Below are 57,671 nucleotides of genomic sequence, written 5' to 3'. Positions count from 1 at the left end.
ACCAACGCGTTGTTGAAAAGAATGAAAGAGAAATTATACAACTTCGTAATGAAAAACTGGAAGCGGAAGTAGCGCACAAAAACACGGAGCTGGCTTCCAACACAATGACGCTTTTGCAAAAGCGTGAAGTGCTTAATAAGATAAAAGAAGAACTCGTTCCGCTGAGAGAACTGGACTCAGAAAAGGAAGCTAAAACAGTTCGCAAGATCATTAAACTGATCAACGATCAACTTGAAACGGACGATGACTGGGATCGCTTCGCAAATTATTTTGACAAAGTAAACAATGATTTTCTTAAAACATTAAAAGATAAATTTCCGCAACTGACAGCAACAGACCTTAAGCTGTGTGCGTATTTGCGCATCAACCTTTCGTCAAAAGAAATCGCAAATCTGCTGAACATCTCAATACGTGGCGTAGAAACAAGCCGCTACCGTTTACGTAAAAAACTCGATCTGCCAAATGAAACAGGGTTGTTTGACTTTTTGGCGATGGTAGGAGAATAAAGAGGAATTAGAAATTAGGAATTCAATGTCGTTTAGTTAAGCAACTTTTCAATTACTTGGTTGCTATGTCCAGGAAAGAAAGACTGCTTGTCATCCCGACGAAGGAGGGATCTGTGTGTTTATTTACGCATAGTGTCCGTTAGTGTTAGGCCCAGATCCCTCGTTCCTCGGGATGACAAGCGAGATGCTTTTATTTTTTTTAAACACCTTAACTAAACGACATTGAATTAGGAATTAGTAGTTGTTGTTTGGTGTTGTTTTAAAACTGGATTGCCAATTTCTAATTCCTAATTGAATGGCACTACCACTTTCTTCCCATTATACTTCACAACTTTTCCCTCGTCTTTGCCTACAAGTTTTATGTTGAAATTCCTCGTTTGCAACATGCCTGGAAATTTTCCTTTACGGTCTGAAATTTCGAGTTGATATTTTGCGTTGTTCCATTTAAAAGAAATTGTTGCATACACCCCCTTTTCGTAGTTATAATTATCGCCTTCATCTTCATACAAAATGAATTCGCCGTTGGCACCTTCATACACGCGGATTTCAAGTGTTGAATCTGCATGTTCCAGTGCAAATTGCTTAGAGGCTGCAACGGGCAATATTGTTCCTGATTTTACAAACACAGGAATGATATCAATCGGTACCTGTTTTGAAACTTGCTGACCACCTTTCATTTTTTCACCCGTCCAGAAGTCGAACCAATCGGCGCCTGACGGCAAATACACTGAAGTTGTTTTTACGTTGCTGAAATTGGTTTCCGCTACACCTCCTGCCCTGCTCGTGTATAGTGAATCCGTCACCGGGCAAACAAGTAACGACTTTCCGAACATGTATTGATTGTTGACATCCCACACATTTTTATCAGATGCAAAATCCATTGCAAGAGCACGCGTCATTGTTAAGTGTTGTGATGTAACCTGCCATGCACACGAATAGATGTATGGCAAAAGTTGATAACGCAGATTAATATATTTTTCCACCGCATCGAAAGCCCATTCACCTCTGTTGCCAAGCTGGTAAATTTCGCGGGGAGTATTTGTACCGTGTGATCGCAACATCGGGCAGAACGTAGCAAACTGGAACCATCGTACATACAGCTCCTTGTAAGCAGGATCTTTAACGCCCAGCGGATAATTGTTGCCGGTGAAGAAACCACCCACATCCGTGTTCCAGTAAGGAATACCACTCAGCGAAAGATTGCAGCCAGCTGCAATTTGCGCACGCAGCACATCCCATTTTCCCTGTATATCTCCCGACCACAACATCGTGGCATAACGTTGTTGCCCAGCAAACGCTGAACGTGTTAAGATGAAAACTCTTTTATCTTTTGTGAGTTGCTTTTGATGATCACTGACGCCGCCTGTTGTTGCAATGGGAAAGGCATTACCAACCTTTTGAAACGAGCCGGCGTAAGTTGATTGTGCATCTATAACCAAATCCGGGCCGGCTTTTTCAGGTTCTGTAGCATCGAGCCACCAACCGTCCATGCCCAGCGAAAAAATATCATTCTTCATGTGGCTCCAGTAAATATCTCGTGCTTCGGGATTGAAAGCATCGTACACTTTTACATCTTTTGGCGGCCATGTTTGAAAATTGAACAGCATATTTTTTGCTTCCAGTTCCTTATAAATTTTTGTTTTATACCCAAAAGACGGCCAGACAGAAATGATGATATGCGCATTCATATTGTGCACACTATCGATCATTTTCTTTGGATCAGGAAAACGAGGATTACCAAATCTTACAGCGTTCCAGTCCGCCTGATCTTCGCCCCAGTATTGCCAATCCTGCACAATGCCGTCTAGCGGTACTTTGAGTGCACGATAACGATTTACGACATCCAGCAATTCGTGCTGACTTGTATATCGTTCTCTGCTTTGCCAATAACCGAACACCCATTTAGGAAACATCGGCACTTCACCGGTGAGTAACTGATATTGCTCGATAACGCTGTCTGCATTTGCGCCTTTGATAAAATAGTAATCAATGCAATTGCCAATTTCAGATTGCAGCGAGGCAACATTATTTGAATCGCTGAAAACAGTTGCGGATGCATTGTCCCAAAAGACGCCATAATTTTTTATGGACTGAAAAAATGGAATAGCAATGCGCATGTTTTCCTGCTTCAGCAGCAGTTGCTGATTGCGTTGGCTCATGTGGCCATTTTGAAATTGACCAAAACCATAAATCGCTTCGTCTCGCTCCAGTTTGAAAGATTGTTTGATCCTGAATGTATTTTCATTGCCATCTTTTACAGGCGAAAAACTTGTACTGTTTTCTTGTAAATAAAGATGCCCTTCATTGTTACCAAACTTTATCTGTCCAGAAGGCATACTCATGATTACAGCAATATTTTTGCTTTTGATCTGTAGCCCATCTTTTCCTTCAATAATTGCAACAGTTGGTTTCCCTGGCTTTCCGATGACGCTGAAACTCTTTGTTTCTGCTACATTGCCGACAGGATATTTTTTTACGTGAACGATGCCGTTGTTGAAAAATGTGATTTCCGTAGTAATACCTTTTGTGTTTATTGAAACACCGTTTGAGATGCGTGTGTATGTCTGGGCTTTAGCGGTTGCGAGTAATAAGACAAGGGCAAATGAAAGTGTAAATTTTATTCTGCGCGTTTGCATAAGTTTGATTAATTAGTGTTGATGATGCGGGATTCAAGATTTACCACTAAGGCACTAAGGGCACTAAGCCACACTAAGGGTTGCCGTATATTTATGACAGTCTTTAGTACTCAGAGATTCTTAGTGAATCTTGTGTCCTTAGTGTCTTAGTGGTGAAAAAAACTATCGAAGATCTAGTGTAGTCCTAAATCTTCAATCACAATCTGATTTCCTTTTACCTCCACAGTTTTATTGATAACTTTTTTGCTACTCAAAGCTGCAGCAGTCGGCTGTTGTCCTCCGACAAACAATTGTAATTTTTCAGGCACCTGCAGTCTAACGCCGTTGTCATCAACCACAGATAATTGTCTTGCAGTTAAAGTAAATTTCACCGTTTTCTTTTCGCCTGCTTTAAAATGAATGCGTTCAAACCCTTCCAGAGCATGGATCGGCGCTTTCACACCTGTGCCATGCTTCACATACAATTCAACCACTTCATCACCATCCACTTTGCCCGTGTTTTGTACATCAACGCTTACTGTAACAGGCTTACCAGTAACAACAGAAGAAGGAACCCCAAAGTTTGAATAAGCAAATGTTGTATAGCTCAATCCATAACCGAAGCCATACAAAGGCTCTCCGGAGAAATAACGATAGGTGCGATTGTTCATGCTGTAATCAGTAAACGATGGCAGCTGGTCAGTTGACTTGTAAAATGTAACCGGCAAACGTCCGGCAGGGTTATAATCACCAAACAAAACATCAGCAACAGCTTCGCCGGTTGCTTGTCCGCCATACCATGCATTTACAATAGCAGGGATGTTCCCGGCTTCCCATGGAGTTGCCAAAGCGCTGCCCGTCATCATTACAAAAACAATTGGTTTGCCTGTTGCATTCAATGCTTTCAGAAATGCAGTTTGCACATGCGGCAGATCTATAGAAGTTCTGTCTCCACCATCAAAACCTTCAATCTTTACAGGCATTTCCTCTCCTTCGAGCGAAGGTGTAATGCCACCGACAAATACGATGACGTCTGCATCCTTTACCCTGTTTGCGATAGCGGCAAAGTCCACATTATCTTTGTTGGTAACGAAGTCGGTTCCACGTTCATATGTCAGCTCAACATTTTTACCAAGTTTATCCTTTATACCTTGTAACACAGTTGTAGTCTTTGTGGGAAAGCCGTTGTAATTTCCTAATACGCTGATACTGTCGTTTGCGTTTGGCCCAAGCACCGCGATCTTCCTGATTGATTTTGAAAGCGGCAACAAATTGTTTGCATTCTTCAACAACACAATCGATTCCCTTGCCATTTGCAAAGCTTGTGCTTTGTGCGGAGCACTTTCCAATACTGATTCCGGAATACTGCTGTATTTCACCATTGACGCAGGATCGAACAGGCCGAGACGAAATCTTATTTCAAACAAGTGCTGTACCGACTCATTGACTTTGCTTTCAGCAACTAAACCTTGTTTAACCGCATTGACCAAAGTTGTGTAAGTATGTCCGCATTCAACATCTGTTCCGTGAATAACTGCATCAGCCGCGGCAGAAGTAGCATCGGTACTGGTTTTGTGACCTTTGAAGAAATCATCAATCGCTCCGCAGTCGGAAGTAACATAACCATGAAACTTCCATTGATTGTACAAAATATTTGTCATCAGCAGATCATTGCCGCAGCAGGGCTGACCGCCGAATGCATTGTAGGCGCACATAACTGAAGCGACTTTTCCGTCCACTACCAGATCGTGAAAGGCAGGCAAATAAGTATCTGCAAGATCATAGTTACTTACCGCTACGTTGAATGAATGCCTTGAATTTTCAGGTCCGCTGTGAATGGCGAAGTGTTTTGCACAGGCGGTTATCTTTAAATATTTCGGATCATTTCCCTGGAAACCTTTTACAAGTTGAATACCCATTTGGGCTGTGAGATAAGGATCTTCGCCGTAAGTCTCCTGCCCTCTGCCCCATCTTGGATCTCTGAAAATATTAATGTTTGGTGTCCAGAAAGTAAGGCCCTGATAAATATCCCGGGAGCCTTTTCTTTCATAAGCGTGATGCACGGCTCTTGCTTCTGTTGAAATGATATCAGCTGTTTTATACATCGCCTGTTTATCAAAAGTTGCCGCTAAACCTATCGCCTGCGGAAATACCGTTACATGCATGCCAGATCTTCCAACGCCATGCAAGCCTTCGTTCCACCAGTTGTAAGCAGGAACATCGAGTCTGTCAATGGCAGCAGACTTGTTCATCATCTGACTGACTTTCTCTTCTAAAGTCATTCTCTTCACAAGGTCCTTTGCTCTTTCTTCAAAGGAGTAAGAAGTGTTTTTGTAAACAGGTGTCTGCGCTTTCGCAGAAAGCATCATTAATGATACGGAGGCTGCCAGCAATTGTTTGTGAAACATTATTATGGATTTTGCATTTAGATTTCACGCAAAGACGCAAAGGAAATAAGGCGCAAAGACAGCATCATGAAATGCTGCACCTGCTCAAATTTCCAGTAACGATCTTAGTGTCACCCAATTAATTCTTAATTTCTCTTCGGTATCGTGTTTGTAAAAGGAATTTCTTTCCTCAGCATTTTCGTTGCCTGCCCGGCGAGCCATAAATAATAATCGCTGCCGAGATCACTGTCTATTGCAACAAATGGACTCGGGCCAACGGGCACTTCAGTGGCACATTTAAAAATGGCCGTCCCTTCATCTATCTCGTCAAACATTGCAAGGTAAAGCATTTCAGCACCGCTGCCTATATAGCTTGAAAACTGCTTCCAATAAAAACTCCCGCGATTTCTGGGAATAGGTTTTGAATTCTTCGCCATGTTCAACCACGAAAATCCCGGAAAAGCTAATGGCGCATAATCCACTTTATTCTCTTTGCACCATGCAATGTCATCTTTCACTAACTGAGCAAATGGAGCAAACGTATTTTCGTTATAGCGTCCCACAAACCACGGCATCACCACATCGCATTTGCGAATCAGATGATGAAGCATTGTATCGTCGATGGCATCCATCTCCAGTTTCCGCCAATGTGTTGGCACACCGATCAACACGCTGAATCCTCTTTCAATCAATGCATCAATAATGATATCGGCTTCTTTAAAACCATATTTCCTTTTATCGTTAAAACCTACGCCCCACACCGCCACCAACGGTTTGCCGTTATGAAACAGGTACGAAGTATTCGTGCTTCTTTTTTTGATGTCATAAGTTGAAGACAAGTAATCAATGTCTTTCAACACCAACTGCTCATCGCCCGGTTCCATACCGCTAAGGTCATACATAACACTAATGGCACGATCATTTATGTTCGCCGCTTGAATGGCTGAGTTAAAGACTTTGTTTAGCTGGTTGTAACTTTTCTCTCTTTTTATTTCCGTCACAAATCGCTGCACAAACACACCGTCAATACCATACTCACGCATCCAGCGAAAATGAGTATTTACAGATGATTCATCATACGAACTGAACACATAAGCAGGACTATCATTGGCGAACCTGAAATCTGTTTTATATGTCTTGTCATATTCAGACACGTCTGGCCACATGTCCACTTTTGTGGAACCCGGATGAAAACCATCACGGCCTAGATAATGATACCAACCTCTGTCCGCACCGTCACCGGGTGCACTGAACCAGCCCTGATAGCCCGCCATAACAAGGCCTTTATAAGAATCGTATCTTTTTTCAGAAAGATAGAAATCTTTATCGACAGCATTTAATATAAAGTCGACAATTGGTGTAGGATTGGGAAAACTGTGTGGATGATGTTTAAACCCTTCCTTAATAATAACTTTCACATCGCCTCCTTCTGCCTTCATTTTTTCCTGAAAAGGAATAGCCTGTTCGCCGGGCGGCACGTATTCATCGTTCTCTGCGCAAAGTACCAAGATGGGATAATGTTCCCTGGCAATTGCTTTTGTTTTATCAATCGGACTTCCCCTGAAGTTTTGAATATCTGCTTTGCTTTTGAGATTGTATGCATCCATGAAGTCTTTTGTCATCTGACCGAGATCCTTGTCCATATCTCTCGCCAGCACTTTGCAATCCAGCAAAGGATTGTCGACGTACACTGCGCTCACTTTGTCAGGATTTGCCGCAGCCCAATTCAGTGCATATACACCGCCGCGACTCATGCCTTCCAATACTCCTTTTTGACCAAGCCCTGCTTTGTGAAGCATTGCATAAAATTTGTTCCACGTTTCAATAGCAACTTTGTTGCCCATCAATTCTGCCACATCACAATATATAAGATGGAAGCCTCGCTCCAGCAAAGCAATATCTGTTTGCGGTTCATGTGCCCAAAACCTTGCACGCCATATCCAGGGTGCGTTTTTCGCAACACGCTTAGGTTTTACCACTTTGCAATCGTGGCCATCAATTTTGAATTCCGCGCATGCATATCCTTTGAAATCAGTTGTTGTATAAGACTGATTAAAGTTCCTGAACAGATCGAACTGCGTATCCATATTTTGTGTGATCTGCTGAAACAATCTTTTCGCAACTATGCCTGCGCCGTCTTTATTGGGATGAATTTTGTCGGGAAACAATTCAGGTTTGTCGCTTAGCAAGGAATGAATATCGAGCAATTCAACACCTTCTTCATACGCCGCTTTTTGGATGCGCGGCGTTACTTCTTCTACAATCGTTTTGTCCCATATCTGCATAGTGTCTGTTTCAAACGATTTGAAAGGCAACAACACAATTACTCTTGGGTGAGTTGGCAATGATGTGAAGGAACGAATCATGTCCCGCGTGTCTTGTTCCATTTCGTTATAGAAGGGACGATTAATTGCTTTTGCATCGTTGCCGCCAAGATCGATGAAAACCACGTCGGGATTGCTTTGCAGTGCTGCTTTGTACGCCTCCGTTTTCCAATAAGGATAATTGCCATGTTTCAACATGGTTGTACTGCTCACGCCATAGTTGCCGACTACATAACTTTTTCCAAGCATTGCCTGCAACTGGCCGGGAAATGAATTTTCTTTCGGACTCTCGATTCTGGCTCCTTCTGTAATGCTGGCACCAATGCAGGTGATGCGTTTTATTTGTGCTTGCGCAACCAAGCCGAGCAATAACAATGCGCTGGTTAATATCCTTTTCATGTTGGTCATTTTTTTGCTTTTGGCACGCAGATGACACTGCCTGGACTGATTTACGCGGATATTTTTTGGGACAAGCATTTGTTTTTTGATCGGCATCGTTGTATCACTCACTTGTACTGCAGCAATTCTACTCACTGCTCTGCAAGACTTACAGTCTTGCAGTATTATTCTATTGCCTTCAATAACCTAATCGCCAGAGGCGATAGAATAAGCTTCCGAAGCTAAAAGCTCGGAGAGCAGATTACTGGAAATCGTGATGGTGCGAAAGGGCGAATGCGATTCGCCCCTACGTACCCATTTTCAACTTTCAACTTTCAATTTTCAATTATCTTCTTTCCTTTCACAACGCCCGCCTCATTAAATGCATCTATCGAAAAATAATACCGCAAATCAGCATTCAGGGTTCTTATGATTATTTCGTTTTTTCCGTAAACGAAATAGTTTTCGTACAACTTGTTTTTGTCCGTTCCAAAACGGATATTATAACCAGTTGCATTCACATCTTTGTTCCATGTAAGCTTTACTACTGCTTTGTCTTTATCTCTTTCAATGTTGAATGACGTAACTTCTTTCACCGGTTTTACATTTGCCTTGCCAAACACACGCAAATCAGATACGGCAAAATTTCCCGAAGGCACTTGCACATTTGTTAATCGCACGTAACGCACTGGCAAAGGCTTCGGAAGTTGTACATAGTCGTGTGGCGCATCTACATTGTTTTGTGATTTGTCCACAATAATTTTCCAATTTTTGTTATCAACAGAATATTCCAGTTTGTATTGATACGCCATGTTTTCAGTACGACCTAAAATAGAAGTATTCTGTTCGGCGAAATTGATTTGAATAGCGCTGGCTGTTGTAACGCTGCCAAGATCAACTGTGATGAATTCGCCTTTTTTATTGGTTGCAGCACTCCACCAGGTTCTTATATCTTCGTCCGTCGCCGCCTGCGGGTGATGATCACTCAACGAAGAAGAGACCTCCACTTTTTTGTTGTAAGACAGCAACATCCAGCCCGGAAACAGTTCAGCGCTGCCTGATATTTTTTTTGCAGGCACCATCATCGGGTAATCGCCAAAGCCTGTGTAGGCGGTCATTTCGCCATCGTTATCAAAGAACACAGGGAACAAAGACAAACGTCTTTCGAACATATGTTTTATTGAAATACTCACCGTGCCGATGTGCCAGTAGTTGCCATACTTATCTTTAAATGTGCTGCCATGTCCTGCACCGTTTGCAAAGCCCTCCGGTTTGTACGCAAAAGGATTATTCTTGCTCAACACAAAAGGCCCAAGGGGATTGTCCGCTACATACAAACCATCAGCATAGCTTTTGAATTGCGTGCCGGGACAAGCATATTGCAAATAATATTTTCCGTTGTATTTGTTCATCCATGAGCCTTCCATCCATGGTGCGGCCGTGCCATCGTTATAATCGCCGGGTCTCTCCCAGCCGTACTTTGACTTATTGGCGTAAATAGTGTTCACCGCCTTTCCTATTGGTTGCAGGTTATTGTGCAGATCAAGTTCTACTGCATGTAAAGGTTCTTTGTCTGAGCAACCATAGTAATAGTAAAGACGATGATCATCATCAAGAAACAACATTGGATCTGTTGTCGAAATAGGAAACTTATCAGTCACCAGTTCCCAGCTATCAGTCTTGGGGTCTTTGGTTTTATAGATTTTATGTGAAGCGTTGCCGGAAGCATTGAAATAGATTTCATCATCTACTACAACAGCAGTCGGTGCGTAATCTTCAAGGGGTAAGATATTGCTTTTAATAAGATCCCATTTTATGAGATCCGTTGAATGAAAATAGCCGCCGGATTTTGAGGCAAACAAATAATATTCTCCCTTAAATAAAATCATTGAAGGATCCGCGGCCTCTCTTCTGGAAGGGGTATCCAGGCAAAAGCGATAACTAAGGTTTATAGGATTGCAAAAGGTTGCAGCAGGTATTTCTTCTTGTGCACTTGCGTTATTAAAAACCACAATTGCACCAAGAATGAAGAAAACACTTTTCATGTTGGTCATTTGATGGAGCACGAATTTAGTAATAACTGAATGAACTGAATAACTGAGTAACGGAAGCTCATAATCAATTTTGCTGTTTGACATTCACAGCTCAGTTTATTCAGTCCATTCAGTTTATTCAGTTATTCCACCGGTTTCGTGGGCCTTGTCGACGTAAGCGAAATGGTTTTCTTCAGCATCTTTCCTCCATCGTTCGTCAAACGCAGGTAGTAGTCGGAAGAGCATGCGGTTCCGTCTTCATCAAGTGAAAGGAAACCGGAGCCGGCAGGCACGTCGGCTTGCGTGGCCGCGGTTTTTGCGATCTGGTTGCTTTCGTTGTATTCATCAAACATGGAGATGTAAATTCCCTGCACACCTAATTTAACCATGTTGTAAAATTGTCTCCACATAAAATCGCCATGCTTGCGGTGGCCCGATTGCAGATCTCCCGGTAGTACGCAAGGTTGGTAATCGATACCATATTGTTTGCAATATGCAAGATCAGGTGTATTGACATTAACGTAAAAATTATCTTCGTCAATGATGGTGCTCATACGACCCACCATCCACGGTGAAAGCATATTGAAGGCTTTATACACACTAATAAAACCGGCTCTTGAATCGCTGTTCTGGTCGCGCCAGTGAGTGGGCACCCCACCGATTACGTAACAACCCTGATCCTTGAAAAACTGTATCACATCAAGGCATTGTGCCACATCGAAGTTGTGGTTGCCATCATTGAAGCCAAAGCCCCAGATACAAACCACCGGCTTACCATTTTGTTTTGCATACATAGAAGATGAAGTGTAAGCTTTCATTTTGTTCTTCCAATCATTCTTCATTTCTGTTTGCATATTTGTCCAGCCGCTTACATCGTACATGATGTAGAACTTTACACCGTATTTTTCTGCAGAGGCTTTTACTTTCACAGTCACAGCATCGCGGATCGGGCCTTCGCCACCGGTTGGATTGAAGCGTTGCAATGCTGCACAATCAATGCCGTATTGTTTCATCCAGGAAAACTGCACATCTACAGTTTGATCATCGAAAGAAGAAAACAATGTTGCAGGTGCGCCGCTATTGAGGTTTGCGAACGCAGTAGGATATTTGTTTGTGTACTCCTTCATATCGGGCCATGACACCATGCCTTTATTTGTTGGCGACGGAATTTTTGACCAGTCCTGTGTCCAATGCCACCATCCATTGATCGGTGACTTATCGCCAATGCAGGCAAACCATCCCTGGTAGCCGACTGTTATTTTTCCTACCACATCTCCTGCCGGTGATGGCCAGGTGACCGGTGGATTAGACCCGCCGTTGTTGCCTCCGGTATTGCCACCATTGTTACCACCATTTGGATTGGTAACAGGAGTACTCTTTGAGCAAGCTGCAAAAAGCAGCACTGCCGCCGATATGCTAAGAGATAACCTCGTAATATTTTTCATGCTGTTTGTTTTTTAGTTGCTTCCTTTTCTTGTTTGGTAAACCATTTTAATGTTGCCGTTTGGTGTGTAGCCCAAAGTATCTACACAGATGGACCTTAGCCAGTCGTTGCCGGTAAGATTCGAGTTATGATAAAAAGCATACCACTGTCCCTTGTACTCTACAATAGAGCCGTGGTTGGTGGAACTTCCTGTTTGATCAATATAAACACCTTTGTATGTCCATGGACCCAAAGGATTGTTGCTGGTGGCATAACGCATGCGATTACCTCTGTTGTTTTCGCTATAGTTGTCGGCATAAGATAAATAGTAAATGCCGTTGCGTTTATGAACCCATGTTGCTTCGTGAAAATCCTGCAGGCCCAGCATATTTTGCATGCTGCCATTAATTTCCATCATGTTGTCTTTTAATTTCCCGCCCATGCATTTTCCACCGCCTCCATAATATAAATATGCTTGTCCATCATCATCTACAAATACACATGGATCGATCAATGATTCAAGACCATCGATATATTTTTGCACAACAAAATCGCTTGCAGGTTTTGTGCTTGTTGCCACTCCTATCTTCCAGTTTGTGTTCCAGGGAGCAGCGCTTGGATGAGGGAAATAAAAATAGTATGTGCCATTCTTGTAAGCACAATCCGGCGCCCACATAAAGTTGCCTTCCGGTGTACCCCACGATACCTGGCTCGCTTGTAATATCTGACCTTCATCCCGCCAGTTTACCATATCATCTGTAGAAAAAACATGGTATTGATCCATGAGATCGCAACCGCGTGGTGGCGCAATATCGTGTGACGGATACACATACAACCTTCCATCTGCCCACACGTGAGCAGATGGATCGGCCGTATACATATTGGTAATAAAAGGGTTCTTATGTTGAAGGTCAAAGACGCTGGGTTGCTTTGGCGGTATCGGAGCCGGGTCATCTTTGTGGGATGAACAAGAAGCGATAAAGCACAGTGTGATGAAAATTTCGATATGGCGCTTGCGAATCATTTTTTCTATTTAAAATTAACAGGGTGTGTCGCCGATTATTATTTATGTATTGTTGATGGTATGAGATGGCGAACACGATCGCCCCTACGGCATTTTCAATTTTTCGTAGAGACAAGGCATGCCTTGTCTCTACAATTTTCATTTATTTACTGCTTACTTCTTTCTTCTCTTCAATCACGCCCATCGTTTGTTGCACTTTCTTAATGGTGCCGTCTTCGTTGTAGAATAATTTGTCAACACAAATTGATCTTAACCAGTCGTGATGTGACAATACACTGTTGTGATAGAATGCATACCACTGTCCCTTGAACTCTACAATAGAACCGTGATTGGTGTAGCTGTCAGTCGGATCCATATAGATACCCTGGTATTTCCATGGCCCTAACGGACTTGAACTGGTAGCGTAACGCATTTGATTGTGCTTGCCATCTTTGTCGTGATTATCGGAGTAAGACAAATAATAAACGCCATTGCGTTTGTGTACCCATGTTGCTTCGTGGAAATCTTCAAGGCCTTCCATCTTTTGCAATTGGCCGTCTACTTCCATCATGTTGTCTTTCAATTTTCCGCCCATACATTTTCCACCACCACCATGATAGAAATAAGCTTGTCCATCGTCATCTACAAATACACAAGGGTCGATCAATGATTCAATACCTTGTATGTAGCCCTGCACTTTAAAATCTTTTGCAGGATACTTGCTTGTAGCGACGCCAATCTTCCACGTGTCGTTCCATTTGGTGTCGCTTGGGTGCGGGAAATAAAAATAGTAAGTACCGTTCTTGTAAGCACAATCGGGCGCCCACATGAAGCCTCCTTCTTTTCTTCCCCAGGATACCTGGCTGGATTCAAGTATCTGTCCTTCGTCGCGCCAGTGAACCATATCATCTGTTGAGTAGACATGGTATTTATCCATCAGGTCGCAGCCCTTTGGTGGCGCTACATCGTGCGATGGATATACGTACAATCTACCATCTTTCCATACGTGGGCAGAAGGATCAGCAGTGTAGATATCGCGAACGATTGGATTGCCATTTGGTGCGGTTGTATTCTTTTTTTGTGCGCTGCAGGACGTTAATGCGCTGAGGCTTATAAGAGCAGGTACAAATATTAATTTACTAAGCTTCATTCGTTTGTTTTTTTGAATTAATAATTAATAATTAATAATTAACGGGGCTACACTTTTTAGTGAATGTATTTGCAATCGTCTGCTGAGCATACGAGATGCTAGTCTTACAAAACCAATGCTGCACCTATTAATTCTTAATTATTAATTATTAATTGCTCTGTAACTATTTTTCTATAAAACGGAAATCATCTACTCTCAGATCAAGATCTGAACTATGCGGTTTGCTCTTTGCCCACAGGTATATGCGGAAGAAATTTGGCTTACTAAGATCTAGTGGATCGCTGCCATTCTCGTTACCTTTGGAAAGATCAAGCTTCATTTCATTCCAACCGCTTTTTAAATTAGGAATGATCTGATCGAGGTTCCAGTTCATTTCAGCTTTATCAGATTGCCCTGAACTCGTCAACTCGATTTGTCCGTCATTATTTTTAAGTTCACTTACATCACTTACGTAGAACCAGAATCTGAATATACCGTTAGCCCTTGTAAGTCCCGGATTTAAAGGATCTGGTCTTCTGAAAATGAAGTGCATATAATCTTCTGTTTTAACAATCGTCGCTTTAAGAGAAGCTGCACCTTCTTTCTTGTTTGATTTATCAATCTGTCCTGTACCTCCTGCCATCTCCCAGTTGTCTGTTTGATCGCAGTTTGCAAACTGTACATTGATCGGCGGACGTTTTCTGAATCTCAGGTAATCAACTTTGATTGTGTAGTCCGCAGCACGTGGCTGTTTCGACCAGAAATATATACGGAAGAAATTAACCTTAGTGAGATCAATATTGCCATTCGAGGGAGTTGAAGTAATTAGATTGAGCATCACCTCGTTCCATCCGTTTTTCAGCGTTTTGGCAACAGGGCCAAAGTCCCAGTTTGCTTCGTTTTTATCAGATTGACCTGAGCTTGAAAGTTCAATTTGTCCGTCTCCTCTCAATTGGCTTACATCGGAAACGTATAACCAGAAAACAAACTGGCACTGGTCAATAGGTTGATTAGTGTTAACCGCAGTAGGACGTCTTTTAATGAAGTGCTGGTAACCATCATTATCACCGGCACCAATTACGGAAGACAAACATGCGGTGCCTTCTTTTTTTGCTGCATTATCTATCTGTCCTTTACCACCTGAAATTTCCCAGTCGGTTGTTTCATCGGCAGGATCGAACATAACAAGTGTTGGATCCGGCGGAGTTGAATCCTTTGGTGTTGGCTTCAACTTACTTGTATCTCTTGAAGTAAATGAATCTTTCTTACATCCTCCTGCGATAAATACTCCCAGTACGGATGCTATAAGTATTAGTTTTGAGATTTTCATTTTAAATGATTTTATGGTTTGCATCGTTACTTCTTAGCGGGAACGGTTATTTTAATAACGCTGGATAAGTTTGAGCTTTTATCATTGTTGTCAAATTTCACCCCCATTCTTACATAAAAAATACGGCCTGGGATAAGATTGCTAACAATGATCTCTCCGTTTTTTTCGGCGGCGTTAAAGTCTGCCCAGTCTTTGTTGATAGCTACTTTATTGAGGTCGGAGAAATCATAAATAGAAGCTCCGGGTCCAACAATTTGTGTAGTGTTCAGGTAAGGCTGAATTTCCAGAATCTTTGGTATGCCTGCAACTGGAGCAGAAAGAGAGTATGTAAGTCTCAGCGTGGTGCTGTCTGTCATCTCTGCTTTGAAATTGCTGACAACCAAATACGGCGTCAGTTTGAAGTCGTGAGAAGATCCTGAACTGATGTCCATTTCTTCCGGAGCCACCGGCCAGAACGCACCACCATGAATAGATACGCGGTAGTGACCTGAGAATAATTTAAGGTTCTGATAGGTACCATCGTACTTAACTGGAATGTCCTGTGGTGAAGGTGTGCTATCCCAACTCAGTTGCTCAAGCCTGATGGAGAAGTTTCCTGAACAGGTTTGCACATTGGTTTTCCCGCCATCTTCAATAACGCTACCGCTTAAAGATGCATCCGGCCCTGCGTAAGTGTCCATCTTTACACAAGAAGAAGCAAAGAACAACAAGGAAACTCCAAGGCTCAATATTTTAAATGATTTCAATTTCATAATTCACTGTTTAAAAAATTAAGTAAAAAGTAAAAAATCAAAAGTCAAAAAGGACTGCGTGATTATAAAACGTTCTTTCAATTGTCGACCATTTTTACTTTTTACTTTTGAATTTTTAGTTTGATTAATAGCCTGGGTTATTGGGATACAAGTTTGGATTTGTTGCAAGCTCGCCGCCAGGTATTTGCTCGTAGTAGAACTTCTTTTCGAAAGCATAGTTCCTGTTGAAGAGTTCAAGCTCTTTCAGGAATATGTATTTGTTTTCAGATTCTACGTAGTAAGGCATCAAACCGTGGAAGTGCGTGTTGCTCAAAAGCTGATCCGCAATTCTCCATCTTTTAATATCCCACCAGTAGTGGTTTTCAAAAGCAAGTTCTTTTGCTCTTTCGTTGCGGTATGTCGCTACAGTCATATCGGCTGCGGTTGCCAGTGGCGCACCTGCCCTGTCTCTGATGTCGTTGATGCATTTCAACGCATCGCTAGTTTGATTCAATTCGATATCAGCTTCTGCACGATTCAATAACACTTCGGCATAGCGCAACTCGATCCATGGAGTTGTGCTGGTGAAAAGATTAACCGCAGAGATGCCTTTGTTGTAGTCGATGTATTTGCGTACATAAAAACCAGTGCGTGTATTGTTATCATTACCAAATGCAGGAGGATACATGCCAGCTTTACCAATGATCAATCTGCCATTTCGTGTTGTTTGGTGATCACCCGAAAGAATGTAACTGCGTGTACCTGGCGATTTGGCCACTTCATCAGCAGCGGTACCGGAGAAAGAAGGATAGATGCCGGCTTGTACATCGAATGGCACTCCTCTTAACACATCACCAGGGAAATAAACTGTTGCTCTCAGGCGTGGCTCAAGACCTTGTGCCATTTCAGCTTGTGAGTTGTAACGTTTTGGCGTACCATCTGCGTTTGTTACAAAATCAAATGAATTGAAATGTTGTACAAACTCAAGTGTCGGATATGTTCTTGACAAACCACCAGCTGTCATATAGTTCATATCACTGTTGGGTGAGTATGTGGCATCAAAGCTGTGGTTTCTTTCAGGATCGCCTGCATAGAATGATCTGATAAGAATGTTCTCAGGACTTTTAGCATCCAGGAAGATGTTTACAAAGTTGTCGGTTTTATCAGTCTTTGCTCTGTACAAAGAATATTTGCCTTCCAGTGTCTTTGCCGCGTCAATGGCTTTTTGGTAGAAGCCCGCAGCTTTGTCTGCAGAAATACCAACAAGACCCTGTGAATGTGCAGCGCCATCAACAAACACCTGCGAACCATAACGAGCAATACTTCCGGCGTAAACCATCGCTCTTGATTTAAACGCCATTGCTGCATACTTATTGGCTCTTTCCGCTACATTGGTTTCGCTACACATTTGATAAGCAGTATCCAGATCATTACCAATGAAGTTCCACACTTGTTCCTCTGTGTTACGTGGCACTTGCAGCTCTTCAATAGTTTGCTGAGGATAGTGCTGTACGTTTTTCACGATAGGAATTCCACCATATCTTTTTGCCAAAGCAAAATAGTAGTATGCACGGAGGAAGTGCGCTTCACCCAGCAGGCTGGTTACTTTATCGGGTGTAAAATTCTTGGCGTATTCGGGAAGCGTTTCGATGAAATAGTTTACATCGCGGATGTCACGATATGGCCAGTAACCAAAACCTCCGGCAATATCAACACCACCGTAAGGGCCTACCATTTCACCATCTGCAGCGGCTTCGCAATAGAAGTGCTCCCACTCGTGGTGAAGGTTAAAGCCTATGTTGCCTGCACCATCGTTACGGCCATCGGGGCGATAAGTAAAATCTTCAATTGGCAATTTTCTGTAAACCTGTGCCAGGTAAGCATTGATACCGGCTTCGCTGCCGAATATCTGATCATCCGTTAAGATATCAACAGGTGGTATGTCAAGCTTCTGACAAGAAGCCAACAGTAAACACCCTGCTACTATATTTAGAAATCGTTTCTTCATAATGTAATGTTCAATAGTTTAGAAAGTAATTGTACCACCTACGTTAAATGTTCTGTTCAATGGGTATTTATAACCACCCAATGCCTGGTCGAAAGAAGCGTCTGGGAAAGAACCCGGATGCTCAGGATCAACACCATCATCAAGACCTGTAATTGTAAACAGGTTGTAGGCATTCACATAGATGCGGCAATTTTTTACACGCGCTTTATCCATCCATTTGTGTGGTAATGAATAACCAAGCTCAATGGTTTTCAAACGCACATAAGATGCATTGATGATACCTTTTGTTGAATGTTGAATATTACCGTAAGGATAACCCATTGAAGGATATTTACCTGCAACCCACTGTGTGTTTGGATCATACACATTGTCATCAGGATTTACAGTGTGCCAGCTGTCAAGGAATTTTGTGAGCGCACTTCTGCCATACATTAATGGTTCGCCCAATTGCTCACCGTATGATGTCCAAACGCCTGCAGCACCTGCAAACAATGCAGTAAAATCAAATCCTTTGTAAGATGCACCGATAGTAAGACCATAGTTAATCAAAGGCAGATCCTGTATTGCGATTGGATGATAGTCATCACCATTGATCACACCATCACCGTTCCAGTCTTGCATGTAGTAGTCACCAGGCAATACAGTATTGTTGCCGCCGCCGTTATTTGTTTTTGAATTGTAGATCTGATCATATGAAGTGTACTGTCCGGCGTAGTCTGTACCCCATACAAGACCTGTATAGCGGTTAGATTGTCCGTTTCTCCATTGTTGATATTGGTTACCTTGAGCTCCTTCTGTTTTATGCAGGTTTTGAGTACGCTCAAAGGCAGCATTACCGGATACTGTAAGACCGAATGCTCCAAATCTTTCTTTATAAGTAAGAATACCTTCTATACCCTGCGTTTTTCTTGAATCAAGATTTTCCTGAGGCAATGTAGCACCTGTTGTTCCCGGCAACTGAGCTTGTCTTGTAGCAGGCAAACCATTCTGAACTCTTCTGAAAACTTCAACAGTACCGTCTAATTTACCTTTCAGCAAAGTAAAGTCTACACCAATGTTAGTGATGTCGTTTGTGTACCACGTAAGATCGGGGTTAGTTAAACCACGACTTTGAGCACCCGTAACATACTGACCACCCATCATGTAGCCCAATACTTTTTTATCAGCCCGATCAACTGTTGGATATGCATAGCCGGAAATGTACTGGAAGTAAAGATCAGGGTTGTCTGAACTACCTATTTGAGAATAAGACCCTCTAATCTTTAAACTGCTGATGATATCGGAAGAAACCAGGTTCCTGAAAAATGGTTCTTCACTAATTCTATAACCAACCGATACACCCGGGAAAAAACCCCATTGTTTACCACCCGGCATGAATTTGTTAGAAGCATCTTCTCTGAAGCTGAACTCAGCGAGATATTTACCTTTGTAATCGTAGTTAACTCTGCCAACAAAACTTCTTGTAGCAAATTCGCCTACGCCGTTTGATTGTGTACCACCTTGTTCATCTGTACCAGAAACACCGCCAAACAGATAAGGAACAGGAATAGGCATGTTACGTTGGGCATAAATGTTATCTGCTTTAGAATGGCTCTCTTCGTACACTAACAAACCGCTTACGTTATGAGCGCCGGCGAATGAGTTGGCATATGTCAATGACAGTTGTCCTAAAGTACTTATTCCGCTAGCGTACGAGCGGTTCAATGTTGCAACAGAGCGACCGGTAGCGCTCACCTGTGACGCCTTGTAAGTACTGTCATCTGCATTGTATGCATACAGGTTATACATCTTTGCATAAGCTGTATTATCATTAACGGAATAACCATAGTTATACATTCCTCTTGCCTTCAGCCCTTTTACCCATGGAATTTCCCACTCAAGGGCCCCTTGGGCCTGCAGATTTTTAGAAGTAAATTTCTTGTAACCAACTTTCGCCTGATCCACCACCGCAACCGGGTTTACGTTGTCCGGCATTACGTTCAGGTAAGCAGGATTGTTGTTGGCATAAATCTGGTTGATAGGAACCTGGTTCCATGCGTATTTGAAAATGGTCCACAAGTCCTGGTAAGGTGCATTCTTTGTATCGGATACACCAGACAATAACAGTGTTGCCTTTAAATTATTGGTGATTTTAACGTTCACGTTAGAACGAAGGTTCCATCTGTCGTAGTTGAGACTGTTTGTTTGCAGCAAACCGCTTTGTTTCATGTAACCAAGGCTGATGAAGGTATTTACCTTATCATTACCACCAGATACGTTAATGTTGTGCTGAACCTGCGGAGAAACTTTTGTAAATGCGGCATCCGGCCAATTTGCACCTACGAATTTACCATCGATCCAGGGCTTAATATTCTCATAAGTGTAAGAAGGCGGAGCATTGGAAATGAAGTTATTTCCAAAATCGCGTTTTGTTTTTTCGTTGGTGAGCATCATATAGTCAACAGGACCTACTCCCTCAGGCATACCCAAAAATTGTTGCCAGCCCTGGTTAAACGAATAGTTGATGTCGAACTTGCCATCTTTACTTGTGCCTTTCTTTGTAGTGATCAGGATAACACCATTACCACCGTTTACACCGTATACAGCAGCAGCAGCATCTTTCAATACTGAAATGCTTTCGATTTCGCTTGGGTCCATTCTTTCGAATCCACCGCGAGGCACACCGTCGATAACGATCAATGGCGCTCCACCGTAACCACGGATATCGAACGAATTTTCGTAAGCGCCCGGTTCAGCGGTTTTTTGTGTCATACGCAAACCTGGAATTTTACCGGTTAGCATGTTCACAACGTTCTCATTTTTGGTAGTAACCAGTTCTGCCGCTTTTAAGGTAGACACCGCTCCGGTTACTGTTACTTTCTTTTGCGTGCCGTAACCTACCACCAGCACATCATTCATGGTAGATGCAGTTACCTGCGAAGCCAGGGAAACGCTAATGCCGTTGGTATTTCTAACAACGTATTCGTAAGGACTATATCCTACAGAAGAAATAACCAGCGTATCGCCTTGTTTAAGTGACAAAGAGAAATTACCGTTGGTGTCTGTCGCCACGCCTTTATTTGAATGCTTTAATTTAACGCTTGCTCCCTGGATGGCTTCTCCTTTGTCGCCCGTAATCTTTCCCTTTACAGGTGTCTGTGCCTGGGCAAGCAATGAGCAGAAAAGAGTCAACACGACCGCGGCAGGTTTTATGTACCGACTTGCCCGCCAGTCATGATACGAACGGTTGAAATTCGTAAAAAGCAGTTTTTTCATACTTCAAGCTTTTTGGTTTAATAAAAATTAAGAGTTTAAATAATTAAGGTTGTTATGGCACTAGTGCCATTTTTGGTGGTGAATGCTTAGCTATAATGGAAAATTTTAATTGATAGAAAAGTTGATGCAGATAATTGCCCCGTATAAAATATAATACTGAGGGTGCAAAGGCTGGCAATATGCCTTGAGGTGAATATTTCATTGACAAGCTTTTATTTAACAAAAGACAATGCAAGAAACATTCAGAGGGTTAACTTCTGGTATATCCAAGAGATTAATTTGAAAATTAATCCTCAGTTTTTCTCCAAAAAAGAATTAATTAATGGTTTAATTAATCTATAATTTCCAAATTATGGCTTCTTAATTGAGCTATTAGCTTGTAAATCATTCCCTTTCCGCAAGCAATCTTTTCTAAATTAACAGGGTTAATTGACCCGTTAATTTCAATTTTCACAGCAAATATTATTGTTTTGCGCTCATTAGTTGTTAATAAGGACAAGAATATTTGGGTACATGCTCCCACTATCCAAGAGAATGACCCGCTTTTTTTGACGTCATACCCCATATTTCTATCCGTTTTTGTTTCCAAATTTTAACAGAATGCGACTGATTTTCGTTTCTCCGGGACTATTCCCAACCGCTCCCATATCTTATAAAAAAAATTCCTTATCCGAGAAAACGGTTTAGATAAAAAAATTGTCAGACACCATGACCTTAAAACAACACCTTGAATGAAAAAAATTGTTTACCTGTTTTTGCTGATCTCGCTATGTGTAGGATGCAAAAAAACAGACTTGCTGAATGAGCCCCCGGGGCAAAAAGATGAATGGGTAATTTATAATACCACTAACTCTGGTTTACCCGACAACCAGATCAATGCAATTGCCGTTGACAAAAATAACATTGCATGGGCCGGCACTCCCAAAGGACTTGCTTACCTGGAAAACGGCTTCTGGAAGTTTTTCGACACTTCCAACTCTCCACTACCCTCTTCCTTCATCAGAGCCATTGCCGTGGAAGAAGTAAATATTATATGGATCGGTACAGACAAAGGCGTGGCCAGATACGACAATGGAAACTGGCAGATTTTTACAATCGAAAACAGCCCCTTTTCCAGCAACGCAGTAACCTGTATGACTTATAACAAAGTGAACAAAACCGTGTGGATCGGTTTTGAAGGCGGCGAACTTGCGGGCATTTCTGCTCAAACAAACTGGAAGGTGATCGATGCGGGAAGTGATCTTGTTCTCTCTATGAGTGCTGATCAAAACGGCGACCTGTGGGTGGGCACATTCAACAGCTTTGCTTTTACCGGTAGCATTAAGAAATGGCAGAATAATAAATGGACGTCGTTCCGTTTACCTGAAATGGGATATCCATCAGCGTTTCCCAATGCATTGACCGTCGATAACAATAATAATGTGCTGGCTGCACTTTCCGGCACGTCCGTTAAAAACGTGATCCGTCAAAAAAACAGCCAGTGGGAAGAAATGTCTACTCCGGAAAACGGCGGTGGTTTCAAAACATTGGTGTGCGAAAATGATGTGACCTGGGTGGGCGGTAATTATTTATACAAGGTGGAAAATGAACGCCACTCCCCGCTCGTTATTCCCGGTGTACACTCAGGCATTCTCTCCATGACCGCGGATACAAAAGGCAAAAAATGGATAGGCACTTTGTATAGTGGCGTGGTGACATACGAGTGATGAGGGAGCACGCAGATGACACTGATTTAACTGATTTTCGCTGATTTTTACGGTTCTTTTTTTAACCGCAAAGGACGCGAAGGTGGCGCAAAGGAAGCAAAGAAGAAACTCCTCTTTACTTCCTTTGCGCTTTTTGCTGTAACACTGTATTCGAGTGATGCTACTTCGCGACCTTTGTGGTAAAACATCCGTGTAAATCTGTCAAATCCGTGTTATCCGTGTGCCCATGCATTTGCAAAAAATCAGTGTAAATCAGGCCAATCAGCGTCATCTGCGTGCTCACTTGCCTTTGTTGTTCAATTTAAATCTCACCGCGTCTTTCAGCAGCTCTTTATCGTTTTCATTAAAGTTTTTTAATGTGACAACAATCGAAGGATCGGACTGTGATCTTGCAGCAATTATTTCGTACGCAATCTCTCTGATATTTTCCGCCAGCTCGTTTTTCTTTTTATACTCATGCCTGATGACATCAAGAAAATTGTCAACATTGGCTTCGCTTACATCATTCTTGTAGATCGCATTAATTTCACGACCCAGCTCTTTTGTATCAGCAATGTTATCAAAATAACAGCGGAGACAATTATTCCCATCTCTGTGTGCCCGCCAGCCTTTAAGCAAAACACTTTGTGCTGCCTCAGGATCGTTCATCTTGCTTCTATATACAATTGACGCCTTCAGGAACCTTGCACAATCAATGTGAGCCGTAGCAACTTTCTCAAAATAAATATTGGCCTCCTTACGATGATTGATCGTGAGATACAGGTCGCCGACTTTTTCGTTCGCCTCTAATTCTTTGTACAATTCAATGGCCTCCATTGTCATGTTGCCCTTTTCATAGCATTGTGCTGCTTTTGTTTTGTTATTGGCATGCTTCAGATATATCGATGCAGCTTCATTGTACTTGTGTCCTTCCTCAAGCGTTTCGGCTGCCTTGACATAGTTTTTTAAAAGCTTCATATAAACAAACGCAGCTTTCTCATAGTCACCTTTTCTCTTCAGTTCTTCTGCAGTTTTTATGTATTGGCGCTGCAGATCATACATAGCGTCGCCGAGATCGACTGCGTAACCGGAGCCAGACCTTCCATCGGTGCCGAACAAGGAGAAATTGCTTCTTCTTGTAAAAAAATCAAGTGCTGCATTGCCAATCTGGCCTCTTCCCCTGCCTTCCGGATCAATAGGAATAGCATATCGCAAAGCCTCTTCAGGGTCGTTCTCCAACATCTCCATAAGCTTATCGACTTTCCGCTTATTTCTTTCTTCAAGATCAGCAAAGTCTTCCTGCATTTTATCGAACCACGTACCGCCAAAACCCGGCCACAATTTGCTGAGCCAAGCCGGCATTTTTATGTCGCTTCCATCAAACATTCCCTGCTTGCCTTCTTTACCTGTAAACAAAAGTTTATAAAAAAGCAATTTACCTTTCTCAAAAAGATTCAGCGGTTTGTCCTCAAATTCTTTTTTCTTAGGAAAAACCTGATCTTCCATTTCCTGCAAAGCATCCTCTGGTGGCATTGCTTTTATTTGGAAACGATCCACATTACGTGGTATAAAAACTGCATCCTGCGGTTTTTCAATCTCCCTGCATTTTTCGACAGGCACGATCAAAAGTTCGCTCCAGTCAATAGGTTCAGGCAATTCAACCAAACCGGTTTCAGGATGAATAAAATATTTCGATGAGGAAAAAAGTTTCCGCAACTCCTGCTCCGACATGGCAGGAAACAATGTTGAAAAAGAAGGAATGAACAACAAATCTCTTACCGACTGAAACTGCTCATGCATGCGCAGATCCGAAAGCTTTTTGTTGCTGTGCAGCAATACAAAACAACCAAACACTGTATTAGCGCTGCTTCCCGGCACAGGGTATGCGTCCACTTCACTTAGTGATAAACCGAGCGCATGTATTTCACTTACCCAGTGCCTGACGCTATCTCCCTTTATCAGCAAGGCTTTTAAAGGAAAAGCATTTTTGTTGTATGGTTTAATTCTTAACTGCATGTGCACGAATTACTGAAGTGAACTGTTCAATGTATTTTGTAAAAAACTCCCGCGAACTGATTTTAATTAATTCATTTTCTCCAACGGAAGAAGGATTTTCAATCATCTCTACTTCTGCGCCAGCATCCTGCAAAATGCGCATAAATGTTTCAGCTTTCTCAAAACCGGCATTCCTGTAAATTGTTTTAGCTCCATCTCCCTCTAGTAGTCGTCGGGCGTCACCTAACGATAACTTCAAAAAATCCTCTGTTGCTCTCATGATAGCGACGTGATTTTGAGTAAAATGTTTCAAAACCAAATCATACCTTCTTTCATTAAAATAAAACTCTTTCCCTGCAAATACTTTATCTGTCGCCACACCCAGCTGATATTTAAGATTAGTAGGCACATAAATGTCAGCGATATTACTATCACTGCTTCGTAGTCTCAACATTCCAAGGCGGTTCAACTGCACGGTGCTACCGTCGGGAAAGACAAACGTTTCCTTATCATTAGATGTCGCATCAATTCGTCCCGCAGGAAAACGAAACGTAGTCGCGCCAACAGCCATAGTCTCTCTGTATTGCAGAAAACTAATGATGTTATTCATACTTATACACAACTCTTGATCATTAACCACAAGATTGCCATTGTTGTTGATGAAGATAGTTTTGATATTTTTCAAAATGCTTTCTGAGAAATATATCTTTTGTTTTAGCTTATCCAACGCTCCTGCCCGCTCATTATAAAGTCTGCTTGAATCCGGTGCGTCCATACCAGCATTGGTAATTGAACCATCAACATCAATTTTCAAATGGTCGTGTTGCGTTAAATAATAAAATGCTTTTTTGTGAAACAAGAAATTCCTACGATACTTTGGCTGCCATTCTTCAAACAAAATTTTCGCAACCTGGCCGGTACTGAGATGAACAATGAAAAGATTCTTGCGATGTTCGCGAAAGCCGAGCAAATAATATTGTCCGTTGTCTGTAACACCCATTTCATAAATAATACTTCCTGCCGGCAAACCAGTATAGATCAACTCAAAGCCCGTTTCTCCATAACTGCTGTTTTTATCTGCCAAACGCAAAAGGCAACCGTTATCGCTAATCAAAAATATTTCACCATCGTCTGTAGATAATGTGTAGCGTGTATTTCCGGGATGGCAAAATAAAATCGGCCATTTGGATTTCAGCATATCCGCGTGTTCAACAGCATCTTGTTTGACTGTTGCATCCGTTTTTTTCCAAAGTTCTTTCAATGGCAACAGCAGATGCTGCATATGCCTTTTGCTGCTTGCTTGCCGTTTGTAAATGTCTACATTGCCCTCCGCATCTGCATTGATCCAATAGGAAAAATGCTGGTGCAATTCATGCAATGTCTTTTGTATTGGTGCGGCTTTTATAGCATCTTCCGAAGAAACAAAGAACACTTCGACATTTTTCATTTTAGTGTGCTCTTTAAAGAACAACTCTAATCCTTCAGATGCATGCAGGCAACTATCCAATACTTCTAATCCGCTGATGATCGTGTGAATGCTCTCGTAAGAAAGCGGGTAATATTTTTTGCCCACAGCGTAAGCCCTGCACGGAATATCTGTTTTAGGATGTTTGGCAATTGCCAGCATGAGAGCAAATGCAATGGTTTTCGGCGTTCCCCAATTTTTAATGGAAACATCTATCAGTATGATGCGCTCATGCTCGTTATTTGTTGGCGGCACTTCGCGGTTAATATACAACGCTTCGTTGTTGGCGAGCCTCGATAAAAACACGATGTCGTCATTCGCAAATTCGGAAATAAGCAGACTATTAAAATCGCCTTTATTGCTGATGTCAGATACACCTCCCAATGGCTGCTGACTTGGCAAATAATTATGAAACGGAATGTTTAATCCGCTCCACAATCTTTTTATCAATGCTGCGGCATGAAATGTTTTTGAATGCTCCAGCAACTGCTCCATGAGATCCTTCTCGACGCTAACAACCTCTGTGCTGTCCGGAGGTTCAAGTTCAAGTATATCATCCGTTATCTCCGGCAACATTGCTACCCGCTTGAGTATCGAGTCTATTGTAGGAAATCTTTTCGCTGCAACATTCAACGTGCGAAATTCCTTTTCGAAAATCTGCTTTGAAAATCCTTCCTGCTTCTGCCACTGCTCAAATCTTGCCGGAGATTGTACATGGTGTCTATATATCTCCTTCGATTTTACAAGCGCTAAACTGTTATGGCAGCCATGAAATATTGCCTGGAAAACCTGTATTCTTTTACCTCCTGTTTTGTATTCTGCAGGAAGATCCCACAGCAGTTTTAGAAAGGAAAACGCATCATCGTAATCTTTTCTCAGATCCTGCAGAAAGCAACTATATATGGCATCAACTGAATAACTTCCGTTTGCATTGGTCGCTGCTATTGCAGCCAACAACGAACCAAACGGCGGCAAACCCTGCGGATGTAAATAACCTATAACGCTTACAACATAGTCTTTGTAAGCAATGGTATTGCTGTCCGGAATGGTAATAACGGTGGCGTTATCTTCCCACTGCCAGAAATATTTTCTGTACGATTGACAATATTGTAACTGCGTGTCCACTATTTAAAACTGTTTAAACTTAACCGGAACGAACTTAATGACAATAGCGAAAGCATTTCTTTGTCTATCGTGAAATAAGAACCATCGGCATTCCACACGATCCATTTACTTCCGTCAATATTGATCTTTGTGTTTATGAAATCTGTTGTACCGGGCAAATCAAAATCGTAACCGGCAGGAATAAAAAAATCATTTTGTCGCCAGTAAACTTCGCCATGTACAGGCAGCAATGGTTTGCCAATAATAAACGCATGATCATGATCGACAATCACCCATTGCAAAGCTTGCAAACGAATAGCCGGGGCTGTTTCAATATAGTTCCACAGTTCGTCCATATACACATACATCGCTACCGCTTCACGTTCCGTTTCTGATCGCTCCAATGATATCGCCGCCTTGTCTTTTATCCCGAAATAATTATGGTTCAATGATGGCAATGTTACCGGCAGTGCCCTTTCCATAGGCGTCCACAACAAAGCAGGAATGGCTCTTTGCGGCAGCAAACTGCCTTGCGGAAATAGTTTTCTACTATCGCCATTCGTATAGAAAATGCTTTTGAACGGAATGCTTTTTATCTCAAGTGAATTGATCTGTGCATAGTCAAATCCTTTTACCCATATATCATTTCCTTCGAAACCGACAGAAAGATTTAGCCAATCGCGGATCCCGCCAAGACATTCCTTCTCATCAGCATTCACAAGCACAAAGAAGGTTAAATTGTCTGTAGCATTTTTTGCCATAATGATTCTATTTCTGTCTGTATGTGCTGCTTGTGTTCATTGCTCTTTATCCAATTGCTTCTTGTTTGTACATAACGCAGCTTATCTTTAATTACGTTTTGCTCTTCGAAAGAAAGACCGTTCACTTCCCATCTGTTCTTCAAGATCAGCACTTCTTTTACAAGCTCTTCTGCGTTTGGTGCTTTATTGAACGTTGCCTGCGGATGCGATTCATTGTCGACATGTTTTTCAATAATATTATCAATAATGCCGGAGAGAATTTCAATCTGCTCTTCCGTATCCCAAATGTATTTCAGCACCCAAAGATCAGACGTTATAGCAACGGTTCTGTTGCAGATCAAAGCACTTGCCGCAATAAGGTTTTGTATCTTAACCGCACGACGGTCAGACACTTTAATGCCGGTGTTACGAAGATTATGTACGAGGTCGACATACTGTTTTCTTACTGCCGACAGATCCACCTGGCGCCGTTGGTTTTGCAACTCAATAATTTCAGTGGGTGTGATCGAAGGCTGTTCCTCATAGTTGCTGCCATCCAGTTTCCAACCGGCAAGCAACACTTTTTCGAGAAGGTCAGTATCTACATAATCACATTTTATGCGGATCAAAAAACGGTCAAGCAACGCGTTCAATGTTTCATCTTCCGGTAACAGGTTGCTGGCACCCACAAACATTAATGCCGGCAGTTTTCTTGTTTCTTTACCCCTTCTGAAAATGCGTTCATTCAGCGCCATAAGCAAGCTATTCAAAATGGCACTATTAGCATTGAATATTTCATCAAGAAACACCATAGAAGCCTCTGGCATCATGCCTTCCGTATTGGTGATCAGCTCGCCCTCTTTTAACTTTCTGATATCGAACGGGCCAAAAATTTCGTTCGGCTCAGTAAACCTTGTAAGCAAGTATTCAAAGTTCTTTCCGTCTTCAATGCAATTTGACAACGATCGGATGATCGCACTTTTTGCTGTGCCGGGAGGGCCAAGCAAAAAAGCATTTTCTTTTGCCACAAGGCAAAGACCAAGCAGGTCCACTATTTCATCTTTACCAACATAGGATTTTTTTACATGAGATAGAACCTGGTTTAATTTTTCTATGCTACTCATTTATTAAAAGTTCTGTTTTAAAATTGTTCCAAAAAACATCAGCATACATGCCAAGACTCGCCTGCACCAATGGTTTCAATGAAGGATGAAATGCAAGTTTCAATTTCTTATACTCAATAACTCTATCCACATACAGCCTCTTGATACAAGGATTGGACAAGATCAATGTAAAATCAAGTGCATCAAATGAAAGTTCAGACTTAACCGCAGAAAAATGCCAAATCTTCAAATGATTTTCCAATATACCGATCAGCTGATCTTCACCATCGATCAACCTTAGGGGCGCAATTACATCTGGCAAAAAACGCAGGCACAGATCAGCAGACACTATTGCCGAAGGCGTCACTTCATTTTGAAAATCCGGAAATAAGGCAATAAGATCATTGGGCTTGTTTTGCCTGTATAAAAGCAATTGAGCAGCGTTGTATATCAATCTTGCGCCCCACAATGCAGCGGCCCCATCAAATGATGGAGATTGAAATGGATGCGTTAAAGATTCTTGCTGATATTCGGTTTGGAGAAATGAACAAACTTCTTCTTCATCTGAAGATGTCTCGAAAAGGTTTCCGTACAACATCACTTGTTCTTCCACACGAAGATGTTGTATCATCTTTAAAAAATACTTCTTTTCCATGGGCCTAAGGGTTGTGAAATACAGTTATAAACTGCTTTCTACATACTCTCATTTGAGAGCAACGATATAGACTGTGAAAATAGGACAAAAGATGCAACCAACCTAAATCAAGGCAGTTTTGCCATATCCAATTCTTTTACGCTCCCATCGGAGCGGAAATAATACCATTTGCCGAATGGCCGCGTTACGCTGGTGGTATGAATTATTGTGTCTTTTAAAATATTACCATTCGGATCAGCTATCCAGTCAGGGATTTGCACAACAGTATCGGGTCTATTAACCGGGATTTCCTGAAATTGCCCCAGTACCTTCATGTTCCCGTTCTTGTAATATTCGACGTACAAACTGCAAGAATTAGCATCAGTATACTCAAGCACTGAAACCAAACTTCCTTTTCTCATTTCTCTTTTACCATTTTCTGCCGAAACCAAATCCAGTTGAAATGTTTTCCAATAACCTACTCTAACCCCTGCACTATAAAAACCTTCACAATAAGCAGGTAGTGGAGCAAAATGGAGATTATATGCGACATAAAATTGTCCAGTTGAATCCATCCATGTATAAAGCCATTCATATTCCGTCCACAACCCTTCTTTCTTACCGTCAACATATTTATCAGGCGTTTTTTGTACTTGCGAAAAACAAGACATTGATATAATAATGCTAATTAAAATAGCGGCGAACGATTTCATAATAGAGAGTTAACAATCAGATCAACGGATAAAACTAAATTCTATTATCTGCATCTTGAAAGAAACATTCAATCAATACCAAGTTTTTGTCCTGCGGACAAAAGGAAGTCTTTGCAATATTTTCTACGACATTGATGCCCTACGGGCAAGAGAACCTTTCCCGTAGGGAAATAATATCAATAGAAATTAGGACAACGTGCACATTATTGCCCGTAGGGCATTAATCCATCGCACGATTTTTAAACCGAAATTGAAGCTCAACTCAAAAATCTTCTCAAATCATCACAATCTTGAAAATCTGCCTGCCCGAAAGAATTTCATTCAGGCGGGCGTTCCTTCCCTCACAACCATTTCAAAGCAATGTTGTTATAACATCATATAGCTGCCTCACAAAACCATAATGGCTTAATTGTCAATTTGATGAGCAGTTTACCTTTCGTAAAAACATTGCCTATGTCAGCATTAGAACAGGTGCAAGCATTACGCTCACGCATACACGCGTCCATAATAGGACAGGATGATGTAGTAAACAAGATAATTATAGGGCTTCTCACAGATGGCAATGTATTGCTGGAAGGTCTGCCGGGCCTCGCAAAAACAAGAGCAGTAAAAAGTCTTGCGAGAAATCTTGATTGCAAACTAAGTCGTATTCAATTTACACCTGACCTACTTCCTTCTGATATCACGGGAACAGAAATTTATCAGCCGCAGGCAGAAGAAAAATTCGTGTTCCAGGCCGGGCCCATATTCAGCAATCTTATTCTCGCCGATGAGATCAATCGTGCGCCCGCCAAAGTGCAGGCCGCGTTACTTGAAGCAATGGAAGAAAGACAGGTTTCTGTTGCGGGCAAAACGCATAAAATGGAACCGCTGTTTATGGTACTTGCCACACAAAACCCGGTAGAACAGGAAGGCACGTACCCCTTGCCGGAAGCGCAACTCGATCGCTTTATTATGAAAATTGAAATTACTTATCCCGATAGCGACAACGAAACGAAAATCATGCGGTTAGTGCGTGAAGAATCGAAAGGCAATACAGCGCAGCAAGAAATCATTCCGCAAAATGTAATCTTCGATGCAAGAAAAGAGATCAGTAATATACAGGTAAAAGAGCCTGCGGAAAAATATATTGTGGACATCATAACGGCATCACGTTATCCCGGTCAGTTTAACAAGGATATCGAAAGATGGGTCAGCTATGGTGCAAGTCCACGCGGTACAATAAGCATTGACAAATGCGCAAGAGCCGTCGCATGGCTAGATGGCAGAGATTACGTAACCCCCGACGACATTCGTTTCATTGTGCATGACGTTCTTCGTCATCGCCTCATTCTTAGTTACGAAGCGAACGCCGACGGCGTAAACGCCAACAAAGTAATCGATGAACTTTTAAAGGTTGTATCAGTCACTTAATTCCTAATTCCTAATTCTTAATCGAAAAAATGTTCGGCTTTAAAAAAAATAAACAACAAGCCTATCCTCCCGAAGTCGCCACCAACCTGCAAGATCTCATGCGGTACGAATATCTTGTGCAAGCAAAGAACCTGCTTCCCTCTCACCCTATTTATTCGATACTCGCCGGCAGACATGCATCGAAGCTACGCGGCCGTGGTCTAGACTTTGAAGAAGTACGTCAATATGTTGCCGGAGATGACGTAAGAAATATTGATTGGCGTGTAACCGCAAGAACAGGTTTAACGCATACCAAAATATTTAATGAAGAAAAAGAAAGACCAACATTTACCATACTCGACCAGTGCAGCTATATGTTCTTTGGATCGCAGCGTTTTGTAAAATCAGTTACGGCCGCACATGCAGCGGCATTGGGTGCGTTCTATACGATTAAACGCGGTGACCGCGTGGGTGGACTAATTTTCAATGAAGACTCCTATGATCATATTGCTCCTAAAAGAAGCAAAGCGCTTGTGCAACACTTTCTTCAACTGATCGTAAACAAAAACAAATTATTACCCGAAAGAAAAACGATAAAGCCGGATGTTTCAAGACTAAATGAAATGCTCAGGCGAACACATTCTATTGTTACGCATGATTATGTTATAGAAGTGATCAGTGATTTCACCTATATCAATGATGAGACGCGGCATTTACTGAAAAGCCTAAGCTATCACAACGACGTGATTGTGATACACGTTTACGATGCACTAGATGAAGCTTTGCCTGACGGCAAATTAATATTAGGTGATGGTAGACGACAGATCAACTGGCAAAACAATAAAAGGAATTGGGGTAGGAAATACAGCGATGATTTTCAAGACATGCAAAGTCATTTGATCAATGACATGAGGCATTACAGAATACCGGTAGTTTTCTTTAATACAATGCAAACAGTAGAAGATCAGATAATGGATGTGCTTGGTAAAAAATTGAAACAGTAGAGACGCGTTGAACGCGTCTCCTTGCACCGAAGTGAGGCTGCACCAGACCTGACAGGTTTTGAAAACCTGTCAGGTCTTAGTCTCCGAGATTTTCAAAATCGTTGAGCGTTGAAATTTTATAGTAATTATTGTTACCAAAGCGCAATCAATAAACCAACCAGACAACAATGAACGAAACACAATTTGGACAACTAATAGAACCTGCACCGGTGAAGTTCAGTTACAGTACACCTGGCTGGTACGTGCTGGGAGCATTACTGTTGTTGCTTCTTATCGTTATTGCCTGGCTATTCGTAAGACATTATATCCGTAACCGTTATCGCCGTGAAGCAATAAAAAGTTTACAGGAAATTGAAGGCATGTATGCTGCAAACAATAATTATACTGATCTCATTTACGAAACTAATATGCTTGCAAAACGCGTAGCTATGTTTACCTATGGAAGACACACTGTTGCCGGTTTACGCGGCGAAGAATGGATCAACTATATGAATTCGAAATGGCGCAAAAAATCGTTCAATACAAATGATGCATCATTGCTTGCAAATAATGTGTACACGTTTTCACCGCCACCTGCAGAGCAAGCGACGTTGTTTGTAAGCAAAACAAAAGACTGGATAAGAAAACATAAGAGATAGAGAGGATGTACGGTATTCACTAAAACAATGCCACCAAAATGCATTTTGAAATCGCTTATAAATGGGTCATTTTTCTACTGCCATTGCCGCTACTATTGTACTGGCTGCTGCCTGCTATGCGTAGGCGGAGAGCTTCATTGATCGCGCCGTTCTTTGACCGTGCAGCAAGGGTTTCCGGTCAGCGACCAAAAAGAAACGCATGGGTTTCCCGGAGAAATATATTGGGTTGGATATGTCTTTTTTTGTGCTGGATATGTTTGCTAGGCGCTGCATCATCGCCACGCTATGTTGGAAAACCCGCGAAGAAAACAAAAACAGTTAGAAGCTTCCTGATAGCTGCCGACATTTCATTCAGCATGGCGCAAACCGATTGGGTAATGAATGGCAGGAGAATGACCCGCTGGCAGGCCGTAAAGTATGTGATGAAAGACTTTATAAAAGAAAGAAAAAGCGACCAGATAGGACTCGTGATGTTTGGCACCCATGCCTACCTACAAGCACCATTAACGACAGATCTTGAAACCATCAATTGGTTGCTTGATCAAACAGAAGTGGGCATGGCCGGACAAATGACGAGCATTGGCGAAGCAATTGCATTTAGCATAAAAGTATTTAAAGAAGATACTGTCAAACAAAAGGTAATGCTGCTATTAACGGATGGCATCGATGCAGGAAAAGAAATTCTTCCTCTGGACGCGGCACAGGCGGCGAGAAAAGATTCCATCACCATTTACACACTCGGCATTGGACAGGCGAAAGGCAGCGGCGGTTATGATCTTGATGAAAAAACGCTGAGAGATATTGCTTATGTAACCGGCGGAAAATATTTCAATGCAATGAATGAGGGACAAATGAAGCAGGTATACGCGGAGCTTAATAAAATGCAACCTGTAGAGTACGAAGAGGAAAGCTATAAACCCGTTACGCTACTGTACATGTATCCATTGGCAGCAGCGATTGGACTTGGTTTGCTGTTTCATTTTTTAAATGGCATCGTAAATCTTTTCAGGAGACACGCATGAACATTGAAGAAAAAATAGAAGAACTTAAAAATATTATCAAAGGTATTGACTGGACGCAATTTCATTTCCTGCGTCCAAAGGCGCTGTACTTATTTTTCGTGCTGGCAGTTATTGTTTTGCTGTTGATCATTGGCAATAAAGAAAGAAAGAAATGGAAGACCATGATTGCTGCTCCTTTAAGAAAATATATGTTTACGAAAAGCAGTCCCTGGGCAATTATTTTACCCTTGCTTCTTTTCATTATTGGAACATCGTTAGGCATCATTGGTTTGGCGGGCCCTACCTGGAAGAAGAAACAAATACCCGGCGAAAAAATACAGGCTGTTGTTTTGATCGTTCTTGACCTTTCACAATCCATGCTGGCAAAAGACATTGAACCGAGCAGACTTGAAAGAGCAAAGTTTAAAATTTCGGATTTTGTTGATGCCAATCCAAGAGCCAGAGCCGGTTTGGTGGCATTTGCCGGAACGGCGCATCCCGTTCTGCCATTTACAAGTGATTACAAAATCATCAAACATCATGCGCAAAGTCTTGCCAACAGAGAGATGCCGGTACAAGGAACGAATGTGCAGATACTGCTGCAAATCGTAGACACGATGATGCAAAGGGTTGTTGCACCAAGCACCATTCTTTTAATGACGGATGCTATTAACTCCGATGATGCCATTTTGCTAAGCAATTATATAAACAGCAGTGTTCATCATCTGGAAATACTGTTATTGTCAACGCCAAACGGAGCTTCTATTCCGGGCCATGCAAGCATTGTTTCAAAACAGGATCCAACTGTTCTTGCCAATCTTCAGCAAAACGACAAAATCAATATAACGCCCATAACACTTGACAAATCAGATGTGGAAGGCATTGCAAAAAGAATAAGCGATAAGCTCATTTTTGAAAAAGATAAAAAAGAAGATGAAAAAGACTGGGATGATATGGGTTGGTTACTCATTTTGCCAATGCTTGTAATTGCTGCATTCTGGTTCAGAAAAGGGTGGGTGATCCAGTGGTGCTGGTTGCCGTTAACTTGTCTGTTGTTTTCCTCCTGCGGTTTAAAAAGCAAGCACCCGGATTGGTGGTACACGAAAGATTACCAGGGCCAGTTGTATGCCGATACAAAAGATTACACTGCTGCTGCAGAAAAATTTGACGACAATACACAAAAAGCAGTGGCCTATTTTAAAGCAGGCGACTACCAAACTGCAGCAGAACTTTTTGAAATGGACAGCTCCGCTACGGGACAATACAATCGCGGCTTAGCACTTGCAAAAATGGGACGATACGAAGAAGCGGAAACCATTTTTGAGAACGCCGCAATCCTTGATCCATCACTCAGGGAACGGGCCAATAGTAGCATCGCCAAAGCAAAACACGAAAAAATGAAAGTTGATTCTCTGGTAAAATTTGATCCAAATAAAAACACAAAACAGGTGGCAGAAAACAAAAAGAAGGCGAAAAAAGATCCATTAAAAGAACGTAAAGCTCAATCAGATGATGAGCAGCTTTCATCAGACACACAAGTGAAAAATATTCCAAAATTCGGCAATCGCGTAACGGATGAAGTGCAGAGCGATGTGCACAAATACAAGGAAGCTACATTTCCTCCGAAAGATTTTAAAATGCAAAAACCGGAATCAACATCGGAGAAAATTTTGATGCAAAAAACAAACGCTGATCCCGGCGAGTTTCTACACAGAAGATTTGAGATACAAAAGATGCGCTATTACAAAAATGTAAAACCTGAAAAAGAGTCTTGGTAAAATATATCGCCATATCCATTTTGCTTTGCTTTATTGGCATTGATTCCAACGCACAGGATTGCTTTGCACGTGTAGAACTGAACAAGCATAGTGTGTACGTGCAGGAACCATTTCGCGTAACCATACGCGTGCTTACCAAAACATGGTACACCGCGCCGCTCGATTTTGACAATATTCAAATACCAAGTGCATTTATTCTTCCGTTTGACAGAACACAATCAGGCATGTTTACTGTTGGGGACAAACAATATGCAGGACTTGAATTTTATTTTATCGTCTTCCCTTACAAAGCCGGCACTTTTACCATTCCGCCTATTCACATTGGGGCCACTACTCCACCGGAAGGAAGCTCCGAAAGCAAGAAAGTGACGTTAGCAACAGCTCCGCAAAAGATCATTGTAAGAGACGTTCCTGCAAGTCTTAAAACGGATAATTGGTTCGTAGCAAAAGGCGTAAACATTTCCGAGCGATGGAACAAATCGCTTCGTGATGTAAAAGTCGGCGATGTTATTGTAAGAACCATTACCATAGATGCGAGCGGTACGCTGCCACAGTTCATTCCGGAAGTAGCAAAGGAAAAGCCTGACTGGGCAAGCATTTACCCAGATGATGCAGAGTTGCAGGATACACGCAATGAAAACGATGCAAACGGGAGAAGAATAGAAAGCATTACTTACTTGCTCGAGAAAGCCGGCGATTTTCAGATTCCTCCTGTTAAGGTTACATGGTGGAATCCCAATAACAGTCGAAAGTATGAAAAGTCAACAGTTTCTGTAAGCATACACGTCAAAGAAAATCCGAACCTCGGCATTCTTACTACTTTAAAAGATAGTTTAAAAACCACGCAGAAAATAGCAAAGCCGCCGGAAAAGAAAAAAGGTCCGTATTTAATTTATGGTATTCCATGGTATTGGTTCAGCCTTTATGCCCTGGTAGCAATCGCAGTATTGTATGTTGTTGTACGCCTCATAATAAGCATTGTAAAATGGGCCACACAGAAACGCCGCAATTATTTGAACAGTGAGCAACACTGGTTCAACAAGTTTATGCGGAGCCCGAACAACGCAAGTAAGGTCATCAATGGCTTATACCAGTGGTGGGACAGATCTGGCATAGCGAACAAATCAGCATCCGCAACAGAAACATTTATACATGATAAAGAACCATCTATAAAAAAAGAACTGGATGCTATTTACAAGGATTTGTACGAAGGTGAAAACGGATCAGGAAGTGTAGAGCAAAAGCAACTCAAATCTGAAATAAAGAAATACAGAAAGAAAAAAAGACTGGCAAATGATCAATTGGCCAACAAGATTTCCGAGCATCAGAAATTGTGGGAGTGACAAGACTGAATAACTGAGGTGTGTAAATAATTGAGTCATTAAAAAAGCCGCATCGTCATTGCGAGCCCTGCGGATTACGAATGCCTGAATAATCAAAACAAACTTAGCAATCCAAGAAGTGGGCGAAGCAATCCAGATTGAATAATTGGGATGCTTCGGCTACACGCTGTAATTCGATCTTGCATTTTGTAATGCAGTTATTCTTTCTCCGCCGGCCTCGCAATGACGATGAAGTGTTGTTGCTTTTTCATGAACATTTCAAAGACGAAAGCTGCTTCAATAATTCAATGATTCAATTAGTCAACACTTCAGTTATTCAGTTACTCAGTTATTCAGTTATTCAATTATAATAACCTCCGAACAAACAAAAGCATTCTGCGTTAAACAATAAAAATCTTTCGATAATGAGAATGAACAATCAACAAACAATGGCAGGCACAGCTTTGATGCTATGCTGCGTGCTTACATGGAATTTGTCTTTTTCTCAGAAGAAGCCGAACATCCTTGTTATTTTCGGAGATGACATTGGACAATCAAATATCAGTGCTTACAGTCGTGGGCTCATGGGTTTCATGACCCCTAATATTGACCGGATAGGCAGCGAAGGCGGCGTGTTTGTGCAGTATTACGGGCAGCAAAGTTGTACTGCGGGCCGTGCGGCGTTTATTACAGGGCAATGTCCTTTCCGCACCGGTCTTACAAAAGTTGGCCTGCCTGGCTCACCTGTGGGCCTGCAAAAAGAAGACCCAACCATTGCGGAATTTTTGAAACCACTTGGATACATGTGTGGTCAGTTTGGGAAGAACCACCTGGGCGATCAGGACAAATATTTACCTACTGCTCACGGATTCGACGAATTCTTTGGCAACCTTTATCACCTGAATGCGGAAGAAGAGCCTGAAAATCCAGACTATCCGAAGGACCCTGAATTCAAAAAACAATTCGGGCCACGCGGCGTCATACATTCCACAGCAGATGGCAAACTAGAGGATACAGGTCCGCTCACAAAAAAAAGAATGGAAACTGTTGATGAAGAATTTCTGAAAGCTTCAGAAGATTTCATGAGCCGTTCGATCAAATCAAACAAACCATTCTTTGTGTGGTTCAACAGTACACGCATGCACATCTTTACCCACCTTAAGCCTGCATCGGAAGGTAAAACAGGATTGGGAACACAGGCAGATGGTATGACTGAACATGACGCAATGGTGGGCGACCTATTGAAGTTTTTAGAAGACAACAAAATTGCCGATAACACCATCGTTATTTATTCTACCGATAATGGCGCTATGAAGAACCAGTGGCCCGATGGAGGCTCATCTCCTTTCCGTGGCGAAAAAGATATGGAAACAGAAGGCGCATTCAGAGTGCCTTGCCTTATCCGCTGGCCAGGGGTTGTAAAGCCCGGCACCAATTTCACAGGATTGTTTTCTGCAGAAGATTGGTTACCAACGTTGGTTGCAGCAGCAGGTGGAGATGCTAATTTACCTGCCAGTGTAGCGAGTGGTGCGAAGGAAGGAAGCAAGTCTTTCAAAGTGCATCTGGACGGCTACAACCAGGTTCCATATTTAAGTGGCAAAACAACAACCGCCCGTCACGAGTTTGTATACTTTGATGATGACGGCCACCTTGTAGCTTATCGTGATGACAGATTTAAGTACAAGTTTGCCAGACAAGATGCGAAAGGCATGGAAATATGGCGCGTACCAATGACAAACATGAGAGCTCCGGTAATGATAGACCTATTGTCAGATCCGTACGAGTATTCTCCTGACAACGCTGCGAAATATGAAGACTGGGCCATGAAACATGCATTCATGATATTGCCGGCTGTCGAAAAAGTCGCAAAATATCTTGCCACATACAAACAGTTTCCTCCTCGTCAGGCACCGGCAACTTTCTCAATCGACCAGGTGATAGAGGCATTGCCTAAACCACAGATCAAGAATTAGCTCAATTTGAAATTTAAAATTTGAGATTTGAGATTAACAGCGTGAGTATTTGAATAGAAAAAGCATGTCAACTAAACATTGACGTGCTTTTTTACTAAGATGCTGAACCAAAATTTACTCCCCATTCAGCAATCAGTATGAATCAGAAATGATTTCAAATTTCAAATATCAAATCTCTAATGCGTAAAAAATACCATTGCGCCCTTCAATTGTGCCTTAAAGTGCCAATGCTGTTAGGTATTTTTGCAGTCAGACCAACAGTATGGCAATGGCCCGACCAAATCTTCCCACATACAGCATTTGCAGCCTGAACGATAACGCCACATTATCAAATGACATCATTGCGGATCATTTCAGTCACTATCTGGAAGTCCACAAGGACCTTCATTTTCCGCACAGGCATTCTTTTTATCATCTCGTTTATTTTACAAAAGGAACAGGAAATCACTCCATTGATTTTATAAGGTTTCCTGTGGAAGCAGGTCAGATTTATTTCATGAATCCGGGACAAATACACACCTGGGATTTTAAAGCAGAGCCTGAAGGATTCATCATTAATTTTTTAGATCACTATGTTAATGCATTGCTCGCAGATGCAAAATATTTACAGAAGTTCAGCTTTTTTGCAGGCATCGCCAATCGGCAGGTGGTAATGATTCCCAAAGTCGCGAGACCAAAAATGCATACGCTGCTACAGACGATTGTTGACGAAAGCAACACATCCAACGAAATGAAAGATGACTTGATAAGAGTTTGCCTGATACAGGTTTTCATTGAAACGGAACGTTACACAACAAAAGCAGAAACAAAAACAAACCGTTACAACTCAACTTTACTTCGCAACTTTCAGCAACTGATCGAAGAACATTACAAAGAGTTCAGGCTAACAAAAGATTATGCTGCAATGCTGTATGTTACACCCAATCACCTGAACGCATTGAGCAAGGACCTTACAGGAAGTTCCTCAGGCGAACTGATCAGAAACCGTGTCTTGCTGGAAGCAAAACGTTTACTGATCAATGCCGAGATAAATATTTCTGGCATTGCCAATGAATTGAATTTTGAAGACAATTCTTATTTCTCAAAATTTTTCAAAAAATACGAAGGCGTTACGCCGGAGGTTTTTAGAAATAAATATAAATAGGTTATGAAAACAATAATTGCCACAACAGACATGATGAATGAAAAACCTTCAGCATCACTTCCTGCATTTGCAAAATGCAAATGTCCGAGATGCAGACAGGGAGATATGTTTGTAAATAAAAATCCTTATCAGCTAAAGGAAACAATGAAGATGAATGAGACATGTCCCGTTTGCGGACAGCCATTCAATCTTGAGGTGGGTTTTTATTACGGCTCAAGTTATATCAGCTATGCTTTTACAGTTGCACTGAGTGTGGCAACGTTCGTAGCATGGTGGGTATTGATTGGATTTAGTCTCGCAGACGGAGATCACAGATTGTTCTACTGGATCGGCATCAACGCAGTTGTATTAATTGTTTTACAGCCCTATCTAATGCGCCTTGCAAGAAGAGGCTGGTTGAGTTTTTTTGCTCGTTATGATAAAGATTGGAGACTTCATCCTGCAGAGAGACCGGAGCGTTTGAATAGCGCACAGGAAGAAAATTGGTAGGCATGGAGTTTTGAGTAACGGATTCTAACTCAATACCCAAAACTCATAACTCACAACCTAATTTGATTTTTGCAAACATTGGATTGATACTTGCAAGTAAGATGGTTGAAAATAGACTGAACTTTGCAATATCAAAATTCAAATACAATGAGTACAAAAAGTAAAGTAGCATTGGTAACAGGTGGCAGTCGCGGATTAGGAAAAAACATGGCTATAAGCCTTGCCAATAAAGGAATAGACGTTGTATTAACATACAACAGCAACAAAGAAGAAGCCGATAAAGTAGTAGCTGAAATACAATCGCTTGGACAAAAAGCTGCTGCTTTTCAATTGAACGCCGGTGATGTAAAATCGTTTGACAACTTTTTCAAACAAGTGACCGGACATTTGAAAGATACCACCGGCAGCACAAATTTTGACTTTCTTATCAACAACGCCGGAACGGCCCTGTATTCACCATTTGCAGAAACTACTGAAGAACAATTCGACAACGCACTGAACATTCATTATAAAGGTGTTTTCTTCCTTACACAGAAGGCATTACCGTTTATTAATGATGGAGGACGCATCATCAATATTTCATCTGGCCTTGCACGCTTTGCCTACCCAGGCTCGTCTGCGTATGGTTCTATGAAAGGTGCTATTGAAGTTTTGACAAGATATCTTGCGAAAGAACTCGGAGCAAGAGGAATTGCAGCAAACGTGGTAGCTCCCGGAGCAATCGAAACAGACTTTGGCGGCGGCCGTGTAAGAGACAACAAAGAGATCAATGACCACATCGCGAACGTAACAGCGTTGGGACGAGTTGGCTTGCCAGATGATGTTGGTGGCGTTGTAGCGTTCCTTTGCACTGAAGAAGCAAGATGGATCAATGCGCAGCGCATCGAAGTTTCAGGTGGAGTGAACTTGTAGACCCAGAGAATAACCGAATAACTGAGTAACTGAAGGTCCATGCGTAAGATGCATTTTCAGCTTCAGTTATTCAGTTATTCGGTTATTCAGATTCCCATGTATCAATCTTTCTCCACTTTGATGAACTTTCCGTCCTTATCAAATACAAGATCCTGTTTGTTCACCTCCGCTTCATAATTAATTTCCCCGTTTGCCTTAGTAATTTTAGACGCCTCTTTTATGCTGCCCTTTTTCTGCTGCTTAATGTATGCGTCAACACCCGCCGGCAGTGCACTCACCGCAATTTCTTCTTCAGTTTCTATCCAGTTACCAGATGCGCCATACACTGCGGCCATTTCTTTTTTACCATCTAAAAAATTCACTTCGTAATTCTCTCCTTCCTTTTCCCATTTCACTTTAGTAGCAGTTGGAAATGTTTTCTTAAAAGCAGCTTCAGCGGCGGCCGGCGCCTTCACGTTTTTCTCTTTCTTTTCCTGTGAAAAACCAGTAAGCGCTACAAGTGAAGCAACAGCCATCATTAAATAGAATCTCATTTTTAAGAATTTAAATGTTTAAGTAAAACACCAAACTAATAGTCGATTCTGCATTTTTTCTGGATAAATGTTGAAGATATTTGGCATTTAATGGAACAAAGAATATCGAAGCAATGTGTATGTTCTTCAGCAAAGTGCACAATATCTGCTTTTGAAAACGTTGTCAACTCAACAATTGTAGCTGTATGCCTCAAAAGCGGTGGGATGATTTGCAGCACTTGTTCCTTGCTGTCAAAGTTGTCGATGAACCATGATTTATGGACACCTTCTTTGCAGCCCCAATAGGCCTTTGCCAGCAAATGCGAACCAGATTCCACAAACAGCTTGATAATTTGTTTGCATTCGAATGAGCTTTCTGAATGCGGGATTTCAATTAAATAAGTTGCCATTTTGAAAATATTTAACGGTTAATGTGTTGTGGCGAATTGCGTTCGCCCTGTTGACTATTAGCACTACAAACCAAACCAGCGTTGCTTCCGGCTTGATCCAAAAAGTTTTTTATCTACAGTTAATTCTTCCGAAGCCTGGTGATGTATGCCGAAAGGCTTAGGACCTGAAAAGAAATCAACATCTACCCTTGCCACCATTCCTTTTCCAAATTCAATATAGCAGGAACCGGCTCCGGTATAAGGCGACTCATTTTCTTTTCCATGAAATACATCAATGATCGATGTTGCTGCTATTTTCGCTGCACCCTCTGCAAACACACCCGCCTTGGGTGTTCCCACACTTGTTACATCACCAATGGCATACACGCCTGGAAATTTTGTGCGCAAGTTCAGCCTGTCGACAGGTATCCAGCCGTTCTCCGCCAGACCGCTTTGCAGCACTACAGCAGGCGCAACGTGTTGCGGAATGCCAAGCAACAAATCGCAAGGCAACTCCGTACCGTCATCCAATGTGATCTTTTTGCCGGTACCAACTGATGCAACTTTCCTTTGAGGAATAAAGCGAATATTGCGCTCTTCAAATGCATACAGCAGAGCTTTCGAAGAATCCGGTGACGGCGGAATGGGTAGGCCAAATGGTATAACAATACTAATCGTGCAAGCATCTCTCACACCACGGCCTGTAAGATAATCGTGTAGCATTAAGGCAGCTTCGCTTGGCGCAGGCGGGCACTTGAATGGTGCATTGCACACGCCTATAACCGCGTGGCCGCTATTGAAACGGGGAAGAATGTCACGCAACTTTTCGGCGCCTTCAAACGTGTAATATTCATTCCCGTGTTCAGCGAGGCCGGGCGTAGCGGCAATGTCGTAGTTGGCGCCAAGTGCCACTACCAGCACATCAGCTTCATAACTTGCTTTGTTAGTTGTAACCTTTTTTGTGTTGGGATCAATCGCTGTGATTGTTTCCTGGCGGAACTTCACGCCGGGCTTTGCAATACTGCTATAGGATATTTTTACTGCATCAGCCCGTTGATGACCAAACATTACATCCAGTTTTGAAAAACCAAAATAAAAGGAATCATGCTGGTCAATCAGTGTAAGATTAAGCTGCTCGCCTAATGCTTCAGAGAGCAAAGTGGCGAGTTCCAAACCGCCGAAACCAGCGCCGAGAACAGTTACGCGTAATTTCATTTTGTTTAGTTATGGTGTTTATGATAGATTTTGATACGAACATTTGTAACACGGATTAAGCATTGTTGCGTCGCATTTCGTTCATCTGTTGAATATCTATTGAGCTATGGTTTCATAGTGAGGACCATACATGAATCGATGCCCTTTAATCTACAGCTGAAGTGTGCGACGCAACGATGATGCCATGAAAACAAATGTTTGGTTCACAAAAAAACTATTACTTTATTGCGCTGGTCACACATTCTTTTGCGATCTGAAAATTTTGAATGCTGCAATTTGGCTCGGACAAATGCCTGTAACTCCGGCGATCACGAAGCCTACAGCAGGCACATAGAGCAACCAACTGGCGGTGGAAAAACCAGTAAGGTAAATGCCCACCCAAAGAACGGTGCCCATGAAAATGAACCAAATGCGCATGGATAGTGGAGCTTTCATACATTAGATTTTAGCAGGTTGAGAAACAACGCGGAGATATGGTTTAATGGTCTTCCAGCCGTTGGGGTATTTTTCTTTGGCCTCCTCATCAGACACGGCGGGAACGATAATAACATCTTCTCCGTCCTGCCAGTTCACAGGAGTGGCAACTTTATGTGCGGCAGTCAACTGCATGGAATCCAGCGCACGTAAAATCTCGTTGAAATTGCGACCGGTGGTCATTGGGTAAGTCAGTTGCAGCTTTATTTTTTTGTCGGGCCCGATCACAAAAACCGAACGCACGGTTTGGTTGGTTGCGGCTGTCCTGCCTTCGAATGTTCCCGCCTCGTCAGCAGGCAACATTTCGTACAACTTAGCAATGGCAAGCTCTGTGTCGCCAATCATCGGATAGTTAACCGCGGCGCCTTGTGTTTCCTCGATATCTTTTTCCCATTTCAAATGACTGTCTACAGAATCAACACTAAGACCAATGATCTTGCAATTGCGTTTGGCGAACTCAGGTTCTATCCTTGCCATATAACCCAACTCAGTGGTGCAAACAGGGGTGAAATCTTTTGGGTGCGAGAACAGCATTGCCCAGCCATCTCCGATCCATTCGTGGAAATCGATAGTGCCTTTTGTAGTTTGGGCAGTAAAATTTGGGGCGGTGTTGTTTAGTCTTAAGCTCATGGCATTGTGTGTTTGTTTTTGATTAAATAATTAACACCACAAATATGCTAAGGCTAAAAACCAATTCCTGTAACAACCGTTACAAGCCTGTGTAACAAATGTTACAAATCCTTCAACAGCTTGATTTGCTTATTGTAGATGAGCAATTTCTTATCGTTCTCCAGTTTCTTGAGCAATCTTGAAATAACGACCCGATTGGTTCCCAATTCATCGCCAATCTGCTGGTGGGTAAGATTAAGCACGGAAGAGCCCGTCACTTTTGCCTTTTCTTTGAGATAATTGATGAGTCTTTCATCCAGTTTTTTAAAAGCAACTTCATCAATGCACTTGATCATTTCTGTAAAGCGATTAAGCATGGTGGTCATGACATACTTTTTCCAGGATGGATATTTGACCATCCAGCCTTCCATCAGTGCAACAGGTACGCAAAGCAAAACGCTGTCTTCCTCTGCCGAGCCTTTGATCACACTTGTTTGAGAAAGTATGCAGCAGTTAAACGTCATGGCGCAACTCTCGCCCTCTTTTACATAGTACAGCAAAAGCTCCTGCCCTTCATCATTAATGCGGCTCACTTTGATCGTGCCACTGATCAACAACGGAACGGCCCTGATCGTTTGCCCAATGTTGAGCATCGTGTCGCCGCTCTTTACTTCCATTAACATGGATTTCTCTTCCAGCTCGGCAACTAAGGCAGGCTCGAATAATTCTGCAAACCTATCAAGGTAGTTTAGCGGTTGACCAATCATAGGTTTAAGGTAAGCATTAAAAATCAGGAATTAAAGTGAAGCAAGAGAGAACAGTAGAACTAGCTTACATTCTATTACTTATATCGTTCCAGTAGGCTTTGCATATCTCATCCAGTGTATCAATTGTCAAAAATTGAAAAGACGTCGCATATATCCTGAAGTGCGTGCATTATAGTTTATTTCAATTACAAAGGAAATACTAAATTCTTCCAAATGCGCTCCTATCTCTTTTAGGTTCGGGAAAAAAGTTTTAAGTTAATTTTTGTTATTGCAATTTCTACCTAAAAAACTCTAATGAAAAAGATCCTCTTAATAACTACCCTTCTCGCTCTCATTGTAATTGCCGGACTCTATGCCGAAAGAAAACTCCACGGCATCAATTTCAAACTAAGAAGCGCAAAGAAAGAAATTAAAGAACTTTCAAAGAACAACGAAATTCAAGATGGCGACCTGATTTTCCAAACGGATCTTTCTCCGCAAAGTAAAGCCGTCGAGCTCGCAACAAAATCGATATATTCTCACTGTGGCATCATCTTCAGGAAAGGAAATGATTTTCTTGTGTACGAAGCGGTACAACCCGTTAGGGAGACCGCACTTGAAAAATGGATAGCAAGGGGTAAAGACGGAAAATATGTAATCAAAAGATTGAAAAGCGCCGATAAAGTCCTTACTCCTGCAATAATTGCAAAAATGAAACAGGAAGCTGAAAAATCCATGGGCAAAGACTACGACCTTACCTTTGAATGGAGCGATGACAAGATGTATTGTTCTGAATTCATCTGGAAAATTTACCAGAGAGCAACGGGAATCGAAATTGGTAAACTCCAACATTTAAAGGACATGGATCTTACAAGCGAAGCTGTTAAAGAAAAGCTCAAAGAACGCTATGGAAGCAAGATACCGATGAATGAAACGGTGGTTTCTCCACAAGCCATTTTCGAAAGCGAATTGTTGACCACGGTAAAATCAAACTAGTGTACAACCCAAATTGCCATGCTGCAAGCTAGTCCCCCCACGCCGTAATCACAAGCCTTCTTCTTCCCCCATAATTTCTGTGTTCGCACAGATAAATGCCTTGCCAGGTTCCCAAGGCAAAACGTCCGTTGTTTACCGGTATCATTACTGAACTGCCTAATAGAGCGGCTTTAAGGTGTGCCGGCATGTCATCGGAACCTTCGTCGTTGTGTAAATAATCGGGATCATTCTCAGGAACCGCTTTATTGAACCATGTTTCAAAATCCTTTCTCACAGTAGGGTCAGCATTTTCATTAATCGTTAATGATGCGGATGTGTGCTGAATAAATACCTGGCACATTCCTGTTTTCAGTTCTCCAATTCCGGGCAATGCTCTCAATACCTCTCCTGTTATCAAATGAAACCCACGACGCTTTTCGGGTAGTTCTATTATTTGCTGAAACATTTTCATGCAGTAAAGAAACCAATTAATAGTTAATAACAAGAGTTGGCTGCACAACATATTTATACTAAGTTCATAGTGCTAATTTTTAAGATTACCCTGAAACAAAGAACTTCGATGAACCTTAAAAAGCTGCTGCCGATTGAGTATTGCACATTTACGACCCATCTGTCTCCACAGGAAGTACTAAAAAGAATAGATGAAAACACATTATCTTATGTACCTGTTCGCATTCCCTTCTTTTACGAACCTCCGTTTGAAAAGCCTTACCGTGGAAAGATTACGGGTGACACTTTTACAATTAAAAGAAATGTTGAAATCCGAATCACTTATCTGCCGGTAATTACAGGTCATGTTTTCAGCGATTCAGGAAAAACAAAAGTGGAAATTAAGATGCGACCGCAAACAAATGTTCTGCTGTCAACGGCTTTAATACTTTCCATACTGGGGCTTATCTCTCTGCGTATTATCAGTTCTGCCGTTTACAATATTAATGATCTTCTGCAATTCAGTTTTTTGCCAGACCAGTTATTGCCCTTTGGAGCCTTTGTCGCTATTGCACTTTGGGCCACAATTGAATTTAGATTTCAAAGCAAAAAGTCAAAAGCTTTTTTACAAAAATTAGTGGAAGACGAAGATGTGGAACTGTTTTAATTAAGAAGTAAGAAACAGACAACTAATGTCTGAAAATTCACGGAATGTAGCACCTATTAATTCTTAATTTTTAATTATTAATTTTAGTTTCAACAACACCATTATGGAAAACATAAAAAAAGAAGACATCAAGCAGGAAGTGTTTGACCTATATGATGACTATGCACATGACCGTATCAACAGGCGCGATTTTGTGCAAAAGCTTTCTGCATACGCCGTTGGCGGCCTTACCGTTACTTCACTCATGAGTTTTTTGATGCCGGATTATAAAAATACTTTGCAAACAACAGCGAACGATCCACGCATCAAATCAGAATATATCAATTATGAATCACCCAAAGGCGGCGGAACTATCAAAGCACTTTTGTCGATGCCAGCAGATGCTACCGGAAAGCTTGGCGGCGTAGTGGTAGTGCATGAAAATCGTGGATTAAATCCTTATATAGAAGATGTGGGCAGAAGAGCCGCTCTTGCAGGGTTTATCTCCATTGCGCCCGATGCGCTCACTCCTCTCGGCGGCTATCCCGGCAATGACGAAAAGGGCCGGGAAATGCAGGCCAAACGCGATAAAAACGAAATGCTGGAAGATTTCATTGCAGCGTTTGACTACTTAAAAAACCACAAAGACTGCAATGGTAAAGTTGGCGTTGTAGGATTTTGCTTCGGTGGCTGGATCGCCAATATGATGGCTGTTCGCATTCCTGATCTTGCTGCTGCCGTACCTTTTTATGGAGGGCAACCTGCTGCTGAGGATGTTCCAAAAATAAAAGCTCCGCTCCTGCTTCATTATGCAGGACTTGACACAAGAGTGACCGAAGGATGGCCGGCGTATGAAGCTGCACTGAAAGCAAACAAAAAAGAATACACGGCTTACACATATGCAAATGTCAATCACGGTTTTCATAATGACACCACACCTCGTTATGATAAACCCGCAGCAGAGCTTGCATGGCAAAGAACGATTGATTTCTTTAATCAAAAACTGAAGTAAGACTCAATGCTTAACGCCAAACGCCTAACGCAGGGTGCACCTTGCGTTAGGCGTTTGGCGTTCGACTTTAAGCGTCAGGCATTTACTATATTTGCGCTGAAAGAATTCAATAAAACAGCAACGGCGTCATGTTGAAACGGACCGATCACAGCCTGATGAAATTTATTTTTTTCGGCAATTACTTTTATGGCCTTTGCGCCATCGCTCTTTCTATTGAAGCCAGCTTGCAGCAGGAGTTTCCGCTGAATACAATCCCTTATTATCTTTTGGTGGCTGCGCTTACTATTCTTTATTACACCAAAGCATACATTACAGATAACGCGCACAACAGTATCAACGTAAGATCTATTTGGTACGCAGCAAACGCGAAGCTGATCTTTTATTGCCAGCTTGCACTGTACACTGTTTGCCTTGTTTGCGGTTTGATTGTTTTTCCGTTGAAAGAGCTGTCCGATATTACCGTACCCGAATGGTTTCTAATCGCTTCGGTGCCGGCAGCCGGATTGATGTATTATGGCGTCAACCTGCGCACAACAAAGGCATACAACCTCAGAAGTGTTGGCTGGCTAAAGCCTTTCATGATCGGCTTTGTATGGGCAGGCATGGTGACGATTTACCCTGTCTTATATTATTGCATTACCCATAATATCCGTTACGATATTACATGGATCAAGTTCTTTTTGTTTGCAAAAAACTTCATGTACATAACGGTGCTTTGTATCTTGTTCGACATTAAGGATTATGCGACGGACCATAACCTCCAGCTAAAAACCTTTGTGGTTAAAGCAGGTTTACGCAAAACCATTTTTTATATCGTAATCCCCTTGAGCATTGTTGGCCTTGGCTCGTTTATCGTTTACGCCCTGGGCCGCCATTTCGGTATAATGAAGATCCTGATGAACACTATTCCGTTTATCTTACTTATTCTCGTTGCATACTCACTGCATAACCGCCGGTCCATTTTCTATTATCTCGTTGTAATTGACGGATTGATGTTAGCGAAGGCGCTGTGCGGCATTGTTGCAATGAAGTTTTTCTAATCACTGAGTAACTGCAAATGTCTCACAAACATCGAACCGTCATTGCGAGGCCGGCCGGGAAAGAATGCCTGTATTACTAAAGCAAAATCATTATCTCAGCGAGTGGCCGAAGCAATCTCAAGCACCCGAAGCATGAGATTGCTTCGCTGCACTCGCAATGACGTTGCATCTTGCATTCAGTTATTCAGTTATTAAAAAAGCGTCATCGCTCTTGCTGTCTCCAACAATAAGCAATGACGCCCTATTAATTACTAATTATTAATTATTAATTAATTCACAATCTTCTCGCTGCCAAACTTCTCCTGCCACGCTAAAATTCCGCCTTCCACATTCACCACATTTGTGAAGCCCATTGTTTCAAGGAACATACCGGCAGTAGCGCTTCTTTTGCCGCTGCGGCAGTGAATGAACAATTCTTCATCTTTCAGGTTTTCGATCTCGTCGATCTGCATTGCCTGAATTTTTCCCAAAGGAATCAAAGGCACGCCGAGGTTTGCTTCGGCATATTCGTTTGGCTCGCGTACGTCAATCACATGCAGCTTTTCGCCTGCATCAAGTTTTGCTTTTAGTTCTTCAACTGTAATATTTCTCATAATAAAACTTTAATCGTTAGAAAGAAGATTTGTCATCCTGTGGGTTCGCAGCAGTTGTATCACGCACAGGCTTTTCAGTTTGTAACCAAATATCAATCATTTGCCCCGCTCTGATCCTGCTTACCCTTCCGTCTGATGTATAATGTTTTGGGTCCTGGTCATAAATGAACGCATTGGCTGAATCAGTAACACCCGCTTTGTACACAGCAGAACCAAAACTGATGCCCACCAGGCCAAGTTTTGCTTTAGCTTCGTTAAAGGTCATGCCGGTCAAATCAGGCACCGCCAGATCAATGCCCGAAGGTCCGCCGCTTAAAGTTAGAGATATCTCCGAACCCATTGGCAATTTGGTTCCCGGCTGCACTTCTTTTCCGTTTACAGATTGATTCAATACTGTATTTCTTGTAAAGTCCGGCTTATAGAGGGTGTCACCCATTTTGAAGCCAAACTGCCTGATCACTATCTCTGCATTTCTAAAGCTCATCCCTACCAGATTCGGCATTACCACATCCGGAGGTACCGTTCTGTTAATGGTCAGAAACACCGTTCTGTTGACCTTTACTAATTCATCGGCATCGGGAAACTGGCGCAGGACAACGCCTGGCCTAACTGTATCGCGATAAACTGAATCCTGTATTTCTACTTCAAAGCCTTGCTGCTCCAATGATCGCTTAGCTTCGTCGTACGTTTTTCCGGCAACAGACGGTATGCGCAAAACCTTTCCATGTTTGGTGAAAAAGTTGAGGGACGACAGCACCAGCAAGATCAGCACAACACCCAGCACAAAGGCTGCGACTATATTGACCCAAAGCGGTTTATTTGAAAGGAATTTAAACACAATAACTTGGTTTTGTTTTCATGGATTATTTAATGTGCGCCCAAAGAAATGAAAAAAAGCTTGAAAGGCCTAATGCGGAACGCCAAACGCTTAATGCACACGGCAGAACGCTCAACGCAGGTTCAACTCCGGAGCTTCCGTGCGTTAGGCGTTAGGCCTTATACCTTATGCCACTGAAAGCGCTTCCTTCAACAATTCCGTATAAAAATCCTTCAACTCCATGCCGGCAGCGCGAACCTGTTGAGGTACGAGGCTTTCCGCTGTTTGGCCGGGAACAGTGTTTATTTCAAGCATGTATGGTTCGCCTTTGGCTTCATTGTATATAAAATCTATGCGCACAACACCGCGACAGTTGAACACTTCGTATACTTTTTTGGCAGTGTACCTTACTTTTTCCGCGATCGATTCGTCCACAACAGCGGGAGTAATTTCTTCACTGAGGCCCTGGTATTTGGCTTCAAAATCGAAGAACTCTTTTTTACTGATTACCTCTGTGAATGGAAGCGTTTTTATTTCACCTTGCGTTTTATAAACACCTATGGTAAATTCCCTTCCGGAAATAAACTCTTCTACCAATATCTGATCGTCTTCTTTAAATGCTTTTTCCAACGCCGCAGCCATATCCTCTTTGTTGTTCACTTTGCTCATGCCAATGCTGGATCCGCCATTGTTTGGCTTTACAAACACAGGCAATTGCAGCAAGGAACTAACCACTGAAGGTTCTATGCCCGTGTGCTTAAATAAATGCAAACTTTTTGCCACGTTGATACCGGCAAAAGCCGCTACAGCAACGGTATAGCGCTTATTAAATGTAAGTGCAGAAGTAGCAGCATCGCAGGACGTGTAGGGAATATTCATCAAATCAAAATAACCCTGCAACTTTCCATCTTCACCCGGTGTTCCGTGAATGCCTATAAACACGGCCTGGAACCGTATCTTTTCGCCGCCGATGGTAATAGTGAAGTCGTTTTTGTCTACTGCTATTTTTTCACCCTTATTGCTTTCATACATCCAGCCGTCTGGTCTGATGTCAATTTTGTAAACGTTAAATTTTTCTTTGTCCAGATTTTTTTCAATTGTAATGGCACTCATGTAAGAAATCTGTGCCTCTCCGGAATAACCTCCTGTTACAAAAGCGATGTTCGGCTTCATTAAATAATTGGTTTGCTATTGGGTGAAATAATGTTCGTTTAATCATCAAATATCAAACCTAAAATGGAAGTGAAAAAAAAAAGTTGAGTGCGTTGCACTTCTTTTTAACCACAGAGTCAAGAAGTTTTTTTCACAGAGGGAATGGAGCAGAGCCCGGAACGAATCGCCGGTGGTAGAAACAGAGAAAAGGAGTCGTTAGTGTTTTCCTGTTTTCTTCTAACGATTCATGATTGGCTATTTATTTCGAAGCATATCCTCTGTTCCCTCTGTGAAAAAAAGCTCCTTGACTCTGTGGTTAGAAAAACTCTTGCACCGGCAACCCGTGGCCAACAAAAAAGCACCGACAAACGCCGGTGCTTTTCAAGTCTTATTTAAAAGAGATTATTTCTTTCCTTTTGCAGCTATTGTGTCATGCGCATGTGGCATTTCCATTTGTGGAGCTTTAGGAGCCGGAGCTTTATCAGCAACATCTTCAACATCTACATCGAATACCAATGATTCGAATGGTTTTCCGCCAGGACCAGGCTGAGGACCGTAAGCAAGGAAGCCAGGGATGTACAATGTAGCTTTACCGCCTTTTTTCAGTAATCTCAAACCTTCGTCCCAACCATTGATCACTTGGTGCTGACCAATAGTGAAACCGAATGCTGGTTTTTCTGCACCTCTGTTGTTTTCGAATTCTTTGTCTGTATCAAACAATTTACCAGTATATCTTACAGATACATATTTACCAGAATCAATCGCTGCACCATCACCAGGATTTTGTATTACTACAAATGTTCCTTTGCCTGTTTTTTGAGCATTGGTAATGCCTTTGCTTTTCAATTTAGCTTCGATAGCTACAACTTGTTTATCGCCAATTGCGCTCATTTCTTTTTCACGATCTACACGCACAGCTTCTTCATTTTTCAGGACATCTTCTACTTTGAAAGTAAGATAAAGCTTGTCTCCTTTTTTCAGGATAGAACCGCCAGCCATTGGCATTTTAGCCAAAATGCTATCCGCAAACTGCAATATCACAACGCTATCACCTTTGTGCAACAAACGGAAAATTTCGTTTGGTTGATAAATTGCGCCAACGCTGTCAGCCTGAGCATAAACAGGCATTGTTTTATACGAATCTGCCAACACAGAGTCGTTTACTTTTTGAACGTAATTAATTTTCAATACCTCGCCTATTTTCACCTGCGGGCCACTACCTTCTTTCACAATCTTATACATTAATCCGCTCGCAGTTTTTTTATAGTTCGCATTGTTGCAGGCTGTCAAACCCAATACTGCAGCCGCTGCTACAGCAATCGATGTAATTTTTGTCATTTTTATTTTATTGTTATTGCAATTGTAAAGCATTTTCTTTAACTGCTTGTTTAAATTTTTTTACCGTTTGATCAAGAGAATCGTTTGTGTGTCCACCGGACGCATTAAAATGTCCGCCGCCTTCAAAGTATTTCCTCGCAAATGTATTCACGTCCACGCTGCCTTTGCTGCGAAAACTCCATTTGCGTTCCTCATCCCTGTCTATTACCAAACCAACCATTTTTATGCCCTGAATGCTTAGCGGAAAATTCACCAAACCTTCAGTGTCACCGGTTTTTATTTCAAAACGCAACAGGTCGCCTTTGGAAATGGCAATCAAAGCAGTATTGTATTCGTACATGATCTCCATTCTATTGGAAAGAACGTGTCCAATAAAACGAAGCCGGTTCTCAAGATAATTATCGTAAATATTTTCGTGTACCTGTGTATGCTGCAGACCAACTTCCTTAAGATGTGCCACCATTGTGTGCACGGCCGCAGTGGCGGCAGGAAAACGGAAAGACCCCGTATCACCAATTACGCCTGCATAAAGGCATTCCGCCATATCAGTATTTATTTTATCGCCATGACCGCTGCCTACGATAAAGTCGTACACCATTTCCGAAGTAGAACTTTTAGAGGTATCGCTCACTCCGTAATCAAACGATTCAACTTCGGGTTGCTGGTGGTGATCGATCAGCACTTTAACGCAATTGAGCGCTTTTAAAGGAGCAGCAAGCGTTTTGGTGCGCGGCAATGTATTGAAGTCGAGGCAAAAAAGCCATTCAGCCTGTTGTAAAATCGCAGGCACTTCAGTTCTGCCTTTTGGACTTTCGAAATCCAGGACAGTGTCACATCCGGGCATCCAGTTAAGAAATCCCGCCCAGTTTGTGGGCGAAACAACTGTTACAGTATGTCCAAACTGCCTTAAAAAATGATATAGCGCAAGCGAAGAACCCATGGCATCAGGATCTGGTTTCTGGTGCATGGTAATTACCACTTTACGTGGAGAGGTCAGCTGGTTGTATATTTCCTGTATGGGTCTCATAAAAAACGGAGCGAAGGTAAGCGGAATTGATAAATTGTCAAAACAAGCTTTAGGACTTTGAAAAGAAGGGTTAAAGATTGAGTCTTAACGAGTTAACGATTTGTTATGTCGGTAACTAACGCAGATTTTCAAGATTGTGATGATTTTTTTACGATTTATTGATTTGAAATAAGTGGAGCAAAGCTTGCAAACAGATTTACATGTCGCCGAGAAAGAATTCTTAATTCTTAATTCCCAATTCTTAATTTCTAATTATTCCGTCTATATTTGCGGCCTCAAACAAAAAAGTGATATGAGCAACAGAACATTTACTATGATTAAGCCTGACGCTATGAAAAATGGCCACGCAGGTGCGATTTTAGATAGAATCATTAAAGAAGGATTTCGCATTGTAGCGTTGAAACAAACAAAACTTTCTGCTGAAAAAGCTGGTGAGTTTTACGCAGTACACAGCGCAAGACCTTTCTACGGTGAGTTGGTAGAATTTATGAGCAGCGGCATTATCATTGCTGCTATTCTTGAAAAAGAAAATGCTGTGGCTTCATTCCGTACTTTGATTGGTGCTACCGATCCAGCTAAAGCTGACGAAGGTACTATCAGAAAAATGTACGCTACTTCTCTTGGTGAGAACGCTGTTCACGGTAGCGATAGCGACGAGAACGCTGAAATCGAAGGTAACTTCTTCTTCTCTGGTTTAGAGAAATTCTAATTATAGAAACGGTAAGTTTTTTTAGAGCGATCACTTTAGGGTGGTCGCTTTTTTTATCGCAAAGAGCGCTAAGGTGTTTGTATCTTCCGCCAAATCTCCTACTATGCAACAACCGGAATACTGGATGCGGGGACCAATCCAACACATACCGGCATTGCTCCAGCCTGTGGCCCATGCATTACTGCAGGCACGCGATGAAGTAAATGAATTGATGAATAATTTTCCGGAGCATCTTCTTTGGGAAAGCCCCGCCAATGTTGCCTCTCCTGCGTTTCACCTGCAGCACTTAACCGGCGTGCTCGACAGATTATTTACTTACGTCAAGGCACAACCGCTAAGTCCGGAGCAACTTGCCTATCTTTCTGCCGAAGGCAAACAAAATGAGCATGTGACACTAAGCAGTTTGCTTGATAATTTTAATAAACAGGTTGATAATTCATTGCAGCAGCTTAAAACAACCAACGAATACAGCTTAACAGAATTTCGCGGTGTGGGCCGCAAACAGCTGCCGTCTACAGTTATGGGCCTTCTCTTTCATGCGGCAGAACATACGATGAGGCACACTGGGCAATTGCTGGTCACTGTTAAGATATTAGTGCAGAGTTGAAAATTGAGTTACTACAGCGCATTACCTCCAATTCTAATTCCTAATTCAATGTCGTTTAATTAAGGTGTTTGAAAAAAACAAAAGCATCTCGCTTGTCATCCCGAGGAACGAGGGATCTGGTCGTACTACTAACGAACACTATGCGTAAACAATCACGCAGATCCCTCCTTCGTCGGGATGACAAGCAGTCTTTCTTTCCTGGATATAGCAACCAAATAATTGAAAAGTTGCTTAACTGAACGAGATTGAATTTCTAACTCCTATTTCCAAATCACCGCGCTATACATTTTCGCTTCGTTGTAAATGGAAGTACGCTCGTTAATTTTTTGAATTGACGTAAAACCTATGCTGGCAAACAGTTTCTTTAACGATGCAAAGTCGACGGGATAAGGCATCCAGCGATTCGCGTTTAAGGTATCATATTCGACAATCAGAAATTGCGGATAATCAACAAGCTGATTCAGCAATGACGACAGAAAAGAATTTTTCTCTTTTACATAGTGCAACGAATTCGCCATTAAGACGCCGTCGAGCACGGGAAGATTTAGTGCATCGTTTGTGAAGTCAGCTTTTATTACTTCTATTCTCGTTTTGTTCGGAAAAACATTCGGTGCGAGAGTGGGCTGTGTATCCACACCATATACCACACTTGAGTCGGGTAACAACAAAGCAAGTGCTTTTGTAAACAACCCGCTGCCGCAGCCGAGATCTGCCCAGTTTTGCTTCTCACCTGTCGACATTCCCCGATGCTTAATTAATTCTATTGCTTTAGGTAATTGCATGTTCCAGGTATTATTATAGATCAATCTAAAAAATAATTGCGTAACTGAGAAATTCGCTTTTACTTTGTAATTCAAAGTGCTTTTTATGGAGACAATTTATTCGCTGAAAGTAACCATCAGAAGATGGATCGTGTTCTTTATGATCGCTTTAATATTAAGTGGGGCAACTGCATTTGCATTGGAGACAGAACTTGAATGGCTATGCACGGTAATTCCACTAGGCATCAATTTACATTTCTGGATTCAAAGATGTTATGTTGCCATCAGGGATATGAATGCCCAATACCCGTTTCTTGTATATGGCTATGACTGGCTGGCCTTTGCTCACATTGTTATCGCCATTGCATTTATAGGCCCATACATA

At 42.0% G+C, this 57,671-nt stretch carries 49 protein-coding genes (2 of these 49 running past the window's edge); 19 read left to right on the top strand and 30 right to left on the bottom strand.

Annotation, left to right across the window (positions count from 1 at the left end; all coding sequences use genetic code 11):
• Nucleotides 1–506, top strand: the end of a protein-coding gene (locus tag QJ048_RS06485) for a triple tyrosine motif-containing protein (protein ID WP_282333524.1). 2,410 nt of this gene lie to the left of the window's left edge; the window shows 506 of its 2,916 coding nt (coding positions 2,411–2,916); its start codon lies beyond the left edge, outside the window; it ends in the stop codon at nucleotides 504–506.
• A gap of 287 nt (nucleotides 507–793) precedes the next feature.
• On the opposite strand, the gene QJ048_RS06480 is transcribed toward QJ048_RS06485, so the two are convergent.
• The 11 genes from QJ048_RS06480 to QJ048_RS06430 form a co-directional block, all read right to left on the bottom strand.
• The gene (locus tag QJ048_RS06480) at nucleotides 794–3,142 is read right to left on the bottom strand and encodes a glycoside hydrolase family 31 protein (RefSeq protein WP_282333523.1); all 2,349 of its coding nucleotides are present in this window, start codon (nucleotides 3,140–3,142) and stop codon (nucleotides 794–796) included.
• Between the two features lie 173 nt (nucleotides 3,143–3,315).
• Entirely contained in the window at nucleotides 3,316–5,529 is a 2,214-nt protein-coding gene (locus QJ048_RS06475; protein ID WP_282333522.1) for a glycoside hydrolase family 3 C-terminal domain-containing protein, read from the bottom strand.
• Between the two features lie 125 nt (nucleotides 5,530–5,654).
• Nucleotides 5,655–8,231 carry a GDSL-type esterase/lipase family protein gene (locus QJ048_RS06470; protein WP_282333521.1) on the bottom strand — a complete coding sequence of 859 codons (2,577 nt, stop codon included), beginning with the start codon at nucleotides 8,229–8,231 and terminating at the stop codon, nucleotides 5,655–5,657.
• Between the two features lie 314 nt (nucleotides 8,232–8,545).
• Entirely contained in the window at nucleotides 8,546–10,255 is a 1,710-nt protein-coding gene (locus QJ048_RS06465; protein ID WP_282333520.1) for a family 43 glycosylhydrolase, read from the bottom strand.
• Nucleotides 10,256–10,386: 131 nt separating this feature from the next.
• Nucleotides 10,387–11,688 (bottom strand): glycoside hydrolase family 99 protein, encoded by a 1,302-nt coding sequence (locus tag QJ048_RS06460; RefSeq protein WP_282333519.1) that lies wholly within the window; start codon nucleotides 11,686–11,688, stop codon nucleotides 10,387–10,389.
• 12 nt (nucleotides 11,689–11,700) lie between these two features.
• Nucleotides 11,701–12,690, bottom strand: a complete 990-nt coding sequence (locus QJ048_RS06455; protein ID WP_282333518.1) for a family 43 glycosylhydrolase — start codon at nucleotides 12,688–12,690, stop codon at nucleotides 11,701–11,703.
• 142 nt (nucleotides 12,691–12,832) lie between these two features.
• Nucleotides 12,833–13,819 (bottom strand): family 43 glycosylhydrolase, encoded by a 987-nt coding sequence (locus QJ048_RS06450; protein ID WP_282333517.1) that lies wholly within the window; start codon nucleotides 13,817–13,819, stop codon nucleotides 12,833–12,835.
• Between the two features lie 163 nt (nucleotides 13,820–13,982).
• Complete coding sequence (locus tag QJ048_RS06445; protein WP_282333516.1) at nucleotides 13,983–15,128, bottom strand: hypothetical protein; 1,146 nt, start codon at nucleotides 15,126–15,128, stop codon at nucleotides 13,983–13,985.
• A 26-nt stretch (nucleotides 15,129–15,154) separates the two neighbouring features.
• Nucleotides 15,155–15,880 carry a DUF3823 domain-containing protein gene (locus QJ048_RS06440; RefSeq protein ID WP_282333515.1) on the bottom strand — a complete coding sequence of 242 codons (726 nt, stop codon included), beginning with the start codon at nucleotides 15,878–15,880 and terminating at the stop codon, nucleotides 15,155–15,157.
• 124 nt (nucleotides 15,881–16,004) lie between these two features.
• Nucleotides 16,005–17,867, bottom strand: a complete 1,863-nt coding sequence (locus QJ048_RS06435; protein WP_282333514.1) for a RagB/SusD family nutrient uptake outer membrane protein — start codon at nucleotides 17,865–17,867, stop codon at nucleotides 16,005–16,007.
• An 18-nt stretch (nucleotides 17,868–17,885) separates the two neighbouring features.
• A complete protein-coding gene (locus QJ048_RS06430; protein WP_282333513.1) occupies nucleotides 17,886–21,122 on the bottom strand; it encodes a SusC/RagA family TonB-linked outer membrane protein in 3,237 nt (1,078 codons plus the stop codon).
• A gap of 731 nt (nucleotides 21,123–21,853) precedes the next feature.
• Here QJ048_RS06430 and QJ048_RS06425 point away from each other — a divergent pair.
• Nucleotides 21,854–22,828, top strand: a complete 975-nt coding sequence (locus QJ048_RS06425) for a two-component regulator propeller domain-containing protein (protein WP_282333512.1) — start codon at nucleotides 21,854–21,856, stop codon at nucleotides 22,826–22,828.
• 279 nt (nucleotides 22,829–23,107) lie between these two features.
• Here QJ048_RS06425 and QJ048_RS06420 read toward each other — a convergent pair whose 3' ends face one another.
• From QJ048_RS06420 to QJ048_RS06395, 6 genes are all read right to left on the bottom strand, one after another.
• Nucleotides 23,108–24,823 (bottom strand): hypothetical protein, encoded by a 1,716-nt coding sequence (locus QJ048_RS06420; protein WP_282333511.1) that lies wholly within the window; start codon nucleotides 24,821–24,823, stop codon nucleotides 23,108–23,110.
• Nucleotides 24,807–27,392, bottom strand: coding sequence for a ribosomal protein L7/L12 (locus QJ048_RS06415; protein WP_282333510.1), 2,586 nt, complete (start codon nucleotides 27,390–27,392; stop codon nucleotides 24,807–24,809). The genes QJ048_RS06420 and QJ048_RS06415 overlap by 17 nt, the downstream gene beginning before the upstream one ends.
• Complete coding sequence (locus QJ048_RS06410) at nucleotides 27,392–28,132, bottom strand: hypothetical protein (RefSeq protein ID WP_282333509.1); 741 nt, start codon at nucleotides 28,130–28,132, stop codon at nucleotides 27,392–27,394. Before QJ048_RS06410 ends, QJ048_RS06415 begins: the two co-directional genes overlap by 1 nt.
• A complete protein-coding gene (locus QJ048_RS06405) occupies nucleotides 28,105–29,235 on the bottom strand; it encodes an AAA family ATPase (protein ID WP_282333508.1) in 1,131 nt (376 codons plus the stop codon). The genes QJ048_RS06410 and QJ048_RS06405 overlap by 28 nt, the downstream gene beginning before the upstream one ends.
• Nucleotides 29,228–29,869: a hypothetical protein gene (locus QJ048_RS06400; RefSeq protein ID WP_282333507.1), complete on the bottom strand. Its 642-nt coding sequence runs from the start codon at nucleotides 29,867–29,869 to the stop codon at nucleotides 29,228–29,230. The genes QJ048_RS06405 and QJ048_RS06400 overlap by 8 nt, the downstream gene beginning before the upstream one ends.
• A 107-nt stretch (nucleotides 29,870–29,976) precedes the next feature.
• The gene (locus QJ048_RS06395; protein ID WP_282333506.1) at nucleotides 29,977–30,561 is read right to left on the bottom strand and encodes a hypothetical protein; all 585 of its coding nucleotides are present in this window, start codon (nucleotides 30,559–30,561) and stop codon (nucleotides 29,977–29,979) included.
• A 453-nt stretch (nucleotides 30,562–31,014) separates the two neighbouring features.
• On the opposite strand from QJ048_RS06395, the gene QJ048_RS06390 reads away from it, so the two are divergent.
• The 10 genes from QJ048_RS06390 (at nucleotide 31,015) to QJ048_RS06345 (ending at nucleotide 42,214) form a co-directional block, all read left to right on the top strand.
• Entirely contained in the window at nucleotides 31,015–31,974 is a 960-nt protein-coding gene (locus QJ048_RS06390) for an AAA family ATPase (protein ID WP_282333505.1), read from the top strand.
• A 29-nt stretch (nucleotides 31,975–32,003) separates the two neighbouring features.
• Nucleotides 32,004–32,957, top strand: a complete 954-nt coding sequence (locus tag QJ048_RS06385) for a DUF58 domain-containing protein (protein ID WP_282333504.1) — start codon at nucleotides 32,004–32,006, stop codon at nucleotides 32,955–32,957.
• Nucleotides 32,958–33,124: 167 nt separating this feature from the next.
• The gene (locus QJ048_RS06380) at nucleotides 33,125–33,595 is read left to right on the top strand and encodes a DUF4381 domain-containing protein (protein ID WP_282333503.1); all 471 of its coding nucleotides are present in this window, start codon (nucleotides 33,125–33,127) and stop codon (nucleotides 33,593–33,595) included.
• Nucleotides 33,596–33,633: 38 nt separating this feature from the next.
• Nucleotides 33,634–34,617, top strand: a complete 984-nt coding sequence (locus QJ048_RS06375; protein ID WP_282333502.1) for a VWA domain-containing protein — start codon at nucleotides 33,634–33,636, stop codon at nucleotides 34,615–34,617.
• Nucleotides 34,614–36,374 (top strand): VWA domain-containing protein, encoded by a 1,761-nt coding sequence (locus QJ048_RS06370; RefSeq protein WP_282333501.1) that lies wholly within the window; start codon nucleotides 34,614–34,616, stop codon nucleotides 36,372–36,374. Before QJ048_RS06375 ends, QJ048_RS06370 begins: the two co-directional genes overlap by 4 nt.
• The gene (locus QJ048_RS06365) at nucleotides 36,368–37,717 is read left to right on the top strand and encodes a BatD family protein (RefSeq protein ID WP_282333500.1); all 1,350 of its coding nucleotides are present in this window, start codon (nucleotides 36,368–36,370) and stop codon (nucleotides 37,715–37,717) included. The genes QJ048_RS06370 and QJ048_RS06365 overlap by 7 nt, the downstream gene beginning before the upstream one ends.
• 410 nt (nucleotides 37,718–38,127) lie before the next feature.
• On the top strand, nucleotides 38,128–39,669 hold the full coding sequence (locus tag QJ048_RS06360) for an arylsulfatase (protein ID WP_282333499.1): 1,542 nt from the start codon (nucleotides 38,128–38,130) through the stop codon (nucleotides 39,667–39,669).
• Between the two features lie 268 nt (nucleotides 39,670–39,937).
• The gene (locus QJ048_RS06355) at nucleotides 39,938–40,813 is read left to right on the top strand and encodes an AraC family transcriptional regulator (RefSeq protein ID WP_282333498.1); all 876 of its coding nucleotides are present in this window, start codon (nucleotides 39,938–39,940) and stop codon (nucleotides 40,811–40,813) included.
• A 3-nt stretch (nucleotides 40,814–40,816) separates the two neighbouring features.
• Nucleotides 40,817–41,302, top strand: coding sequence for a DUF983 domain-containing protein (locus tag QJ048_RS06350; RefSeq protein ID WP_425607785.1), 486 nt, complete (start codon nucleotides 40,817–40,819; stop codon nucleotides 41,300–41,302).
• Nucleotides 41,303–41,449: 147 nt separating this feature from the next.
• Nucleotides 41,450–42,214: an SDR family NAD(P)-dependent oxidoreductase gene (locus QJ048_RS06345; protein WP_282333497.1), complete on the top strand. Its 765-nt coding sequence runs from the start codon at nucleotides 41,450–41,452 to the stop codon at nucleotides 42,212–42,214.
• A 101-nt stretch (nucleotides 42,215–42,315) separates the two neighbouring features.
• Here QJ048_RS06345 and QJ048_RS06340 read toward each other — a convergent pair whose 3' ends face one another.
• From QJ048_RS06340 to QJ048_RS06315, 6 genes are all read right to left on the bottom strand, one after another.
• On the bottom strand, nucleotides 42,316–42,747 hold the full coding sequence (locus tag QJ048_RS06340) for a PepSY-like domain-containing protein (RefSeq protein ID WP_282333496.1): 432 nt from the start codon (nucleotides 42,745–42,747) through the stop codon (nucleotides 42,316–42,318).
• Nucleotides 42,748–42,782: 35 nt separating this feature from the next.
• The gene (locus QJ048_RS06335; protein ID WP_282333495.1) at nucleotides 42,783–43,136 is read right to left on the bottom strand and encodes a hypothetical protein; all 354 of its coding nucleotides are present in this window, start codon (nucleotides 43,134–43,136) and stop codon (nucleotides 42,783–42,785) included.
• Between the two features lie 63 nt (nucleotides 43,137–43,199).
• On the bottom strand, nucleotides 43,200–44,330 hold the full coding sequence (locus QJ048_RS06330; RefSeq protein WP_282333494.1) for an NAD(P)/FAD-dependent oxidoreductase: 1,131 nt from the start codon (nucleotides 44,328–44,330) through the stop codon (nucleotides 43,200–43,202).
• A gap of 234 nt (nucleotides 44,331–44,564) precedes the next feature.
• A complete protein-coding gene (locus QJ048_RS06325; RefSeq protein ID WP_282333493.1) occupies nucleotides 44,565–44,765 on the bottom strand; it encodes a hypothetical protein in 201 nt (66 codons plus the stop codon).
• A gap of 3 nt (nucleotides 44,766–44,768) precedes the next feature.
• Nucleotides 44,769–45,434, bottom strand: a complete 666-nt coding sequence (locus QJ048_RS06320; RefSeq protein ID WP_282333492.1) for a peroxiredoxin — start codon at nucleotides 45,432–45,434, stop codon at nucleotides 44,769–44,771.
• 101 nt (nucleotides 45,435–45,535) lie between these two features.
• Entirely contained in the window at nucleotides 45,536–46,180 is a 645-nt protein-coding gene (locus tag QJ048_RS06315; protein WP_282333491.1) for a Crp/Fnr family transcriptional regulator, read from the bottom strand.
• Between the two features lie 294 nt (nucleotides 46,181–46,474).
• On the opposite strand from QJ048_RS06315, the gene QJ048_RS06310 reads away from it, so the two are divergent.
• Complete coding sequence (locus QJ048_RS06310) at nucleotides 46,475–47,155, top strand: YiiX family permuted papain-like enzyme (protein WP_282333490.1); 681 nt, start codon at nucleotides 46,475–46,477, stop codon at nucleotides 47,153–47,155.
• Nucleotides 47,156–47,183: 28 nt separating this feature from the next.
• Here the strand turns inward: QJ048_RS06310 and QJ048_RS06305 are convergent, their stop codons facing one another.
• The gene (locus QJ048_RS06305) at nucleotides 47,184–47,606 is read right to left on the bottom strand and encodes a secondary thiamine-phosphate synthase enzyme YjbQ (RefSeq protein ID WP_282333489.1); all 423 of its coding nucleotides are present in this window, start codon (nucleotides 47,604–47,606) and stop codon (nucleotides 47,184–47,186) included.
• 108 nt (nucleotides 47,607–47,714) lie between these two features.
• On the opposite strand from QJ048_RS06305, the gene QJ048_RS06300 reads away from it, so the two are divergent.
• The 3 genes from QJ048_RS06300 (at nucleotide 47,715) to QJ048_RS06290 (ending at nucleotide 50,282) form a co-directional block, all read left to right on the top strand.
• On the top strand, nucleotides 47,715–48,251 hold the full coding sequence (locus QJ048_RS06300; protein WP_282333488.1) for a hypothetical protein: 537 nt from the start codon (nucleotides 47,715–47,717) through the stop codon (nucleotides 48,249–48,251).
• A 103-nt stretch (nucleotides 48,252–48,354) separates the two neighbouring features.
• The gene (locus QJ048_RS06295; RefSeq protein WP_282333487.1) at nucleotides 48,355–49,242 is read left to right on the top strand and encodes a dienelactone hydrolase family protein; all 888 of its coding nucleotides are present in this window, start codon (nucleotides 48,355–48,357) and stop codon (nucleotides 49,240–49,242) included.
• 128 nt (nucleotides 49,243–49,370) lie between these two features.
• On the top strand, nucleotides 49,371–50,282 hold the full coding sequence (locus QJ048_RS06290; protein ID WP_282333486.1) for a UbiA prenyltransferase family protein: 912 nt from the start codon (nucleotides 49,371–49,373) through the stop codon (nucleotides 50,280–50,282).
• Between the two features lie 269 nt (nucleotides 50,283–50,551).
• On the opposite strand, the gene QJ048_RS06285 is transcribed toward QJ048_RS06290, so the two are convergent.
• The 5 genes from QJ048_RS06285 to QJ048_RS06265 all read right to left on the bottom strand — a co-directional run bounded on the left by QJ048_RS06285 (nucleotide 50,552) and on the right by QJ048_RS06265 (nucleotide 55,209).
• The gene (locus QJ048_RS06285; protein WP_282333485.1) at nucleotides 50,552–50,875 is read right to left on the bottom strand and encodes a rhodanese-like domain-containing protein; all 324 of its coding nucleotides are present in this window, start codon (nucleotides 50,873–50,875) and stop codon (nucleotides 50,552–50,554) included.
• A gap of 16 nt (nucleotides 50,876–50,891) precedes the next feature.
• On the bottom strand, nucleotides 50,892–51,713 hold the full coding sequence (locus QJ048_RS06280) for a PASTA domain-containing protein (protein WP_282333484.1): 822 nt from the start codon (nucleotides 51,711–51,713) through the stop codon (nucleotides 50,892–50,894).
• A gap of 165 nt (nucleotides 51,714–51,878) precedes the next feature.
• A complete protein-coding gene (locus tag QJ048_RS06275) occupies nucleotides 51,879–52,865 on the bottom strand; it encodes a D-alanine--D-alanine ligase (protein WP_282333483.1) in 987 nt (328 codons plus the stop codon).
• A 381-nt stretch (nucleotides 52,866–53,246) separates the two neighbouring features.
• Nucleotides 53,247–54,182 carry an FKBP-type peptidyl-prolyl cis-trans isomerase gene (locus tag QJ048_RS06270; RefSeq protein ID WP_282333482.1) on the bottom strand — a complete coding sequence of 312 codons (936 nt, stop codon included), beginning with the start codon at nucleotides 54,180–54,182 and terminating at the stop codon, nucleotides 53,247–53,249.
• Nucleotides 54,183–54,195: 13 nt separating this feature from the next.
• Nucleotides 54,196–55,209 carry a DHH family phosphoesterase gene (locus QJ048_RS06265; protein WP_282333481.1) on the bottom strand — a complete coding sequence of 338 codons (1,014 nt, stop codon included), beginning with the start codon at nucleotides 55,207–55,209 and terminating at the stop codon, nucleotides 54,196–54,198.
• Between the two features lie 292 nt (nucleotides 55,210–55,501).
• Between QJ048_RS06265 and QJ048_RS06260 the strand changes: the two genes are divergently transcribed.
• Both QJ048_RS06260 and QJ048_RS06255 read left to right on the top strand, forming a co-directional pair.
• Nucleotides 55,502–55,918 (top strand): nucleoside-diphosphate kinase, encoded by a 417-nt coding sequence (locus tag QJ048_RS06260; protein ID WP_282333480.1) that lies wholly within the window; start codon nucleotides 55,502–55,504, stop codon nucleotides 55,916–55,918.
• 103 nt (nucleotides 55,919–56,021) lie between these two features.
• Complete coding sequence (locus tag QJ048_RS06255; protein ID WP_282333479.1) at nucleotides 56,022–56,525, top strand: DinB family protein; 504 nt, start codon at nucleotides 56,022–56,024, stop codon at nucleotides 56,523–56,525.
• Between the two features lie 260 nt (nucleotides 56,526–56,785).
• Here the strand turns inward: QJ048_RS06255 and QJ048_RS06250 are convergent, their stop codons facing one another.
• A complete protein-coding gene (locus QJ048_RS06250; RefSeq protein ID WP_282333478.1) occupies nucleotides 56,786–57,307 on the bottom strand; it encodes a class I SAM-dependent methyltransferase in 522 nt (173 codons plus the stop codon).
• Nucleotides 57,308–57,392: 85 nt separating this feature from the next.
• Between QJ048_RS06250 and QJ048_RS06245 the strand changes: the two genes are divergently transcribed.
• Nucleotides 57,393–57,671 carry the 5' portion of a hypothetical protein gene (locus QJ048_RS06245; RefSeq protein ID WP_282333477.1) on the top strand. It continues 258 nt past the right edge of the window, so 279 of the gene's 537 nt are visible here — the first part of the coding sequence; its start codon is at nucleotides 57,393–57,395; its stop codon lies beyond the right edge, outside the window.

It is taken from the genome of Pinibacter soli (assembly GCF_029961145.1).
GTDB classification, from domain to species: Bacteria; Bacteroidota; Bacteroidia; order Chitinophagales; family Chitinophagaceae; genus Pinibacter; species Pinibacter soli.
The sequence above is the reverse complement of the archived record's forward strand: the minus strand, read 5'-3'. Positions and strand labels throughout refer to the sequence as shown.

What these genes read in the sequence shown, in the direction of transcription:
- QJ048_RS06480 (WP_282333523.1), bottom strand. Translation starts at nt 3,142, where the DNA reads ATGCAAACGCGCAGAATAAAATTTACACTTTCATTTGCCCTTGTCTTA.
- QJ048_RS06475 (WP_282333522.1), bottom strand. Translation starts at nt 5,529, where the DNA reads ATGTTTCACAAACAATTGCTGGCAGCCTCCGTATCATTAATGATGCTT.
- QJ048_RS06470 (WP_282333521.1), bottom strand. Translation starts at nt 8,231, where the DNA reads ATGAAAAGGATATTAACCAGCGCATTGTTATTGCTCGGCTTGGTTGCG.
- QJ048_RS06465 (WP_282333520.1), bottom strand. Translation starts at nt 10,255, where the DNA reads ATGAAAAGTGTTTTCTTCATTCTTGGTGCAATTGTGGTTTTTAATAAC.
- QJ048_RS06460 (WP_282333519.1), bottom strand. Translation starts at nt 11,688, where the DNA reads ATGAAAAATATTACGAGGTTATCTCTTAGCATATCGGCGGCAGTGCTG.
- QJ048_RS06455 (WP_282333518.1), bottom strand. Translation starts at nt 12,690, where the DNA reads ATGATTCGCAAGCGCCATATCGAAATTTTCATCACACTGTGCTTTATC.
- QJ048_RS06450 (WP_282333517.1), bottom strand. Translation starts at nt 13,819, where the DNA reads ATGAAGCTTAGTAAATTAATATTTGTACCTGCTCTTATAAGCCTCAGC.
- QJ048_RS06445 (WP_282333516.1), bottom strand. Translation starts at nt 15,128, where the DNA reads ATGAAAATCTCAAAACTAATACTTATAGCATCCGTACTGGGAGTATTT.
- QJ048_RS06440 (WP_282333515.1), bottom strand. Translation starts at nt 15,880, where the DNA reads ATGAAATTGAAATCATTTAAAATATTGAGCCTTGGAGTTTCCTTGTTG.
- QJ048_RS06435 (WP_282333514.1), bottom strand. Translation starts at nt 17,867, where the DNA reads ATGAAGAAACGATTTCTAAATATAGTAGCAGGGTGTTTACTGTTGGCT.
- QJ048_RS06430 (WP_282333513.1), bottom strand. Translation starts at nt 21,122, where the DNA reads ATGAAAAAACTGCTTTTTACGAATTTCAACCGTTCGTATCATGACTGG.
- QJ048_RS06425 (WP_282333512.1), top strand. Translation starts at nt 21,854, where the DNA reads ATGAAAAAAATTGTTTACCTGTTTTTGCTGATCTCGCTATGTGTAGGA.
- QJ048_RS06420 (WP_282333511.1), bottom strand. Translation starts at nt 24,823, where the DNA reads ATGCAGTTAAGAATTAAACCATACAACAAAAATGCTTTTCCTTTAAAA.
- QJ048_RS06410 (WP_282333509.1), bottom strand. Translation starts at nt 28,132, where the DNA reads ATGGCAAAAAATGCTACAGACAATTTAACCTTCTTTGTGCTTGTGAAT.
- QJ048_RS06405 (WP_282333508.1), bottom strand. Translation starts at nt 29,235, where the DNA reads ATGAGTAGCATAGAAAAATTAAACCAGGTTCTATCTCATGTAAAAAAA.
- QJ048_RS06400 (WP_282333507.1), bottom strand. Translation starts at nt 29,869, where the DNA reads ATGGAAAAGAAGTATTTTTTAAAGATGATACAACATCTTCGTGTGGAA.
- QJ048_RS06395 (WP_282333506.1), bottom strand. Translation starts at nt 30,561, where the DNA reads ATGAAATCGTTCGCCGCTATTTTAATTAGCATTATTATATCAATGTCT.
- QJ048_RS06390 (WP_282333505.1), top strand. Translation starts at nt 31,015, where the DNA reads ATGTCAGCATTAGAACAGGTGCAAGCATTACGCTCACGCATACACGCG.
- QJ048_RS06385 (WP_282333504.1), top strand. Translation starts at nt 32,004, where the DNA reads ATGTTCGGCTTTAAAAAAAATAAACAACAAGCCTATCCTCCCGAAGTC.
- QJ048_RS06380 (WP_282333503.1), top strand. Translation starts at nt 33,125, where the DNA reads ATGAACGAAACACAATTTGGACAACTAATAGAACCTGCACCGGTGAAG.
- QJ048_RS06375 (WP_282333502.1), top strand. Translation starts at nt 33,634, where the DNA reads ATGCATTTTGAAATCGCTTATAAATGGGTCATTTTTCTACTGCCATTG.
- QJ048_RS06370 (WP_282333501.1), top strand. Translation starts at nt 34,614, where the DNA reads ATGAACATTGAAGAAAAAATAGAAGAACTTAAAAATATTATCAAAGGT.
- QJ048_RS06360 (WP_282333499.1), top strand. Translation starts at nt 38,128, where the DNA reads ATGAACAATCAACAAACAATGGCAGGCACAGCTTTGATGCTATGCTGC.
- QJ048_RS06355 (WP_282333498.1), top strand. Translation starts at nt 39,938, where the DNA reads ATGGCCCGACCAAATCTTCCCACATACAGCATTTGCAGCCTGAACGAT.
- QJ048_RS06350 (WP_425607785.1), top strand. Translation starts at nt 40,817, where the DNA reads ATGAAAACAATAATTGCCACAACAGACATGATGAATGAAAAACCTTCA.
- QJ048_RS06345 (WP_282333497.1), top strand. Translation starts at nt 41,450, where the DNA reads ATGAGTACAAAAAGTAAAGTAGCATTGGTAACAGGTGGCAGTCGCGGA.
- QJ048_RS06340 (WP_282333496.1), bottom strand. Translation starts at nt 42,747, where the DNA reads ATGAGATTCTATTTAATGATGGCTGTTGCTTCACTTGTAGCGCTTACT.
- QJ048_RS06335 (WP_282333495.1), bottom strand. Translation starts at nt 43,136, where the DNA reads ATGGCAACTTATTTAATTGAAATCCCGCATTCAGAAAGCTCATTCGAA.
- QJ048_RS06330 (WP_282333494.1), bottom strand. Translation starts at nt 44,330, where the DNA reads ATGAAATTACGCGTAACTGTTCTCGGCGCTGGTTTCGGCGGTTTGGAA.
- QJ048_RS06325 (WP_282333493.1), bottom strand. Translation starts at nt 44,765, where the DNA reads ATGAAAGCTCCACTATCCATGCGCATTTGGTTCATTTTCATGGGCACC.
- QJ048_RS06320 (WP_282333492.1), bottom strand. Translation starts at nt 45,434, where the DNA reads ATGAGCTTAAGACTAAACAACACCGCCCCAAATTTTACTGCCCAAACT.
- QJ048_RS06315 (WP_282333491.1), bottom strand. Translation starts at nt 46,180, where the DNA reads ATGATTGGTCAACCGCTAAACTACCTTGATAGGTTTGCAGAATTATTC.
- QJ048_RS06310 (WP_282333490.1), top strand. Translation starts at nt 46,475, where the DNA reads ATGAAAAAGATCCTCTTAATAACTACCCTTCTCGCTCTCATTGTAATT.
- QJ048_RS06305 (WP_282333489.1), bottom strand. Translation starts at nt 47,606, where the DNA reads ATGAAAATGTTTCAGCAAATAATAGAACTACCCGAAAAGCGTCGTGGG.
- QJ048_RS06300 (WP_282333488.1), top strand. Translation starts at nt 47,715, where the DNA reads ATGAACCTTAAAAAGCTGCTGCCGATTGAGTATTGCACATTTACGACC.
- QJ048_RS06295 (WP_282333487.1), top strand. Translation starts at nt 48,355, where the DNA reads ATGGAAAACATAAAAAAAGAAGACATCAAGCAGGAAGTGTTTGACCTA.
- QJ048_RS06290 (WP_282333486.1), top strand. Translation starts at nt 49,371, where the DNA reads ATGTTGAAACGGACCGATCACAGCCTGATGAAATTTATTTTTTTCGGC.
- QJ048_RS06285 (WP_282333485.1), bottom strand. Translation starts at nt 50,875, where the DNA reads ATGAGAAATATTACAGTTGAAGAACTAAAAGCAAAACTTGATGCAGGC.
- QJ048_RS06275 (WP_282333483.1), bottom strand. Translation starts at nt 52,865, where the DNA reads ATGAAGCCGAACATCGCTTTTGTAACAGGAGGTTATTCCGGAGAGGCA.
- QJ048_RS06270 (WP_282333482.1), bottom strand. Translation starts at nt 54,182, where the DNA reads ATGACAAAAATTACATCGATTGCTGTAGCAGCGGCTGCAGTATTGGGT.
- QJ048_RS06265 (WP_282333481.1), bottom strand. Translation starts at nt 55,209, where the DNA reads ATGAGACCCATACAGGAAATATACAACCAGCTGACCTCTCCACGTAAA.
- QJ048_RS06260 (WP_282333480.1), top strand. Translation starts at nt 55,502, where the DNA reads ATGAGCAACAGAACATTTACTATGATTAAGCCTGACGCTATGAAAAAT.
- QJ048_RS06255 (WP_282333479.1), top strand. Translation starts at nt 56,022, where the DNA reads ATGCAACAACCGGAATACTGGATGCGGGGACCAATCCAACACATACCG.
- QJ048_RS06250 (WP_282333478.1), bottom strand. Translation starts at nt 57,307, where the DNA reads ATGCAATTACCTAAAGCAATAGAATTAATTAAGCATCGGGGAATGTCG.